We start from the raw sequence: 57,671 nt of genomic DNA on the forward strand, positions 1-57,671 counted from the left end.
AGATCCAAGGCTTGGCCCGAGATGACGGGCTCAAGAAGTTTCAGTGAGGCGTGGGTGAAGCGGGACATCGAAGAGGCGGTGGTGATCAAATAAATTTGGTCCGCCGAGGTCCAAGGTTTCACGTCATGGTGGCTGAGATAGTTGACGGAGTAGCAACTGAAGAAGGCCAACAGCTGGCGGCGCCCCGGCGTATGCGTGAGTTCGGCGGCATTTTCGGTCGTGGGGGTTAAGCTTTGTCCCAGACTGGCGTGACCACCATAAACCAGGATGTCGTCTTCGCGCATGGCGCGCGCCAAAAATTCGTAGTGACGGGCCGGGACTTGGCCTAAGGCATCCGTCGGTCCCCAGTAAATGCGCAGCTCGCGGCGGTCTTCAAATTCGAGCGTGAATTCGATCGAAGATCCCTTTTCGCGAACGGCGTAGTCGAAGTTTTCACCCGCGCGGCGACGGATGTCCGAAAGTGTTTCGAGCAGCATCAGGGAGCTGGGATCGCGTCCGGGGCCGACGCGGAAGCCGGGTCCGTCCTCACCCTTCAGAATTCGGCGCGCGGCCTCTGCGACGGCGCCCAGTTCTTTCGTGGCGTCGTATTGGGTGTCGAGCCAACCCAAGATCAAACTGGCGCGGCGTGCGCTCAGGGCGGGAGGGGCGGTGTCTTCCGTCGAGAGCGGAACCATGCGGACATCCGCGCGGGTCAACTGACGCGAGAGAAGATCTCGGCAAGTTCGATCGCTCGAGATCCGGCGGGACGGATTCCAGAAGTACCAGTAGAATTCGGGTTGCGGCAGATCGGCGAGTTCGCCTTCCGCACAGGGGTTCATCGTGCGCGTGATGGATTTGAAGCGCAGCTCTTGCCAGTCGGCGGAGGCGACGGACCAGAAGGCGGTTTCGGGATTTTGCGGCAGCGGAATTTTGAGTTCGCGGGGCTCGGTGAGTGGTGTGTCGGAGCAGATGACGGCTTCGGCTTGCGCCTGGTAACGGACTTTGCGCTGGGGCGCTCCGGCCGCCATTTCTTTTTGCGCGATCAGCTGCCGCAAGCGCGGGCTGACGGGCTCGAGCATACCGGTGTCGAAACGAAATTCGGTCTTGAGGTCGGTGAAGGTCTCTTCGCGACGGAGGACCTTGAGGGTTTTGTCCTCGGCGGTGAATGAGAAATGAGTGATTTCGGGATACGTCGCGAGGACCGAGTTGCGCAGGTAGTTGAGTTGCATCTCGATGAGTTCGCGTTCGGTGAGAACGTGGGGTAGTTGCAAGAGGTTCGCTTCGGCTTCAATCGTGATCGCCACGCGGGCGGCATGACTCAGGCACTGGGTGGACAGCAATTTCACCACGCGCGCCGGTGGCGGAGCGGGGGCGACGGCCGAAACGGGACGCCATAGATAAAGCGCGACCAGGCCGATCGCGATGAACGCGATCCCGCAGATCTTGCTGAAGAGTTCCGAATTCGGCTTGAAATTCATACGCTTTGGCTCTCCGAGTTCCATATCGGAACGCCGGGGCCGGGGCGCGACGGGCGAAAAGTCGGGGACTTACTTTTTCTCGACCTCGATGGGCAGATCCGTCAACAGCGTCGCCCCTTCCACGCGGGCGAGGTACATCGCACCGAGAGCGTCACCCACGGCATTCAGCACCGATCGGCCCATGTCGAGGATGCGATCCACACCGAGGATCAGGGCGATGCCCTCCGGCGGAATACCTACGGTCGCCATGGCGGTCATGAGTAGGGGAATCGAGCCCCCGGGAATCCCCGAGACCCCGATCGACGTCAGCAGGACGAGCAGGATCAAGGTCAGTTGGTCGGCGACGCCCAAGTGGATTCCGTAGACCTGGGCGATGAAAAGCGCCGCGACCACTTCGAAGAGCGCCGAGCCGTTCTGGTTCACGGTCGCGCCCAGCGGGATCGAGAAGCTCGTGATCTTTTCCGGCACCCCGAAGGACTTGTCCAAGGTCCGGATGATGGTCGGGATGGCGGCGTTCGACGAGCTGGTCGAGAACGCGGTCACCATGACGGGCATCATGCGCTTGATGAACTCTTTCACGGGCACGCGCAGCAGGTACTTCGAAACAAGACCGAAGGTTCCGAACAGGTGCAGGCCGTAACCCAGAATCACGACCAGCATGTAGAGCAGCACGTTCTTCATGAGGCCGATCCCGAAGAAGCTGATCGCTGCGGCGACGAGGGCCGCCACCGCGAAGGGCGCGAGCTTCATGATCCAGCCCACGACGACGATGCAGGCCTCGAAGACCGTGTCCGCCGGGCCCAGAATCAGATCGGCTTTTTCTTTCGGTAACGTCATGAGCGCGATACCCGAAAGAAGCGCGACGAAGATGATCGCCAGCATTTCGCCGCCGGCCATGGCCTCGATGATGTTTTTGGGGATGACGCTTTCCACGAGGCCGGGCCAGAGCGCCTGTTTTTGCTCTTCGCCGCTTTTCTTGAAAGCATTGATCTGGTCACCGAACTGTTCCTGCGCGGCGACGACCACGTCGCGTGGCACGCCGTCGCCCGGCCGCGCGATCATGATCACCGCTTGACCGATCAAGATCGCGACGATGGTGGTCGCGATGTAGAAGGCGACGATACGTCCGCCCAGACGCCCCAATTTTTCCGTGGAGCCCAGCTGCGCGACGCCGGTCATGAGCGAGGTGAAAACGAGCGGCACGACGATCATGAACAGTGAACGCAAAAACGCGATGCCGACGGGGTTGAGGAGGTTTTTGACGATCCAGTTGCGCGATTCGACGTCGACGGCGTTCTGCAGGATCAGTCCCAAAACGATCCCCGCGATCAACCCGATTAAAATGGGACGGCCGCTGCCATGAGAGGGTTTCAACTCTGTCGCTTCCGTATTCAGTTCGTTCGAATTGTCTTTGGACATAACGAATCGGATAACCCAAATTCCCCCGAAGTGTAAGGCCTTTTCGCAAAAGCCAAAGACATTACAGAATATCCGAAACACTCTGGTGGATTTCTATTTCGCCTCTCGAGATACTGAGAAGGAACAGAGGGGGATTCATGTCAGCCACGCGCTTCGCGACTCGGGAAAATACTTCGATTGAGATCTACGGCAAAAGCACGCTGATCCCCGCGACCCTGAAAAATCTGTCGTCGACGGGGGCTTGCCTGGAGGCGAAGGATCTGACCGCCCGCTTGCAAGAGGGCGATCTGGTCTGCGTGACCGTTTACCTGTCGCAGCTGAAGAAGAGCCATCGCATCAGTGCGGAAGTCATCTGGCACACTTCGGGACGCACGGGCGTCAATTTCCTGAACTCCGACGAGCTCGTAGAAAAATTCATGGAACGCACCAGTAAAGGCGCTTGATTCGCGTCAGCTGCCCGAGATTTGAAACGAGTGAGTTTCCGAAGCCAGTTGGCGTACGAAATTCACCGTGAGCGCGCTGGCCGCGAGGACCAGCAGCAGATTCAGCCCAAAAATCCATTGCGCGAAGCCCGGCGACGACGCGTACGGGAACGCGAGCCCACCCAAAGCGAAGAAAAGGACCGCGAACGCCGAAACGGCGCTGAAGCGGAACGAACGCTGCAGCTCACGCAGGTTTTCGGTAAACTCCAGGAGCACTTTGACGGACGTCTTGAGGGCTTGCTGATCCGAAAGCGAAAGGTGGGGTGCCAGAATCTCTTCGATTTTGCCGATATTGCTGACATCGAGTTCCTGGTGAACTTCCAGGTCGTCCGGAGCCTTCGCGGCCTTGGCGATGCGATCGAGGTTCTGAACGGCGCGTTCGATGTTGGAGCGGACGGATTCGGTTTTATAAACGTAGACGAGGCTGATCAAGCCGACGAGCGCACCGAAGATCTCGGCGCAGCTGGCGATGAAGGCGTAGTAGTGTTCGGGCGTGATCAAGTGGGTCATCGGCTGGACGGACGTAGCAGATTTCGCGTCGGCGCCCCAGCGCTTTCCGTGCCCTTGAACAAGTTTACTTACTACCGAGCGGCCTGATTCGCGGCGAAGGACAGGAAGCCCGACATCCACGCCCACAGCGTGATCATCCAGAGTCCCAACAAGAACCACGCAAGGATCATTTGCGGAAGCTTCTCGCGCCACCGGAAGTTGAGCTCGACGTGACGTTCGCGCTCTTGCTGCTCACGGAGTCGTAGGGACAAGGCGTGCGCCAGGTAAAGGCGTTGGGGGAAATCGAGTTTCAGAAATTTGATCGCGACGAGCACCGAGCCGGACCGCAGGTTTTCCATGCGTGTGACCAAGCCGTAGCAGGCCATCTCGTTCTTTTGCGGCGGCGCGAACTGGATTTTGATGACCTCGCCGACGATGGGCGCAAGATCAAGGGGCGCGGTGAACGCCAGGCCGGTCAGCGAGATATTGCGGATCTCGGTGCCCTCTTCCCAAGGCGTCTGTTGCGGGCCCGCAAGACGGATCAACGTGTTGTCATCCGGTTGTAAAATATAGCGGGGGCTTCTTGCCACATACTTCGCCAATGAGCCGACCATGCCCAATATTTCGGACTTTTAGCCTGAAAACATAACGAAAAAACAACTGCAAAAGGCTGGAGGACTGCCCTAAGATGAGCCACTTTTATGTCCGAAGAACGATCGAAAAACCGCCCCAAGACCCCGAAAAAGCCGCGGAAACGCCGGCTCGAGGTCGAACATCCTCTGTCTTCCGAATCCGAGTTCACGAACCGGGAGATCGGCTGGCTGAATTTCAATCGCCGCGTGCTTCACGAGGCGGAGGATGCGCGGACGCCGCTCTTTGAGCGTCTGCGGTTTTTGGGGATCTGCCATTCGAATCTAGATGAGTTTTTCATGAAGCGGGTCGGGCGGCTGAAGCGGCAGCTCGCGATGGGGCTGATGTCGAAATCGGCCGACGGGAAAACCCCCCTTCAGCAGATGAAAGTCATCCGCGGCCTCGCGTTACAGATGGTGGCGGATCAGGCATCGATTTACGCGAAACAGATCCTGCCCGACCTGAAGAAGGTCGGCGTGCACGTGCTGAAATGGAAGGATCTTACGACCGTCGAAAAGGAATGGCTCGCGAAATACTACGCGAAGAACGTCTTCCCGGTTTTGACGCCGCTGTCGGTGGACCCCGGGCATCCGTTCCCGTTCATTTCGAATCTGTCGACATCGCTGGGCGTGACCTTGCGCCACCCCGAACGGGACGAGCAATTTTTCGCGCGCGTGAAGATCCCGCAGGTTCTGCCGCAGTGGGTGCGTATCGATCCCGAGTTTTCGAAAGACATTCGATTCATCAGCTTGCTGGATTTGATTCGCGAAAACTTGTCGGGTCTTTTTCCCGCGATGCAGGTGACCTCGGTGATGCCGTTCCGTTTGACCCGTAACGCCGACATCTCGCGCGACGAAGAGGACGCGGAAGACTTGCTCGAGTTGATCGAAGAGGAGCTGCGTCTGCGCCGCTTTGCGGAGGTCGTGCGCATCGAACATGGGCCGAATCCGGACCCCTGGATGTTGAAATTCCTGATGGAAGAGCTCGATCTGAACGCCGACGACGTTTACGAGGCGCCGGAAGAACTCGACTTCACGGGTTTCTCGGCGCTTTTGGATCTGAACCTGTCCGAGCACAAGTTTTCCCTTTGGAATCCCTTGGTGCCGGCGGCTTTCCACGAGGAAGAGCCGAACGCGTTCTTCAAACTTTTGCGCAATGGTGATCAGCTCGTGCATCACCCTTACGAGAGCTTCGCCGCGACCGTCGAGAAATTCATCCGTATCGCCGTCGACGATCCCAAGGTGCTCGCGATCAAGATGACGCTTTACCGGACGGGCGACAACAGCCCCTTCATCAAGTCCCTGATCCGCGCGGCGGAAAGCGGCAAACAGGTCGTCTGTTTGGTCGAGTTGAAGGCCCGTTTCGATGAAGAGCGCAACATCTATTGGGCGCAAGAGCTCGAGAACGCGGGTGTGCACGTCGTCTACGGAATCGTGGGTTTGAAGACGCACGCGAAGACCGCGCTCGTCGTCCGTCAAGAGGCGGACGGTCTGAAGTGTTACGCGCATTTCGGCACGGGGAACTACAATGTGCAGACCTCGCGTTTGTACACGGACTTGGGACTGTTCACCGCCAACGACGAGTTGACCGCGGAGCTCGTCGAGTTCTTCCATTACTTGACGGGCCGTTCGTTGAAGAGCGACTACAAACATCTTTTGATCGCGCCCGTGAATATGTTCAATCGCTTCAAATTTTTGATCGAACGGGAAGCGCAAGTCGCGAAGGACGGAAAGCCCGCCCTGATCTTCGCGAAGATGAACAACATGGAAGAGATCGACATCGGCCTTTCGCTGTACAAAGCGAGCCAGGCGGGAGTCGACGTGCGGCTGGTCGTGCGCGGCTTCTGTTCGTTGCGGCCGGGGATTCCGGGCGTGAGCGACCGTATTCAAGTCATGTCGGTCATCGGCCGCTTCCTGGAGCATTCGCGCGTCTTCTACTTCCGTAATGGCGCGGCCGATCCGGTGGACGGCGAATTCTACTTAGGTTCCGCGGATTGGATGTACCGCAATCTGCACGCGCGCGTGGAGTGCGTCGTGCCGGTTTTGGATCGCTCCTTGAAAGAGCGTCTGTGGGAGCTCGTGCAGCTGCATTTGAAAGATCAGCGGCAGACCTGGGACATGGACGCCACGGGCGATTACAAGCAGCGCTCGGGCGCCGATTTGGGCCTACACCAGACCTTGATGACAATGGCCAAGCAACGTGCCACGCTGCCCGAAGAAGACGCGGGAAGCTAACGCGTTTTCGAGGGGGAAATTTGAAGTTGATCCTATTTCGTCACGGTTTGGCGATGGAGCGCGACGATTCTTTCGCGCTGAAGCTCGACGACTCCATGCGGCCCTTGGTGGAAAAAGGGAAAGACCGCACCCGTAAAATGGCGAAGGCGCTGAAGCCCATCTTGGGCGATGTTAGCGTGCTGGCGACTTCGCCCCTTCTGCGCGCGGTGCAAACCTCGGAAATTCTGACCGGCGTGATGAGATTCGAGCAGAGCTTCGAAGTCACCGAGCTCGTCCCCGAGGCGCCACCCCAAGCGTTCGCGCGTTGGTTGCAGACGTCCGTGCCGCGCGCGACCTCGGTCGTGGCGGTCGGTCACGAGCCGCAGCTCAGTGTCTTCGCGAGTTGGTGTCTGGCCGGCGCGAACGAGAGCTTCATCGATCTGAAGAAAAGTGGCGCGATCTGTTTGGAAGTGGAAAGTTTCGATTCGTTGGCGCCCGGATTGGCGGAGCTGAAGTGGGTTCTCAGTCCGAAGGTTTTCGGCTGAAATCGAATTCACGTCACCGCTCCGCGGTCGACGAATTCACGTCTTGGAGTTGGCTGCGCCGTCGACGAGGCTGAGCAGGATGCCGTCTTTGAGGCCCACGGCGGGCATCAGCAGGCGGTGGACCGAGGCTTGTCGTAGGATCGCCTGCACGACGAGCGCCGCGGGCACGATGACGTCGGCGCGGTCGGGGCGCATTTCGAGTTTCGTGATCCGTTCTTTCACGCTCATCCGGCGCAATTTCTGAATGATGTTTTCCAGTTCCAAATCGGTCATTTCGGTTTTCGAGCTGCGTCCAAGCAAAATGGGTTTCAGTTTGCCGAGGGTCTCGAGGTTGCCGCCGGTGCCGACCGCGAAGTCCAGCCGGTGAGCGGGCATATTCGCGTGCACGTATTGACTGAGCGGGCGGATGAAATCGCCGATGACCAAGTTGATCTGCGCTTCTTCGAGGTGACGACGCTTCAACATCTCGAGCGTGCGGACGGTGCCGAAGGGAAAACTTTGCGTCGCTTCGATGCGGCCTTGGTTCGAAAAGGTGACTTCCACGCTGCCGCCGCCGATGTCGATCAAAACCGCGCGGTGCTGCTCGAGCCGGACCTCTTGGCGAACGGCGCGGTGAACCCATTGGGCTTCGACTTTGCCGTCGATGAGTTCGACTTTGATCCCGCTTTTGCGCCGAACGAGTTCGACGAAGGCGGCGCCGTTTGCGGCCTCGCGTAACGCGCTCGTGCCGACCGCGCGCACGCGGGTGATGCCGAACTTTTTGGTGACCTGGCTGAATTTTTCGAAAGTTCGCGCGGACTCTTTGAGGTTCTTCGCGGAGATCTTTCCGCTTTTGAAAACATCCGCGCCCAGACGAATCGGAAACCGATACTTCTTGATCGGGGTGAACCCTCGGCTGTTCACCTCGACGATGATCATCCGAATGGCATTGCTCCCGATATCAATCGCGGCTAACCTTTGACCAGCGAGGGGCGAGAAATTCATGACGGAATTCAGCGTATGACAAAGAAGCTCGTGTTGAAACACATTTCCTTGTTGGCGCTGGGCTTTTTATTCGGTCCCGTGAGCTTCGCGGCCGCCCCGGAAACCGCGAAGGTCGAAAAGCTGGAATGGCGCGGTCAGGTCGGCGCCGAAAGCTTGTTGTATTTGAAGCCGTCCGGTCTTGCGGGCACGACCCTTTTTCAAATTCCTTTCGCGGGGCTAGAGCTGCGCGCCGACCTTTCCGGCGGATTGCGCGCCGAGTTCGAACTCAATTACCAGGCCCCGGTCGCCGCGGGGAACGAGCTGAACCCCCAGCGCGCGAATCTTTCGACGACGGTCGGTGATTTGCGTTTTCGCGCCGGTCTTTTTGAGCCCGCATGGCTGGAGGGCTACGAAGAATTTTGGCCCTACGACCGCTACTCGCGGGACCTGGGTTGGTTTTTCGAACGTTGGGGCTACCTGCGCGCCGCCGACTACGGCGTCGAGCTGTTTCACCGCACGGACGGCGGGGGCTTCGGCATCGCGCTCGTGAATGGCGAAGGCGTACGCGCGTCCGAGCAGGGGCCGCAGAAGGACTTCCACGTTTGGGGCGGACTCGATTGGCGAAATGAAGAAGGTCGCCGGACGGAACTGCTGCTGACCGCGATTCGCGGGGGTTACGAAAACGTGCCTTCCGTCGATGCGGGTAAAGAGCGCGTGATTTTGAGCGCGCGCAGCTCGGCGCCAGAGGGTTGGCGCGCGGGGCTCGAAGCGATGTTCACCCGCGATCCGGTGGACGCGATCAACGCCAAGGTCGTCGACGGCACGGATCTTTTGGATCGAGGCGGGGAGCGTATCGCGGGACGTATGGGATCGGCGACCCTCGGTTACGGGGGCGCGCGCGCCGAAGCGGGCGGTCGTCATAGTCTGGTCGCGCGTATGGACTTGATCGAACCGATCAGCGGCGAAGGTGACCGTGGGGTCACTTCGACGCAATTGTTGTATCTGTATTCCCCCACTCCGGGTGCGGAGTGGCTCGTGCAGATCTCGAATCTGGATTACGGCGATCGCCATTCGAACGCGATTCGCGACGAAAACACCTGGAGAGTTTCATATCATGTCCGCTGGGATTAAGACCTTCATGCAAAAATACGATCGCGTTTTGATGTTCGCGATCTGTCTGGTCGCGCTGCTCTTGGTTTGGCACCCGCTTTTCCAGAATGAGTTCGTGATGTGGGACGACGACTTCAATATCTACGAAAATCGTTTGATCCGCGATGGGACCTGGTTGGATTTTTGGAAGAACGCCTACATGGGATTTTACATCCCGGTGACCTACACGATCTGGGACGCGACCGCGTACCTTTTCGGGCAGGACAATCCACGCCCGTTTCAAGTTCTGAATTTGTCGTTTCACTTTCTGAACGGCGTGCTGTTGTTTTACTGGCTGCGCTGGCTGGCGCGTCGGTTTATCGGTGAGAGCACGGGATACCCGCGCTCTTGGATGCTCGCTTTGGCGGTGCTGCTTTATTTGCTGCACCCCTTGCAGGTGGGGGCCGTCGCATGGCATTCGGGCTTTCGCGATCTGCTGTCGACCTTCTTCACGTTGTCGGCGCTTTTACTGCTGTTCACGTGCCGAAGCTGGTGGACGTGGGGGCTCGCCGTGCTGGCTTTCGCGACGGGGCTTCTGTGTAAGCCGGCGTCGGTTTACCTGCCGGGCCTGACGTTGATGTTGGCCTTCGCGCTGCCGCTCGCGACTGACAGAAAGCGCATTTTTTGGTGGTCGGGTCTGAACCTCGCGCTGGCGGCGGTTTTCGTTTACGTGACCCGGACGATCCAGGGCCAATTCATGATCGGGCTGGACGCGGCCCCGTTGCTGGATCGTCCCGTCATCATTTTGGACTCTTACGGTTTCTATATTCGCCAATTCTTCTTTGGCGGTCCCCTTTCGGTCGATTACGGCCGTCAGCCCGGGCGCTTGATGGAGTGGGGTCTTTACTGGCAGACGCTGCCTTGGATCGCCGGCTTTTTGCTCGCGCTGATCGCGATTTTCTGGCGCGCGTGGCGGCCCGCATGGATTTTCATGATGCTTTGGTTGGTGCCGCTGTCGCCGACGAGCGGCCTCGTGCACTTCAATTTTCAGCGGATCTCGACCGTGACCGATCACTATTTCCAACCGGCCATGCCCGCGATGTGTTTTTTGCTTTTGTTCATTTTCTGGCGTTTGGGAACGGGAATGCAGGCGCGGCGTTTGGCCATCTCGCTGAGCGCGGTGGCGCTGATTTTCATCGGTTATCGCAGTCACGCGCGGATCGGCGTCTGGCACGACTCCGAAACTCTTTTTCATTCGATGATCGACGTGACGCCGTTCAGCCACAGCGGGAACAATTATCTGGGGTATTTTGCCTACCGCCGTCAGGATTGGCCGGCGGCCGAGAAGTACTTCCGTGACGCGCTCGCCAGCCAGCCTTGGTCGGGGATCGCCTCGGGCAATTACGCCTATTCTTTGATCAAACAGGGTCGCTATGAAGAGGCCCATCTTGTCCTGCGTGACTTCCTGAAGGATCCCGAGTTTTTCCGGCTGAACGAAGTGCACCGCCACGTGATCGCGATGAATTTTCTGGCGAACGGCCTCGCGCTCGCGAACTTGGGGCGCTATCCCGAGTCCTTTGCTTCGATCTGTCGCGTGTTCGAGTTCAAGCCGGAACAACGCGATCAGAACGACGCGACCGACACCTTAAGGAAGCTTCAAGCACAGCTGAATCCGCAGAATCCCGAGAGCGTGACCTGCCCGCAACCGGTGAATTAGAGGGGCCCCTTCTTCATGTCAGGATTTGGTTTTTTTGCTCGACTTTGATTGCGTTTGAACCGACCATCGCTCAAAAACAGGGGGGATGGCGGCCGTGGAAAGGCAATTTCAAAACCAACTTGATGAGATCAAAAGTTTGCTGCTTTCGATGGGGAACTCCGTCGAGAAAGCGCTCGAGACCGTCGTCACGGGCCTGATCCAACGCGACCTCGAAAAGCTCGAGGGCGTCTTCGCGATCGAAGAGCGGATCAATCACTACCAAGTCGAGCTCGATCAAGTCTGCACGGAGTTCCTGGCGAAACAGGGACCGGTGGCGACCGATTTGCGACTCGTCATCTCGATCATCAAAATCAATTCCGATCTCGAACGCATGGGCGATCAGTGCGTGAACATCTCGCACTCCGCGAAGGACTTCATCCAACAAAAAGGCAGCTTCTCACTGCAAGACATCCAAGTGATGGCCGCGGTGGCGCAGAAGATGGTGAAGGACGCGCTCGATTGTTTCGTCACGCGCAATGCGGAAGTCGCACAAAAAGTGCTGATGACGGACGATGAGCTCGATCAACGCAAACAACAGGTGTTTAACCAGATGGTCGCGGCCATGAAAAAAGATTCGACGGTGGTGGAGCCCGCCATGGATTTGATTCTGATCGCGCGCAATCTGGAAAGGATGGGCGACCATGCTACCAATATCGCAGAGGACGTCATTTTCGTCAGCACCGGAAAGGACATCCGGCATGGTAAGTACTCTTGACGTGACTCCCGGCCAAGTGCTCGTGGTGGAAGATGAGTCCGAGATCCGTGAACTCATCAGCCTCCTCTTGCTTCGCCAAGGCCATCGCGTACAACAGTGCGCTTCGGCTCTGGAAGGGCTGGATCAACTCCGCAAGAATACTTTCGACCTGATCGTCCTCGACTGGATGCTGCCCAACATGAGCGGCATCGAATTCCTGAAGCAGCTGGATCCGATCGCGGGCCAATCCACCAAAGTTCCCGTCCTCATGGTGACCGCGAAGACCGAACCGGGCGACATCGTCCAGGGGCTCGAGGCGGGGGCCGACGACTACATCACCAAACCTTTTGAACCCAGCGTTTTGACGGCCCGAGTTAAGGCTCTGCTGCGTCGCACGCAAACCTTGAAAGGCCCCGGAGCGCCACGCTCCCAGCTCAAAGTGGGCGAGATCGCGATGAATATGGACACCTACGAGGTCAAATTGAAGGGGGAACCCATCCATTTGACGCCGTCGGAGTTCAAAATCCTGTCGGAAATGATCCTGAATCAAGGCCGGGTGCTGACCCGGGATCAGTTGATCGAGACCGTGCAGGGGGAAGGGATCTCCGTGACCGGGCGTACGATCGATACGCACGTCTTTGGCCTCAGAAAGAAACTGGAGTCGGAAGCCGATTGGATTGAAACCATTCGGGGAGTCGGCTACAGAGTTCGAGCTGAATGAAGAGCGGATTTTTCCCCTGGCGTATATTCTGGAAGTTCTACCTGACGCTCATCGTTCTTTTGAACTTGAGCTTCGTCGCGGCTTTGTTCGCGGCGACGGTGCTTGGCGACTTCAGTTTGGCGGACCCGCGTTTGCCGGCGATCTTCGGTCTTTTTCTGATCGTGACTTTGGGGATTTCCGCGCTCGCCGCCTACCGGGTGGCCGCGCCGCTGAAGCGCGTGATCTTGAAGGCGCTCCGTCTGGCGCATAAAAAGCGCGATCTCAACATCGACGAGTCGGCGAAGGACGAAGATCTTTTCGAATACCAGCCCGGCGAATACTACGAACTCGAACAGGCGCTCGACCAGATCCGCCGCAAGATGAAGAAGCGCCGGATCCAGCTCGCGCACGAGCGCGAAGAGTCGCAGGCGCTCATGAGTTTCCTGGCCGACGCCGTCGTGAGCGTGGATTGCGACGAGCGCGTGAAGTTCTTCAACTCCAGTTTCGCGAAACACTTTCTGAGCTCTGAGCAGATCAAAACGTCGAACGAAGGCGGGCCGGGCCTGAAGCTGATCGACATTTTTCGTGACGACGAAGTCCTGTTCAAGATCCGTCAGGTGAAAAAAGACGGACTGGTGCAGACACTGCAGAAGCGCCTTTCGACCAAGATCGATCCGACGGGCCGCTATTTCTCGATCATCATTACGCCTTTACGCGAGGAAAAAACGCGCGAGATCTACGCTTCGCTCGTGTTGTTCCACGACATCACCGAATACCACCTGGCCGAGCAGATCCGCGTCGAATTCGTCGAGAACGCCTCGCACGAGCTGCGCACGCCGCTCACGAGCATCAAGGGGTTTGTGACCACCGCGCTCGACGACGCGCAGGCGGGACGTTTCGACCTGATGTCGTCGTTCCTGAAAACGATCTCGAAAAACGTCGATCGCCTGAGCGAGCTCGTGAACGATCTTTTGACGATTTCGAGTCTGGAGAGCAGTGGGGTGCTCAACCTGGAAAATATCGAACCGCAAGAGATCACCGAAGAGGTGATGGAGCGGCTTTCGCCCTTGGCCAGCAACAAAGACATCATGATGAAGGCGACGTACAATCGCGGCGCGTTTCGCGGCGATTACCGGTTACTGGATCAGGTGCTCACGAACCTCGTGGGGAACGCGATCAAGTACATTCCCACGGGCGGTCGCATCGAGATCCTGTGGTCGACGGATCCCGGGACCGACATCGTTCGCCTGACCGTGAAGGACAACGGACCGGGCATCGCCGAAGAGCATCTGCATCGTCTGTTCGAGCGATTCTACCGCGTCGATAAAGCGCGCTCACGCGATGTGGGCGGCACGGGGCTGGGCCTCGCCATCGTGAAGCACGTCGTGCAAAGTCACGGCGGGCAAATCTCGGTCCGCTCGGAACTGGGACGCGGCTCCGAGTTCATCGCGCATTTTCCGGATCGGCTTTAGGCTTAATCTTTCGCGTTTTTGACGGCGGAGCGGACGGCTTCGAAGATGCGGTCTTCGTCGCGGCCGCGATCTTCGACGTTCAGGAACCACTCATTTTGCGGGTAGATCACGCAGGCGATGCCTTCTTCGCACTTGCCCATGCAGCCCGCCGAGGACACCCGGACGCTTTTGCCGAATTCGTTTTTGCAACGGTCCTTCAGGCGTTTACGCAGCTCTTCGGCGCCCTTCGATCCGCATTTGTGGGATTTGTCGGGGGAATTTGTGCAAACGAATAGGTGGGCTTTGAAACTCAAGTTGGCACCTCGAAGGACGCAGTGTAAATCGCGGGAATCGTGAATGCAACGAAGCCTAGCCCCGAAATCAGCGCCCTTTTTCAAGAGACCTATGGGGCCTTTTGGGGCGAACGCTGGCCCGCGCTTTGGAACGCGCTGAGCGAAAAAGAGCTGCGCGTCGCCCGTATGAACCGCTTTTCCACCGGGGCTTTGCCGCTGCCGGCGTGGCGCACCGACGCGCCGGGACTCTTCACCCTGGAGCGGCCCGCCGCCGAAATCAGTGCGGCGCGGGGCCCGGAGGGGCTCCTGGCTTACTACATTATGGATCCCGCGAGCGTTTTCGCGGCGCGCGCTCTCGAAGTGGGGCCGGACGACACTGTGCTGGATCTGTGCGCGGCGCCGGGCGGGAAGTCTCTCGTTCTGATTGAGGCGTTGGCCGACGGGACGGGCGAGATTTTGCTCAACGAGCCCTCGATGCCTCGCCGTGAGCGCCTCAAAAAAGTGGTGCAGCAGTATGTCGATCGCGGCGTGCGCGACCGCGTGCGCTTGACCGGAAAAGACGGCGGTAAATTCGCGCTCACGCACAAAGAATCCTTCGAGCGCATCTTGGTGGACGCCCCCTGTTCAGGCGAGGCGCACCTTTTGGAAAACACGGAAGAGCGCGAGCGCTGGACGCCCCAGAAGTCGAAGGGGCTGGCGCAGCGCCAGTACGCGCTGCTGACCGCGGCGCTCGAGGCGCTGAAGCCGGGCGGCACGCTCGTGTATTCGACCTGCACGGTTTCCAAGTGGGAAAACGAAGGTGTGGTGGAAAGGTTTCTCGCGAAAAAAGGCGACCGTATCGAAGGGATCGGTTGCGTGGTTCCCGAAGGCGGCGAACGCGTCGAGATCGCGGGCGGTGGTGAAGGGATTTACTTTTTGCCGGATCGGGCGGGTTTCGGCCCGATCTTCATGTCACGATTTAAGAAGAAAGACTGAGCCGCCGGTGGGTGGCGCGAGTCATGAACTCCGCACGCGCGCTTTGCGGTTGCGGTAGTCTTTGGGGCTGACGGAGCCGTAGGTTTTCTTACGGTAGATCTCGATCAGCTCCTCGTTGAGGTCGCGCTCGACGACGTTCATCAAGAAGTGCGGGATGTTTCCCTGCGCCATCAACTCGGCCATGTATTCGGCGGTGACGTTCAGGATGAAGTCCGACTCGCTTTCTTCGGCGAGATCGGAACGTTCCAGACGGAGCATCATCAATTCAAATAAGCGGTCGTTTTTCATTCAATGATTCCTTCGGAGTTCAAACTCTAAAGGTTAACGGGACTCGTTGATTTTCTTGAGGGAGTCGGCGCCCGGGGGTAAAGTCGAGGCGTGAAATCGCTGAACGAAAATGAGCTGCGCGAACTGGTCCAATGGATGAAACCTTTGGTCGAAAACTCGCGCCTTCAGGACGTTGGGGTGGACGGAGACGGACTTTGGCTTGAGATCTACCGCCAAGGAGTTCGGCGAATTTATTTCGATCTCAAACCGGGCCGCGGTTTCATGGTCCTTTGGTCCGGGGACGCGAAAGCGCCGCGGAAAGGATCTTCCAAACCCCTCGCGCTTTTTTTGAATTCGCATGCGAAAAATTTAGAGCTGCGGGAGCTGCGCATGAAGGAAGGATTCGGCCGGGTCGTCGAACTTTTCTTCACCTCCCAGGACGGCGAAAAGACGACGACCTTGACCGTGGTCCTGATCCCGCAGGCGTTGAACGCGACGGCGGAATCCGGCGGCAAAAAACTGCATTGGGATAAACCGAAACCGCTCGAACCGCAAAACCAAGTCGCGGACTTTCCGGTCCGTTATGACGATTGGGATTTGTACCTGCACGAGTACATGGAGCTGCACCGCGGTCCCCGGACGGTGGATCAACCGGTGGATAAGGTTCCCGTCATCGATCCGCGCTTGAAGACCTGGAAGAAAGACCTCGATAAAAAACGTGGGGTCATCATCAAGTTGGACGAGGCGCTGGCCGCCTTGGATGGCGATGCGTGGCGGGCCTTTGGCGAAGAGCTGAAGTTCGGTCGCGACCTGCCGGAGCATCCCCTTTGGGACGCGAAGCTGAATTTGCACGACAATCGCGAACGCGCGTTCCGCAAGGCGAAAGAGTCGAAGCAGAAGGTCGAAGGCAACCGCGAGCGCCGGGAAGAGCTCTTGATCGAGATCGCGCGTTTGGAAAGTTGGCTCGAAGATCCCGCCCGCGCGCCCGCGCCGCGTGAAGTGGTGAAGGGGCGCGGCACGAAGGCGCTCGAGAAAACCGAAACGAAGGGGCGGACGCTCAATTTGCCCTCGGGGCTGCAGGCGGTTTACGGGCGTTCGGCGAAGGACAATCTGGCGATTCTGCGGCAAGCGCGGGCCTGGGATTTGTGGCTGCATCTGAAGGATGAACCCGGCGCGCACGCGATCATTTTTCGGGAAAAAAACGAAAATGTCGGAATTCACGACATCGAAGAGGTCGCGCAGTGGCTTTACAAAGAGAGTCACGGCAAAAAGACGCGAATGGTCGGTCTGCGTTTCGAGGTCATCGTCGTCGAATGCCGCTTCGTCCGTCCCATCAAGGGCGATCAGCTCGGTCGCGTAAATTATCACTCGCCGACCGTGTACAGCTTCGCATCAAAGGATTGATTTTAGAGCTTTCGTCAGTAGGATCGAGGACTTGAAAACTGAAGTCCGGGACCCAAAAATCGGAGGTCGCCCTTGATCGAAGTGCGCGCGTTGACGAAGAAGTACGGCGAAAATCTCGCCATCAACAATTTGAACTTCAATGTCAATAAAGGGGAAGTCGTCGGCTTTTTGGGGCCGAACGGGGCCGGCAAATCCACGACGATGAAAATCATCACGGGCTTCATGGCGCCGACCTCGGGGGAAGCGCGCGTCTGCGGCTTTGACGTTTTCGAAAGTCCGCTCGAAGTGAAGCGCCGGATCGGTTATTTGCCGGAAACCCCTCCCGTGTACGGCGACATGCGGGTACGCGAATACCTGGACTACGTCGCCGAGCTGAAAGGCGTACCCGCGAATCTGCGCGCGAAAGGCGTCGATGGAGCGTTGGAAAAAACGAATCTCGGCGCGGTCGAAAAACGTTTGATCCAAAACTTGTCGAAGGGCTTCCGTCAACGCGTCGGTATCGCCCAGGCGCTCGTCTCGAATCCCGAGGTGCTGATCCTGGATGAGCCGACCGTCGGTCTGGACCCCAAACAGGTCGCCGAGATTCGCGACCTGATCAAAGAGCTGCGCGGCGAACACACCGTCATCTTGTCGACGCACATCCTGCCGGAAGTGCAGGCGACGTGCGAACGGATCATCATCATCAACCGCGGCCACATCGTCGCGCAAGACTCGCTCGAGAACCTGTCCGCGCTGCAAGCTTCCGGGCGGCGGATCCATTTGAAGCTGCGTAAAGCGCAAGAAACGGCGCCGGGCTTCATCGGGGGGACGCGCGGCGTGCGCGCCGTGAAAGCGGGCGCGACGCCCGTGGAATGGGAGATCGACGCCGAAACGGACGAGCAGATCATCGAGGATCTAGCGCGCGCGGCGATGGATCAAGGTTACGGTTTGCTGGAAATCGGCTCGGTCAAGGTGGGCCTCGAGGACATCTTCATGAAATTGACTTACGGTTCGGGCGAGTCCGCACCCACGGCGGAGGTTTAAATGAGTCCGACGATCACCATCTTCAAAAAAGAGTTCCGCGGTTTTCTGTTCAGCCCCGGATTTTTGTTGGTCTGCGCGTTGGTCATGACGATCGTCTCGTGGATCTACCCCACGCAGCTGAAGGTCTTCGACATGCAGCTGAAGAACGCCATGTTTCAGCAAGGCATGCCGACGCAAGGGCTGAACATCCACTACGCGGTTTTCCTGCGTCTGCTGCAGTACGTGAATCTGATGCTGATTCTGGTCGTGCCCGCGCTGACCATGCGTCTGTTCGCCGAAGAAAAGAAAATGCGGACCTTCGATCTGCTTTTGACCTCGCCGGTCACCAGCGTGCAGATCGTGCTCGGGAAATACCTGGCGGCATTGGGGGCGATCCTCGTGGTGATGGGGTTGGCGTTTCTGTACCCGGCGACGACTTGGATTTTCGCGTCCTTCAGCTGGTTGCCTTTGATCGTGGCGTTCGCCGGCATCTTTTTGGTCGCGGCGGTGTACGCGGCGATGAATCTGTTCTGTTCGTCCCTGACGGAAAGCGCGATCGTCGCCTACGTCATGGCCGTGATCTTCAATCTGTCGATCTGGTTCGTCGGGATCGGGGCCGAGATCGCCGACGGCGCGACGATTCGGGCGGTGCTGGATCACGTCTCGTTGAATTCGCACTTGGCCAGTTTGGTCGAGGGCACGGTGCGGACCAGCAGTTTGGTGTTTTTCGGCAGCGTGATCTTTTTGTTCGGTTTCTTGAGCGAGCGGGTGGTCGAAAGCCACCGGTGGAGGTAAGTCATGAGTCAACTCGGTAAGCTGCTTCTGCTCGGCGCGCTGCTCAGCCTGATCTCGTTCATCGTGTTCTTGGCGCTCTTGCAAGCGTGGGTGCCCTTCCACTGGGTCGCGATCTTCTTCATGGTGACCTTCACCGGCGGCGCGATCTATCTGGACCGCAAGTTCTATTCGGAGTTCTTCTCGATGAAGACGACGAAACAGGGACTCAGCATGGGAACGTTGATTCTGCTCGTGGTCTGCATCCTGAGCGCGGTGAATTTCGTGGGCGCGCGTCGCTACCTGACGCTCGATCTTTCGGCGGCGAAGGTGAATTCGCTTTCCGAGCAGTCGCTGAAGATTCTGGACACCATGAAGGACGACCTGAAGGTCATCTACTTCTACAACACCGGGATGGAAGGCGTCGAAACGAACCGCAAACAGTTCGTCGATCTGATCCGCAAGTATCAAGATCATTCGCCGCGCATTCAGCTGGATTTCGTCGACGTGAACACGCGTCCCGATCTGACTGAAAAGTATCAGATCAAGCAAGGCACGCAGGCCGTGCTGATGGAATACCAGGGGCGGACCAGCTTGATCGAAAAAATCGACGAGCAGGAAATCACCGGCGGTCTGGTGAAGGTTTCGCGCGCGACCGCGAAGAAAATTTTGGTCGTCAGCGGGCACGGCGAGCTGCCGCTCGACAGCGCGCCCGGTGGCGACAGCGCGAGCTTCATGAAAAGCCTGCTCGAGGGCAATCGCTACGATGTCGGCACGTTCACGTTCGCCGAAGCCGGTCAGGTCCCGGCCGACGCCGACGTCGTGATGATCTTGGGGCCGAAACAGCAGTTTTTGGAGAGTGAAGTGCAGGCGCTCGAAGCCTATCTGGAAGGTGGCGGCGGCGTCCTCTTGGCGCTGGAGCCCCATCAAGCGACGGGCCTGGAGCCTTTGCTGAACCGCGTGGGCATCAAAACCGCGAACAATTTCGTGCGCACGACGATCAAACTGCCCATCGGCGAAACGACCGATCCGCGTTTCACGCGCGGGAGCGTCTTTTCGCCGACGAATCCCATCACGCGCCCTTTTGGACAGAACCAGTTCACGGTCTTCCGTTTTCCGCAGTCGATTGAACGTGTGGGAACGAATCCGCCCGAGGGACTGCAGATCGACGATCTGGTGCGCACCGACGCTTCGTCTTTCGCGGTGACCAATTTGCAAGCGACGCAAAAATCGGCGGACGGCCCGTTCACCGTCGCCATGGGCATCAAAGGAAAAATGCCGGGCGCCGCGGACGCGAAAGAGTTCCAGATGGTGGTCATCGGCGATCGCGAGTTCGTCAACGATCAGTCGCTTTACCAGAATTTGAACCGGGACCTGCTTTTGAACGCCGTGGCTTCACTCGCGCGGGAAGAGCACATCATCTCGATTTCGCCGAAAGAAGTGGGCCGCACGGAACTCGTCCTTCTGGACACGAGCTTCGTGCTTTATATCTTCCTGTTCGCCATTCCGTTGCCGCTGGCGCTTTACGCCGGCAGCTTCGTGATGTGGTGGCGCCGTCGGAGCGCATAGGACAGGTTCCAAGGAGTTGCGCATGAAAAAGAACAAAGCCCTCTTCATGTGGTGCGCCGTCGCCGCGGTCGCCGTCGCGGCCGCGATCTTCGACTACCAATGGGACCGGCGCCAAGAAGAACGCAAATCCCAAGCCTCGCGGCTTCTGAAGTTCGAGTCCGCGCAGATCGCGGCGTTCGAGCTGACCGGAGGATCTTATTCGATCAACCGCGAAGGCACGCCGCTGATGACGAACAAGTCGCGTTTCGAAAAGACGCCCGAAGGTTGGTGGATCAAGTCGCCCATCGACGAACGCGCGAATCAAGATGAAGTGCAGGGTTTCGTGGAGGGACTGGTGCATGAGCGCGCGCAGGAAGTGCCTCTGAATGACCCGAATGTCGACTGGTCGCAGTTCGGTCTGCAAGAGCCGGCGGGCGGCGTGCAGGTCTTCGATACGACCGGCGCGAGCGTGACGCTGACCGTGGGCACGCGCAAGAATTTCCAAGGCGATCCCTACCTTCGCCGCAGCGACGAAGCGAAAGTCTTCCTGGGCACGAACTCGTGGCTGACCCGGATCGAAAAGCAGCTGCGTGACTTCCGCGACAAGCGCATCTTGCGTGAGCCTTCGATGAAGCTCCGGAGCGCGAAGTTCACCGAAGGCGGCAAGTCACTGACCTTCGAGCTGAAGGACGCGACGTGGTTTTCGCCGGAGCATCCGGAGTGGAAACTCGATCAGGCGAAGGTGCGCGAGGTTCTCGCGAATCTGGTCGGTCCCGTGATCGCCGAGTTCAAACGCGAGAGCGAGCCCACCGAGGCCGAGCTGGCGTCGGCGGGGCTTGCGCCCGCGGCGCTGAAGATCGAGGCGCGGATCGACGGTCAAGAAGCCCCGTGGACCGCCGACATCAGCCGTCCCGTGAATCAGATTCACCAGGTTCTGATGTCGCATCCCCGGCTGTGGGTCGCGGCCAACGAAGGCGAAGTCGGCAAGTTTTTCGGTTTAGATCCCCGGCAGTACCGCGATCTGAAAAGTCCGCTCGAGTTCGATCAAGGACGGGTGGCCCGGATCGAAGTCAAACGCGGTTCGGATTTCATTCGCGCTGAAAAGAAAGCCGATGCGTGGACGATCGTCGAAAAATCGAAAGCGGACTTGGAAGTGACCTCGGAAAACGTCACCCAGCTGGTCGCGGGCTTGCGCGAGCTGCAAGCGACGGAATTCCTGGCGACCAAGACCAGCACGAGCCCCGATAGCCGCACCGAAATCAAACTTTACAACAACCAAGGCGAGACCGTTTTGGCTTTGAATCTGGGCGGGAGCACGAGGAAATTGGGCGAGCTGGCCCTCTTGACGGCGCAGTCGAACCTGTCTGCGGAAGGCTTCAGCCTCGAGCAGCAGAAAGTGCAAGAGCTCGGCATCAATCCCTTGTTGGCGCGTGAGTTGCGTCCCGCAAAAACCGAAGCCACCCCGACCCCCGCCGCGGCGACGGAAGGTACGCGATGAGCCCTAAAATCAAAATCACTTCCCCGACGCGCGTGGATCTGGCGGGCGGAACTTTGGATTTGTGGCCGCTTTACGCCTTCATCGGCGGGGCGACCACCGTCAACGTCGCGATCAGTTTGTGGACCGAGTGCGAGATGGAACCCTTCGCCGACGGTGTTTCGATTCACTCGGACGATCTTAAGAAATCATGGACCTTCCCCGGACGCGCAACGCTGGTTTCGAGCACGGATCCGGAGTTGGCGTTTTACCGCACGCTGTTTGAAGCGGTGCCGGATTTGGATCACGTCGCCGTCCGCACGCGTTCGCAGTCGCCGGTGGGCGGTGGGATTGGGGGCAGCTCCAGTCTTTTGATTTCTTGTTTGAAGGCGGCCCACGAATTCACCGGGCAAATTCTGCCGGGCACGATCGAGCTGACGATGTGGGCGCACCAGCTGGAGGCGCGGATGCTCCGCACGCCCACCGGAACGCAGGATTACGTCCCGGCGATCACGGGCGGGCTGAACCTGATTCATTTCTCGGATCGCAAAATGACGAACGAGGTTTTGCCGGTCAAGGGCACCCCGCTCGAGACGCACTTTTTGCTGGTGAACACGGGACGGTCGCATCACTCGGGGCTGAACAACTTTGACGTGCTGGCGCGCACCGTGAACCGCGACGAGGTGGTTTTCGGGGCCTTGAAGTCCTTGAAGTCCGTGGCGAACGAGCTGGTCACCGCGATCCGCGGTCGGGACTGGTCGGTGGTGCCGGATCTGTTCCGGCGCGAGCTGGACGCCCGCTTACAACTGACCCCGAAATTTTCAAGTCCCGAAATTGAAAAACTGCACGACCTCAGCCGTCAAGAAGGGGCTTCGGCCCTCAAGATCTGTGGCGCGGGCGGGGGAGGATGTGTGATGATTTGGGTGGAACCTCGGGCTCGCGAAAGGGTCGTCCACGCATGTCAAAACGCCGGCTTCCAAACGCTCAACGCCGCACCGGTGGATCCTCTGTAAAAAGGGATTCGCAGCAGCGCTTCGTGCGTTTTCTGGGGCTGTCGATCTCGGGCGGGAAGTCGGACAAAGCCTGCCTGGCGGTGGTCGACTACTACCCCGAATCGAACCGCCTTTTTCTGAACCGCATTTTCGACCGCATCAAGGCCGAGGAGTTCATCTCGGCCGATCACAAAGTCCACGAATTGATCCAGCAGTTTTCGGAAAACGCGCACTCCCTCGGCATGGATGTGCCGCTGAGCCTTCCGGTCTGCGTGCGCTGCGAACTGCCGTGCCCGGGTTATGAAACCTGCACGGTCCCGCAGATCAAATGGATGCGGGCGATCTATCAAGAGAGCGACAAACCCAAACCGAAGAAGATGTTCACGCCCTACACGCAGCGACCGCTCGATCTGTGGTTGCAAGAGAACATGGACGACGGCATCGACGTGCAGCACGCGCTCGGCGCGAACCTGGCGCCGCTCGTGGCGCGGGCGCATTTTATCCGTCGGCGTTTGGCGTTGGACGTCTTCGAGGCCCATCCGCGGATCGCCGTTTGGCGTTTGGGCCAGCAGCTGAAAGTGAACCGCAGTCAGCTGAAGGTGTACCGCAACTCCGTCGGCGGCGATGAGGCGCGGCGGATCTTTCTGCAGGCGATGAGCGATCAGCTCAAGGTTTTCTTCTATCACCACGATTTGAAGCTCATGACCGAAAACTTCCACGCGTTCGAGAGTTTTCTGTGCGCGTTCACGGGCTATCTGCGCCACGGAAACCAGACCCAAAAACGTCCGGCGAGCTTCCCGAAAAACGAAGTCTGGGTGGAACTTCCCCGCGATTCCGAAAAGTAAGCCCTTTGCCTGGACCTTCGGAGAGGCGGGGCCCGGATGGGACTCGAGGGGCGGAGGGGATCATGTCATGATGGAAGCGATGTCACGTTTCACATTCGCGATCGTTTTCCTCGCGTTGTCTTTGCTTGCGCCGCTGGCGCAGGCGCAATACCGCCACGAGCTTTTGCGGCGACTGGCGGTCTTTCCCATCGGCGGCACCCAGGCCGCGAGTTCCGAAGAGGCGTGGTGGCAGGTCCGCGAAGTGCTCACGAAAGATCAGCGCTTCCTGGTCGCGAGCCGCCGATTCATGATCAATCGCGGGGTCTTCCAGGCGCGCGAGACTTTGAAGCCCGCCGACGCGATCATCTTGGGTAAAATTTTGGATGCCCAGGCGCTCGTGACCTTATTCGTGGTCGATCGCCGCATCTTGATGAACATCTACGACGGCGAAAACGGCTATTTGCTGTGGACCGGCGAGATGGAGTTCCATCCGGCGCTCCCCATCAACGACCAGCTCGTGAAGGCCGGTCAGAAGTTGATGAACGATTTCCTGTTGGATCTTCCCTACCAGGGTTACCAGATCGTCGATTCGCTGAAAGAGAAGGCCGTTTTTGAAGAGAACGGCGAGCGTCGCGCTTGGGTGTCGGTCGGGAATACCAGCCGCGTCGAAGTGGGCGACAGCGTGCAGTGGATCGAAGTCGTCGGCGACCCCAGCCGCGTTTTCTTCAAAGACGGCAGCCAAGTGCAAATCGTCGCGGAAGGTCAGGTCGTCGAGATCAAATCCGACCGGGTCCTCGTGAAAGTCTCGCGTGTCCGGAACCTCGAGGATCTGCGCGAAAATGCGTTGGTGCGGTTACCCAAAGAGGTTCGGCTGCTCAAAGACATCTACATGAACAAGGACCGAAGCGCCGATCTGGCGCCCGAATATCTCGCCTCCGAGATGAGACCCGTCGGGGATGTGGAAAAAAGGCATTCGTCCACCACGACCTCTTTGGCGTTCATCTTCAATCTGGCGGCGATGATTCTTTTGGCTTTCTAGTTTTTAGGGAATAAGTTGGTAGGCGATGGATTGGAAGTCGCGCAGTCAGATCACCGATGACGTGGTTTATTTCCGGTACGTGCCGGAATCGTTGGAAGCCAACGTGCAGGACGTCTTCGTCTGGGATTTGGATAAGACCTACCTGGATACTTCGATCGATTCGGCCCGCGCGCTGCTCATGACCGTGATCGAACGCGCGCTCGCGAAAAAGAACGTCCCCGGGACCAACACGTTGTTGCAGGTGCTCGCGCAGACTTGGACCTCGGCGCATCAGCAAAGCCGTCTGCCGATCTATTTCATCACGGCCTCGCCGCCGCAGCTCGAAGCGCGGATTCTGGAAAAGTTCGAGATCGACGGGATTCGCCCCTTCGGCTGCTTTTACAAGGACAACTTGCGGAACCTGGCGCCCAAGCGTTGGTGGCGTTTGACGAAACAGGTCGGCTACAAGGTGCAGGCGCTGCTGCAGTTGCGCACGCGGCTGCGCGAGGACGTGCGCCAGGTCTTCTGGGGCGACGATTCCGAATCGGATGCGATCATCTACAATTTGTATTCGGATATTTGCTCGCGCCGGATGTCCGCGCAGGAGATCCGGAACGTCCTGCGCGGTTTCTTCGTCACGGGCGAGCAGGTCGATCGTATCTTGATGTTGCAGAGCTCGGTTCCCGAGAACGATCCCGTCGAGCGGATCTACATCAACCTGGCGACCGATACGGATGCCGATTGGTATCTGAAGTTCGGCCGCCGCACGCTGCCGATCGAGAATTACTTCCAGGTCGCGGTGGACTTGTTTCAGGATCAACGTCTGAGCTCGGACGCCGTCTTGAGCGTCGCGCAGGATATGATCTTCAATCACCGCTTCAGCCCGGAAGAACTCGTGCGCAGCTTCGAAGACCTCGTTCGTCGGCAGATTCTGGGGCAGCAGTGCGTGGACCGTTTGCTGCCGATCTTCATCGACAAAGGCATGATGCCGGCGGGGTACCGTCCCCGCATGCAAGTTCCGAAAGAGACGAAGGTTGAGAACGGGCGCGTGTACGAACTGGAAGGCCACTTCGAGCCTTGGGTGCAGGGCCGTATCGACTATCTACACGATTACCGCTGACGCCCTTCTGGTGTACGTAAGCGGATGACGAACTGGGTGTGCGGAGAATCCGGGTTCAAAGTCAGTTCCCCCCCGTGCTGTTGCACGATGCCCTTGGAAATACTTAGTCCCAAACCCGTGCCCTGACCGACCTGTTTCGTGGTGAAGAAGGGCTGCATGATTTTTTCGGCGTTCTTCGCCGAGATGCCGCGGCCGCTGTCGGTCACGGTGACTTCCACCCACTCGGCGTTGCACTGTTTGGCTTCGATGCGCACCCAGCGTTCGGGTAAATCCAACACGGCGTCGCGCGCGTTCGTCAGCAGGTTCAGAATCACCTGACCCAATTGGACGGGCTGGCACTCGACTTCGATTTCGGCGTCGCACTGGACTTGCAGATCGATCCCGCGGTTGCGCATGGCCTCGCTGCACAGAGAGGCCGCTTCCCACACCACCGAGCTGAGGTTTTCGCGTACGAAGGGATCCTGACTGCCGTCGCGCGAAAAGGCGCGCAAACCGCGGATGATCTTGTTGATGCGGACGCAGGTCTTTTCGATTTTGTCGAGCGTCTCGAGGATCACGAGTTTGTCGATTCTGCCGCCCTCGACCTGTTCGCGAAGCTTTTGCGTCCGCATGGAGATAATCGCGAGCGGATTGTTCACTTCATGCGCGATCCCGCCCGCCATTTCGCCGAGCGAGGACATCTTCGTCGAGTAAAGAAGCTTCTGACTTTGCTCGAGGACCAAATGCTCCAAACCTTCTTTGGAGCGTTGGAGTTCGGCCTCTTGTTCGCGCAAAGTGCCGAAGGCCACCCGCAAACGTTCGGTCATGTCGTTGAACGCCTCGGCGAGGAGTCCCATCTCGTCGTCGGTTTCGACGGGGACCTTCAAGTCGAGGTTGTGGGGACCGAGATGGCGTGTCGCCAACGTGAGTTTCAAGAGCGGACGGGTGCCGCGATCGATGATCAGGAACGCGAGTCCGGTCATGAGCAGCGCCGTGAAAACACCCGCGGCCAAGGGCCACGCCATGATTTCGGCCGCCCAGGCGTTGAGCGCGCGATGCTCGTGGACCGCGATCAGATGCCAGCGACCCGAGAGCGGCCGGTGGTAGGCCGAGTAGCTTTCTCCGTCGGCGGTGAATTCGAATTGGGTTTCGCCTTTCTGCGCGTGCTCGAGCGCGATCCGGTCCACATCGGAAAGATCGGCGGAGTGAAAGGGGAGCCCGGGGTGACTGAGGATGCGGTTCGACTCGTCCGTCACGAACAGGTAGCCCTTTCGCCCCAAGGAGACCGCGCCGATTTCATTGAGAAGGGCGTCGGTGAACCGACAGATCGCGATGACGATGCTTTCGGGCTCGACCCGTTGGGCGGTGCAAAGCGCGGGCTTTTCGTAGGCGCGGGAAAGGACCATCTCGTGGGCGATCGATCCTTTCAGGGCGTCCCGGAAGTAGGCGCGATCGGCGTACCGGAACTTCGCCGGGGGGACGAGATCGCTGCGCACGATGTTCGTGCCGTCGGCGTTGATCGCGTGCACGTTGTAAAGGGCGGGCTCGGCGGTCGACATATGGTTGACGATCCGTTGCCATTCCTTCTGGGGATGATCGCGGAGTTCGAGCGCCATGTAGCGAACGAAGGTCGCGTTCAGGCTTTTCGCGTTTTCGATCTTCTGCGCGTAGTCTTCCATTTTGTCGCGAATCTCGGTGTCGAGAAAAGTCGCGACGATGCGGCCCGCGCCCCAGAACGTGAAAACGCCCCAAACCAGAAGGGGTGGTCCACCGAGCAGAACGAGCAGAAAGAAAAGTCGGTTACGCAGTCGCCGCGGGATCTCTCGTGTGGGAGCCGGCGTCGCGGAGGTCATTCCAACGTCAACGGGAAGAAGGTCGAAATCGGAGTTCCCGGGAACGAACGGAACTGCACGCGCGCAAGCACATTGGTCACGCACTTCTTCAGCTCTTCATCCTTCAATGCCACCGAAGAGATTTCGATGAGCCCGACTTTGCCGGTGTTTTCGATGGTGAAGTTCAGGGACAGGTCACCCTTGGCGTCGGGCTGTTTCTGCAAAAGGGTGGTGTAACACTTCATGAAGTTCCCGCGTTGGGCGCGCAGGATACCGACGATTTCGTCTTCCGAAAGTCCACCTTCGGCTTCGGTCGAGTAAGGGTCGGCGCTCGCGGTGGGTTTGGCGACGGGTTCGTTCGCGAGCGCGAGTTTGTGGTAGTCGGCGCCGGGCACGCGGGTGCCGTTTTTCGAAATGAAAAGTTCGCCGGCACGGCCGGGCTCTTCGACGCGGATTTCTCCACGTTGGATGATCAGGGTGTCTTGAACGTCGTCGCTCAATTCATTGCGTTCGGCGAGGACGAGGGAATCGGGGAAAATCCGCACGGTCGCGGTATTGTCGAAAAGGATGAGCGCTTCGCCGGTGTCTTCGGTTTCGATGGACTCACCGGGCATCAGCGCGGTCACGCGATCAATTTTGCGTTTTTTCTCGAAGCCGGGGGCCAAGACCCAAACGTTGCCGGTGACGTGCTCCACTTGGGCGACCCGGAATTGGTTGACGGCTTTTTTCTGCTGGCGGTGTTGGATCCAGAAGGACAGACCGAGGCCGATCAGCCCGAACACGAGGAGCCCCGAAATCAAAAGCTTCGCTTTGGCGGCGTTTTTGCCTTTGGGAATCGGGGCGTTCATCGGAGTTTAGTTTCCGGTTCCTGCCGGCTGAGCGGCGGGCGCACCGGTCGCTTCCGTCGGCATCGTATCGCCACCGGGAGTTGTCGCGGGAACGCCGGTGGGAGCCACGGCCGCCGCGGGAGTGACGGGCATGCCATCCAAAATCGAAGAGCGCGAACGCACCGAGAAAACCGAAAGCGTGATGCAAGTGACGGCGAAGATCGCGGCAATCCAGCGGGTCATCTTCTGCGCGAGAGTCGTCGCGCCGGTCGCGCCGAGAACGGAGTTCGAACCACCGCCGCCGCCGAAGACGCCGACTGAACCGGATTTGGTGTCTTGGATCAGAACCAAAACGATCAAAATCAAAGCGACCAAAATGTGGACGATGGCGATGAAGCTTTCCATGAGACTCCTCTAGTCAATGGGATGCACTGTAGAAGAGGGACTCCGCTTCGGTCAAAACGCGGGGTGCGTCAAACCCTGGGAACCCTGAATTTTTTTGTGAATTCGGCGCGGTCCCCGCAAACTGAAACCGCCGATGAAATCGAAACTGACCCTCTCTCTTCTGCTTGTGATGACGGCATTTCAGCCTCTGCGCTCCTTTGGACAGGGTGAACCCGTGGCGCCGCCGAAGGAATCCGCCCCGAAAAAGGGCACAAAGGCGAAGGGCTCTTCAAAAAACGCCTCTAAAAAGCGCAAAACTCCCGAAGAAATTCACGACGAAAAATACGAAAAGGCCTTGGGTTGGGCTTCGAAAAAAGAAGCCGACCGGCGTCGTCGCCGAGAGGCGCTCGAGGCCGACGCGGGGCCCTCGCGTGAAGAGCTCATTTTGAAAGGCCAAGAGCTGTTTCGGTTTCGCGAGTGGGTGGGGAGCTACCAACCCAAAATGGAAATGGCGCCGCTTTTCCCCTCGGGTGGGGAGGGGGTCGCGCCGGACTACGCGGCCTTGGAGAAGGAATGGGCCGAGGCCTTTCCGCGCTTTCAAAAACTTCAGGCCCGCACGGTGGAGAACATCGGAAGTCCGCGTGGCGAGCTCGAAGATCTCGAGCTCCGCGAGAAGGTGCGTGCGCTCTACCGCGTGAGTCTTCTGCGACTGCGTTTAAGCGGTGCCGAACAAGTGGGCGCGTGGCTGCGGACCGAGGGCGAAACGTGGCTGCGTGCGTGGACCGCGGTGGCTTTCGACGAATCGACCGCCGAAGCGATTCGTTTCGTGAGTGGCGAGCGCCAGGATTTCGCGCGCGAACTGCTGGCGAAACGTCGGTCCGTGATTCAGGCCGGGGGCGCTTTTCCCGACGAAGAGGTCGCGTTCATTCTGCGTTCGATGCAAAGACCTTGGCCCATCGACCGGGTCTTCATGACCGAAGCTCGTAAAACCCTGAAACCCGGGTCGCAAATGGTGGCCAACGGGATCGCCGGGGATCTGCAGCGGCTTCCGGATCGCAGCCTGGCGCAGCTTCGTAAAATCCGCCGGGGAGGGAATCTGCCGGGGCTCGCGGAGTTGGACCGGTTCTACACCGAGGATGACGTGAAGCTGCGTCAGCGCGAAGAAGATCTTTTTCACGAGCTGATTCTGCGTTGTGAGCTGGGGCGTTACCAAAAACAGCACGGCGCGCCCGCGAAAAGCCTCGAGGACCTGGTGAAAGCCGGATTTCTGGACAAAATCCCGACAAACTCCGCGACTGGGAAGCCCTGGGCCATAACGCAGCTCCAGCAGTGACTTTTCCCGGGAAACCGAAGACAAAACCTGATGCCATTTTTGGTTTTTGAGGGCCTTGACGGCTCGGGGAAAAGTTCACTGATGTCGGCGCTCGAAGGCGAGCTGCAGTCCAAAGGACAGCGGACGCTGCGGACGCGTGAACCGGGTGGAACTCCGCTCGGTGATGAGATCCGTGAATTGATTTTGCGAACCCAGGGCGCGGCCCCGACGGCGCGGACGGAGCTCCTGCTTTATGAAGCGAGTCGCGCGCAACATTGCGATCTGGTGATTCGTCCCGCGCTCGAAAGAAATCAATGGGTCCTTTGCGACCGCTTCACGGCGAGCTCCATCGCGTTTCAGGCGGGGGGGCGCGAGATTCCGCTGACCTGGGTGGAGCGCCTGAATGAGTTCGCGACCAGTGGCCTGAAGCCCGACGTCACCGTGCTTTTGGATTTGTCCGTCGAGGAAAGCCGTCGTCGTCGCAATCATCGCAACAACGAGACCGGCTCACAGCAGGATCGCATCGAATCCGAAACCGACGTTTTTCACGAAAAGGTTCGGCACGGCTTTCTGAAGCAAGCCGAGCAAGATCCGAAATCTTGGATCGTGCTCGACGCCGCGAAGTCGCCCGCGCAACTTCTGCAAGAGCTGCTCTCGAAGCTCAAGGGCTTCAAATGGGACGCATTCTAAGTCGCGTCTCGGGACATTCCGAAATCATCCGCACGCTTTTGCAAACGCGTCTTTCGGATCGTGTGCCGTCGACGCTTTTGTTTACCGGCCCCGAAGGGGTTGGTCGGCGCATGGTCGCGCTTGGCTGGGCGCAGGCCCTTCTTTGTCCCGTGGATCCCGATGGCTGCGGCGAATGTGGCAGCTGCCTGCGGGTCGAAAAAAACGAAAGCGAAGGTCTGCGGATCGTCGAGCCGGAAAAAAATCTGATCAAGATCGAGCAGTCGCGCGAGATTTTGGGTTTCCTGAATTTGCAGGCGCTGACGCCTTATCGCGTGATCTTGATCGATGGGGCCGAATCCCTCAACCCCCAGGCGGGAAACGCCCTTTTGAAAGTGCTGGAAGAACCGCCGCCGAAAACGGTTTTCATTTTGATCGCGCCGACCCCGCGCCACGTACTGGCGACGCTGCGTTCGCGCGCGCTCAAGGTCGCGTTCCATGCGCTCAGCGATGAAGAGCTGCGCCGGGCGCAGCCGGCGCCGGACTGGGCGATCCATGCGGCCCAGGGGCGCGTGACCAAGTTAAAGAAGCTGGTGTCGAACGAAAGCCAAGAGGAGCGTTCGCTCGTTCTAGAGACGCTCAAGTGGTGGCTCGAAGACGCGCAGTCGTATTTGCGCCCGGCTTTCCGCGAGCGGGTGAAGGACAAGGACTTCGCGCTGGAACTCGCGCGTTCGTTTCAGGGGTTTTTTCGCGATCTCGAAGGCCGCCGCTGGAACTTGGGGATGCCGAGCCAGTTTCCCGAGGCCGGGGAACTTTTACGCCAATTCCCCGCGGAGGCGGCGCCGGGCCTTTTTGAGATGAGTTTGGGACTGGAAAAAGAACTCAAAGCCCATCGCGACGTCCAGCTGCTGTTCGAGGAATTTTGGATTCGCTCGCATCAGCTCGCGAAGACGGGTAGAATGAACGCATGAGCGACGCGAAGACCGGCGCGGGTGCGCCGATTGAATGGATCGATATCCATGCCCATTTCGACATGCTGGAGGATCCTCCCGAGGTCGTGATCCAGAAGGCCGAGGCCGTCGGCGTGAAACGGATGATTACCATCGGCACCGAGCCGAGCGATTTTGAATTTGTCCGCGCGACGGCGCAGAAGTTCTTCCCCGTGGTGGCGTGCACGCTGGGGGTGCATCCGCACCAAGGCGTCGTGTACAACGACGAGGTGGCGGCTTATCTTCGCGCGCATTTGGCGGAAAAAGAAGTGGTCGCCGTGGGTGAGATCGGCCTGGATTATTATTACAATCAGTCGCCCAAGGACGAGCAGCGGGCGGCTTTCCGCGCGCAGCTCGCCATCGCCGAAGAATTCAAGATGCCCGTGCAGATCCACACCCGCGACGCGGATGAGGACACGGTCGAGATCTTGCGGGAGTTCAACGGCCGCGTCCGGGGCGTGATCCACTGTTTTACGGGGACGCCGTGGCTCGCGCGGGAGTGCCTGAATCTGGGCTACAATATCTCGATGAGCGGGGTCGTGACCTTCAAAAATGCCGAAGAATTGCGCCAGACGTGCAAATTCATCCCGCTCGATCGTATTCATGTCGAAACCGACTCGCCCTTCCTGGCGCCGGTCCCGCAACGGGGGAAGAAAAACCAGCCCGCGTTCGTCGTGCATACCGCTCAGTTCGTCGCGGATCTTCACGGGATCGAGCTTGCGGAGCTCGCGCGCCGGACGAACGAAAACGCGCGTCAACTCTTCCCGAAACTGAATTGGTGATTGCCTTTTAGGAGGGGCGGCGCGATAAATCCGCCATCCATTCCGAAGGAGATCTCCATGGCGAAATTGCGTGTTGGTATCAATGGTTTTGGCCGTATCGGTCGCGTTCTTTTCCGCGCGGGCTTTGAAGAGCTCGATATCGTCGGCATCAACTCGCTCGACTCGATCGACGGCGTCGCGCACCTGCTGAAATACGACAGCGTTCACGGCACCTTCAAAGCCGACGTCAGCCATGACGAAAAGAATCTGATCGTGAACGGGAAGAAAATCCCCGTTTCGTCGACGAAAAATCCCGCCGATATTCCTTGGAAAGCTTGGGGCGTGGACGTGGTGCTCGAGTGCACCGGCGCGTTCAAGAAGAAGGAAGACTTCATGCTGCACGTGAAGGCCGGCGCGAAACGCGTTCTGGTCTCGGCGCCGGCGGAAGGCGCGGATCGCACCGTCGTTTACGGCGTGAATCATGAAACCTACAATGCGGAAACCGACTTCGTCGTTTCGAACGCGTCGTGCACCACGAACTGTTTGGCGCCGATGGCGAAAGTGCTGCACGAAACTTTCGGCGTCGTGAACGGCACGATGTTGACGGTCCACTCGTACACTTCGGATCAACGCCTGGTCGATGCGCCCCACAAGGATCTGCGTCGCTCGCGCTCGGCGGCTTTGTCGATGATTCCCACGACGACCGGTGCGGCGAAAGCCGTCGGTCAAGTCTTGCCGGCGCTCAAGGGCAAGGTCGACGGCCTGTCGATCCGCGTCCCCACGCCCAACGTGTCGCTCGTCGATTTCACGTTCAACTCGGAAAAAGACATGACGAAGGATTCGATCAACGCGGCTTTGACGGCGGCGTCGAAAGGCGCGCTGAAAGGCGTGCTCGCGGTCGAAGAGAAAGAGCTCGTCAGCTGCGATTTCAACGGCAACGCGCATAGCTCGATCGTCGATCTGTCGATCACCATGACGGCGGGACCGCGCACGGCGAAGGTCATGTCGTGGTACGACAACGAGGCGGGCTTCTCGAACCGCATGGTGGATTTCGTCAAGTACATGGCTGCGAAGGGATTGTAGCGAGGTCCTAACCCTTCACTAGTTGAAGGTTGAATCGAATGGAAAAATGTCAGATGCAAGAAGCGACGACAAACCATAGCCGGGTCTATGGTGCGGAGGAGCGACGCAGCCAGATGGCTTTTTTCCATTCGACCCGCAGGGCAGATCTAAAAATGCCTTGCTCTTCGTTACATCGAGCTCGAATTGGCAAGAGCCAGTCCTTCGCTCGATGCGCCTCGATCAAGGCATTTTTAGATCTGTTCAATCTTCAACTAGTGAAGGGTTAGGACCTACATGGCGGGCTTGAAAGGGATTCAGCTGATCAGTGATTTCGATCTTTCCGGAAAAACCGTATTCCTGCGGTTGGACCTGAACGTGCCGCTCGACAACGGCAAGATCACCGACGAGACGCGGATCACCGCGAGTCTGCCGACCATCAAGTACGCGCTGGAAAAAGGCGCGAAGCTCGTCGTGGCGTCGCACTTGGGGCGTCCCAAGTCGGCGGGCGACAAAAAGTACTCCATGGAGCCCGTGGCGGATCGTTTGGGCGAACTGCTGGGCGTGGAAGTCATCTTGATCGAAGAGCCCGGTTCGGACGCCGTGAAGCACAACCTCATGGGGCTGAAGAGCAATCAGCTGATCCTGCTTGAGAATCTGCGCTACAACGAAGGCGAAACCGAAAACTCGGAGTCCTTCGCGCAAGAGCTCGCCGCGGGAATCCAAATCTACATCAACGACGCCTTCGGGGCGAGCCACCGCGCGCACGCCTCCATCGAAGCGCTGCCGCGTTTGATCCCGAAAAAAGGGATCGGTTTTCTGATCGAGAAAGAAGTGAAGATCCTCGATAAGCTGATCGAGACGCCCGAGAAGCCTTACCTCGCGATCCTCGGCGGCTCCAAGGTCAGCGATAAAATGGGCGTCATCGAAAATCTGATCGATAAGGTCGATGCGTTCATCATCGGCGGCGCGATGGCCTACACTTTCTTGAAGGCGCAGGGGCTTCCGGTCGGAAAATCCCTCGTGGAAACCGATAAGCTCAGCTACGCGCGCGAAATGCTTGCGCGGGTCGAAGCTCGTCGCAAGACGATCCTTCTGCCCGTGGATCATGTCTGCGTTCCCAGTTTCGACTCCAATGAGTCCCTCACGACCGCGGATGTCGCGATCCCCGAGGACATGATGGCGCTCGACATCGGACCGAAGTCGATTCGCAATTTCGAAGCGGCGATCGCTTCGGCGAAGACCGTTTTCTGGAACGGTCCCATGGGCGTTTTCGAGCGTCCGGCCTTCCATCGCGGAACTTTCGCAATTGCGGAGGCTTTAGCTAAAAATTCTGGATTCCGGATCGTGGGTGGTGGGGACTCGGCGGCCGCGGCGGAAGCCTCGGGATTTGCTGATAAAATGACCCATATCTCAACGGGTGGTGGCGCGTCTTTGGAGTATCTCCAAGGGGATAAGCTGCCTGGACTCGAAGTCCTTCGTCAGAAAAAACAATCCGAGAAGGACCCGGTTCGGCTATAATCAAGTCTCGGGAAACGAGGCTTGGCGATGAGATTCGGGTTCGTTTTGGCGTTCCTTCTATTGGGCACCGGTTTCGCCTTCGCGCAGTCGGTGCAGTCACCGCAGTGTTTGCCCGCGACCGATGAGGCGAAGGGCTGGCCGATCAAAGCCATTTACATGCACGGTCTTTTTAAAGGTGAGGGCGGGCCCGATACGAATGGGTTTCGCGCGCTCGAGGCCGGCAATCGCAAAAAGCTCGACGAATATGCGCGCAAGTTGAAGATCCGGATCGCGGTGCCCGTGGCGCCGGTGAACGGTCAATTTCGCAATTGGAACTCCACGGGAATCAAACAAGTCGAAAAGCAGGCGCGCGAGGCGTGCGGGGGCGCGACGCTGGCCGAGGGTCGCGCGCTGATCGGTTTCTCCAACGGCGGTTACCGCTCGCGTAAATACGCGCACGACTGCGAAAGCACGCGGGGCTACGCCGCGATTCTTTCCATCGGGGCTCCGAATAACACGACCACCGCGGCTTGCGCGGGGACAAAACACGTGAACACCGCGCCGCACGTGATGCCGGACTTCAGCTATTTTGAAAAACATCTGGCGAATTTAGGCCGGGGCGCACCGTCCGGGAAGTCTCCCGCGCCGGGGGACTCGCGACGTTAACGGGATACGCACATTTCAACGCGCGCATCCTTGAGTTTCGTGCTCGTTCGCGGTCCATAGATTCTATGACAAAAACTCAAACTTGGATCGCCGCAAACTGGAAGCTGAACAAATCCCCGAAAGACACCCGCGCCTTCTTCGAGGAATGGCTGCGCGTGGGCGGAGAGTCCGCCTGGGACTTCGGCCCCGACGTTTCGCTGGCCTTTTTCCCGCCGGCCACAAGCCTTGAGGCGGTCGCGCAGTCGCGCAACGCCAAACCCGGCTTTGAATTTGGATCGCAGAACGCCTACTTCGAAAAATCCGGCGCCTTCACGGGGGAAGTTTCGGCCGAGGTCGTGAAGGAACTCGGAGGCCGCTTCGTGCTGATCGGTCATAGTGAACGTCGCACCCTGTTCGGCGAAACCGATGGGATCCTCGCGAAGAAGGTCGCGCTCGTGCAAAGTTTGGGGCTGACCCCGATGTTCTGCATCGGTGAGACCCTCGCGGAACGTGAAGGCGGAAAGACCGGCGAGGTCCTGAAACGCCAATTGAAAGAGGGCCTGGTCTTGGCGAAAACCGATCTGCCGCTGGTCGTGGCGTATGAACCCGTCTGGGCGATCGGGACCGGCAAGGTCGCGACCCCCGAGCAGGTCAAGGACACGCATGCGTTGGTGCGCCAAGAGCTCGAAGCTTTGGGTTTCAAAAACGTTTCTTTGCTCTACGGCGGGAGCGTGAAGGCCGACAATGCCGGCGCGCTTTCGAAAATTCCCAATGTGAACGGATTTTTGGTCGGGGGCGCGAGCTTGGAGTGCCAGAGCTTCCGCGCGATCGCGATGGCCGCGGCGGCTGGGGTCTAGATTGCGCTTTCTCGTCCCGGTTTTGCTGATCGCGATCGGTCTGACGGTTTGTGTGCCGTCGTCCGAGGCCGCTTTCGGCAACTACAACTCCATTTTGATCGGCGATATGTCGGCGGGTATGGGCGGCGCCGCCACCGCCGTCGCGGAAGATTCCGCCGGGGGGGCTTGGTACAATCCGGCGACGCTCGCGGCGATGAAGGGCGAAAGCTTTTCGGCGGCGGTGGGGATCTACAAAAAATTCGATACGACTTACGGTCAAGGCGACGACCTGATCTCGTCGGCCTTGAAGGTCAATCAGGGTTTCTTTCGCGCACTTCCCTCCTCATCGGGGTCGGTCATCCGTCCGAAGCAGGTTGAATGGCTGCGGGAGTGGACGCTGGCGCTGTCCATCCTGGTGCCGGAGTTCGATCAGTACCGCGGACAGGTTTCGAAATCCGATGTGAACAGCTCGACGCTCACCCTGACCGACGAATCCCTGTGGGCGGGCGGCTCGCTTTCGCGCCAGATTTCGAATACGGAGTATTTCGGAGTTACGATCTACTACACGGCGCGCGCGCTGACGAAGTCCGTAAACGACCGCACCTACCGGGGACCGAACGATTTCAGAATCTTCACGGAAGACCGAAACCTGACGCAGAACGGGATGGTCGTCATCGTCGGTTATTTGAAAGACGTGACCGCGCATTGGTCGTGGGGCACGTCGATCCGTTTTCCCAGCGTGCATATCATGGGGCGTGCCTCTTATCTGGCGAACACTTTTGAATCTGGACAAGCCGAGCAGCCGGTTTCTTTGACCGAGCTGGATTCAAAAACGCGCATTCCGCCGCGCCTGAACTTGGGTGTGATGTGGCGGGACAACGAGCGCTGGATCATTGCGGCGGATTTGAATCTGCACGGTTACGAACAGTACGAGGACATCCAAGTCACCCAGCCCGGCGTCGCCGAAAAGCTAGAGCATCGCGCGCTGGCGAACGTGTCGGTGGGCGCGGAATACAAATTCACGAACTGGTTCAAAATGCGGGGCGGAGTTTTCACGAACTTCTCGAGCTTCCCCAAACCTGACGCTTCCACGTCAAGGGGACAGGCGGATCAGGTGAATCAGCTGGGCTTTTCGGCGAATGCGGCTTTCCGCAGCGGTCAGATCGAGTACACCTTCGGCGGCTACTACTCGGGCGGGCGCGGGGATGGTGTGCAGCGTGTGGATCACCAGTACGTGGTGTTACCCAAGGTGCAGAACATCTACACGATGCTCGTGGGCACCAGTTACTACTTCTAGATCTTCTAGGCCTTCTCGGCGTTCTAGACGATGGCGCCTACCGCCGGGCGACGACCAGACGCTTCGACTTTTTCGCGTGCGTATTGGCTTTGCCGCTTTCGATTTTGCGGGTGACGGCTTTGATCGGCCGTGCCGGTTCTTCCACGCGCGTCGTACTCACGGTGCGCGAAGGACTTTCGAGCAGCGGCGTCGTCATCAAACCCACCAATAAGAGCGAGATCGAAGCGAGCGTTAAGCGCGCCATTTCTTGTTTTGGACTCATCACTTGTTTCATCCCCATGAACCCCAAAAGGAACGGCCGGAACTCCCGGACGCGTTCGACTTGCGCCGTACGTGAGCGAAAATCGCGCCAGTGCGGGGACCTTGCCAATTCGTGGCGGCGCCCCTGATCTTGAATTCCTTTCCCGTTCGTACCGCAGTTTGACGGCCCTTCCCCCCGCGGGCCCCCCGTGCCTTCGTCCCCGCGCGGAACGCTTCTTGTAATGAGCCCGGGCAAGTCATGCGTGCAGGGGAGACTTGGGGATGGTCATGGGGATTCAGGGTTTGATCTTGTCCGTCGTTTTGGTGGCCGTGGGTTTCCCCGCGTTCGCCAATACGTCGTCCGCGAAGAAGACCGTCTGCACCATCACCATCAATAGCAATCAAGAAAAAGAACTCTTCCGCAAAAAGCTTCCCGCCGACAAATTCCGTATCGTGGAGCTGATCCCCGAAAGCGCGCCGGGCCTCGCGTGGATCGAGGGCTGGGCGGGCGCGAACTGGTTCAAGAAAGCCTGTGAAAAACGTGTTCAGTGCGATGTCCTCGTCATCTCGGGGCACTTCGCCGGCACGTTCTTCGGGAAGTCGGGCCAGAGTTTGTCGCTCAATGAAATGGAAAAGGCGAGCTGCCAAAGCGCCTGCGACGGCATCTTCAAACGTCCGAAAGAGGTCTATCTTTTCGGTTGCAACACCTTGGCGGACAAATCGCTCGATCATCGCCGTCCCGAAGACTACGTGGAAGTGTTGCGTGCCGACGGCTTCAGCGTCGAAGAGGCGCACTCGATCGCCCTGCAACGTTATACGCCCTGGGGTTCTTCGAATATGGACCGCATGCGTTCGCTTTTCCCGAATGCGGCCGGACTTTATGGCTTTCACTCCACGAGCCCTCTCGGCAAATATATCGAAGCGCCGCTCGCGAAGTATTTAGATGGTCGCGCAGCGACCTACGCCCAAGAACTCGACACCATGAAAATGGGCGACCGGAATACCAAACTGGCCGAAGCGCTGAAGATGTTTTCGTTCCGCCAAGCCGACGCCGCGGGGGCGGCCGCGCAACCGCTCGTCTGCCGGATGAGCGTGAAAGCGGACTCGAACGGCGAGATGGCGAAGGACTTGGGCTTGATCTCGGCGACTTTACATTCGGAAGAACCTTTGCGGGATCTGCCGCAGGTTCTGGAACGTTTGCGACACTATGAAGAGCGCGGTGGCGCGCCCTTCCGCGCTTGGCGTGATTCCGAGACGGGGATCGTCGAAAAGCTTCGCTCCATGCTGGGCGCGAAAGAGCTGCAGAACCACTTCGTGGTTCGTTTGGGCCTGCTCGAGCTGCTGCAGATTCTGTCGGGCGCGCAATCCGTCGCGGTCGACTACCGTGACCTGATGGAATCGACGCTTAAATCTTTGAACGGTCACCGTGCCCAAGAGATCTGCGCGCAGCGGGGCTCGGGCCTGATCGCGTCCCAGCGTTTGCCCTCGGAGTGGGTGGAGCGTTTCGCGTCCGCCGCGAACGCGAAGTCGCGGGACACCGTCTTCGGCGCGCTTTCGTGCCTGAACTTCGCGACGGACCCGGCGTGGCTGAAGAAGGGTTATCCCGCTTCGTTTCTGCACGCCCAGAACTGGGGCGACTCGAAAGAGGCACTGACCCGTCTGTTGGTGGCGAAGCCGGGAACGCAGAACCTGGACATCCTGCTACCGCTGCTGACCGAGCAGCCCATGAGTCCCGACGTGCAATCGGCGCTCGCGGCCTACTTCAAACGTCCGGCTTCGACCATAGCGCTGTTGAAAGCCGCGCGTTCGGCGCGTCTTTTGACGGACGAAGCGAAACTCGCGATCATCGACATGACCCGCATCGGGGGCGACGACGAGCTGAAGGGCGAGTGGATCCAGTTCTGGCGCGCGCAGAAGCCCTCGTCGGAACTGGTGCAACGCGCGCTATTCGATCACGCGCGCCGCGAGGACGATCCGTCGTCTTGGCTGGCGGTTTTCGGCGGCGTCGAGTTGCACGCCTCGGTCCGCGCGCATCTGGTCTCGCTGATCGAAAAACCCGGCGAGCTCGGCCGTCGTTTCATTCTGAATCTGCTTTCGCGTCTGACGAACGAAGGTGAAGGTCTTTACGGCCTGGCTTTCGCGATGACGAAAGATGCGGACGCGGGCCTGCGCACGGAAGCGGTCGACGTTTTGTCGCGCCACTTTTTCGAGGCCATCGATCCGTCGCTGGAGCCGCGAATGCTGGAACTTTTGCGCAACGACACCGACGAAAACGTGCTCGAGCGCACCCTGCGATTCTGGGCGAAACGCGGCACCCGCGACGCCGCCGTTCTGGCCGCGATCGACAACGTGTGGGTGCGTGGCGATGAGTACGGTGACGTGCGCCGGACCGCGAGCGACGTGCTGGCGCACCTGGGGACTTTGAACGCCACCATGGACGCCGCGATGATCGACGCATGGTGGGGGCGTTTGATGAAGGCCCCGAAGGATGGCGAAGCCGAAGCCCAGCTTCTGCAGATGCTGGCCGCGGGGACTTGGAAGACCCACGCCCGTCGCGATCAACTCGTCACCCGCTTCCAGCGCGATCTGCGCTCGGAAGATTCGCGCCGTCGCGTCTTCGCCCAGAAGGCGATCTTGCGGAACGGAAATCCCGACGCCACATTCTTGGAGCGCTCGGCGCGTGAGCTCGAAACCGCGGTGCGGGACCAGAACTGGATGGGCGCGCGCGAGCTGGGCTACGAGCTCGAGAAGTTCCGCAGCCACCCGCGCGTCGCGAAGGCGCTCCGCGTGTTCGAAACTGAACTCGAGTCGAGTTTGGGCACCGAGCTTTAAGCTGCTCAACATAATCTTTGTCGGCCGCGGGTCGCCTTTGGCCCAGGACCCTCTTTGGTGGTTCGGGGTGTGAGTTTTCACCGCTAAGATCAAGGACATGAGTGAAGCCCTATGGCGCGCGCGGGGAACGAAATCCCTCGCCGAGTTGGAACGTATTTTTCGCGGTCACCCCTTCGAAGCGCGGCTCGCGATTGCGACCCTGTGGAGCGGCGGCCACCTTTTGATCGAAGGTCCGCCTGGCACCGGCAAAACGACGCTCGCGAAAACGCTCGCGCAGGTTTTCGGTTTGCCGATGAAGCGCGTGCAGATGACGTCGGACCTGCTGCCCTCGGATTTGACGGGCGGCTTCGTTTTGCGGCCGGATCGCAGCTTCGAGTTTCGTCCGGGGCCGCTGTTCACGGAAGTGCTGCTGCTGGATGAGCTGAACCGCGCGACGCCGCGAACGCAAAGCGCGTGTCTGCAGGCGATGGAAGAACGCCAGATTTCGATCGAGGGGGAAACCCGTCCGCTGCCGTTTCCTTTTTTGGTGATCGCCACGCAGAATCCGATCGACTCGAAAGGGACTTTCCCGCTGCCGGAATCGCAGCTGGATCGCTTCACCACAAGGCTCGAGATCCTGAGTCTGGAGCGAGGTGAAGAGAAAAAACTTCTGGCCCGGCGTCATGCGGAAGTGAACGCCATCGCGACCGAACTCGCGCAGGAGGATCGGCCCGCCGCTCGTGAGTTCGAATCTTTGTTCGCGTGGGTCGAGGCCACGCACGTCTCGGACGTGGTGCTGGAGGATGTGCTGAACCTCGCCGAAAAGGCGCGCACGGTCGGGACGCTGTCCACGCGGGCCGTGCAAAGCGCGTTGACCCTGGCGAAGGCCATGGCGCGCCTGGCGGATCGCGATTTCGTGACCCCCGAGGACGTCCGCACGATTTTGCCCAATACCTGGGGACACCGTTGGCAACGCCATTCTACCGAGAGGACCACCGATGCGTTGGCGAAAGTTCTGGCCGCGACGCCTTATCCGCGTGCGTGAACGGATCTACATCTTGCCGACGAAAGCGGGACTGGTCTTTCTGGGCTTTACCGTTTCGTTGCTCTTGATGGGGGCGATCTACGGCAGCCAGCTCGTGAACCTGATGGCGTTTTTGCTGCTGACGCTGTTCGCGCTGTCGATGGTGATGACCCACCAAAACCTGCAAGGGCTGAGCGAACTTCGGGTTCGGCGCCCCGAGGCCTTCGCGCAGGAAGAAGGCGCGCTCGAATTCTTTTTTCGCAACAAAGATGGTTCGGTCAAAGAAGGCTTGATGCTTGATTTGCTCGCGGAGCGCTCCGTGCGCCCGTGGGGGAAAAGCGCGCGGAACTTCGCGCTGGAGGACGCGGCGACCGAACGCCACGACGTCCACACCCTTTTGAAATTCACGCCGGAAATGCGGGGACGTTTAAAGGTCGAACGCTTGCGGTTGTCCACGCGCGCGCCGCTGGGACTTTTCTATGCTTGGCGTAGCGAGGACGTGAAGTTCGATCTGTGGGTGTATCCCGAACGACGTTCGACCGTGATCGCGCCGCAACCCGAACGCGGCGACCAGGGGGACGCTTCGCCGCGAACGGACCGCGCGGAAATCTGGGGGGACTCGCACCCCGCGGATTTCGGCGGCTCTTTGCGGCGTCTGGATTGGGCGCGTACGGCGCGGACCGATCGCGCCTGGGTTCGCCCGTGGAACGCCGAAGACGGTGCCCGCAAATACCTCGATTGGGAGAACTTCCAAGATCTGGATCTCGAGCGACGCCTTTCACTTTTCACGTTCGAAGTCGATCAAAGTCTGAATCGCGGCGACGAGCTTGAGGTGCGGGGTCCCTGGGGCGCCCGCACGGTGGATCGCGGCTCGGCGAGGGAGCTGTGGCGCCTTTTCGCAGAGTGGCCACGGTGAGTAACCAATGAAGATCGAACGTCTGATCGCCCTCTATTCCGGCGTGCATCTGTTCATGCTCTTCCCCGTCCTGCCGGACTGGGTGAAGGTGATCGCGATGGGGGGATGGGCGCTCGGCATGATCGCGATCGAGCGTAAACGCCCCTGGCCGTCGGCGTTGATGCAGGCCTTCGCCGGTATCGGTTTCGTGGCGACGTTCTTCGCGGTACGCCCCGTGTTCGGCATCGAAAATTCGGCGTGTTTGGCGGCTTGGGTGCTGGCGTTCCAAATTCATCATTTGCAAACCGCGCGCACGCGGCTGACCCAATTGATCGTTTGCGTTTTCGCGTTGGCGATTTACCTGGTGAACGACGCGAGTCTCGGGAACATGTGGCTGATGTTGTTGGACTTGGTGTTCTTCTTCGCGATGTTGCACACGTCACAAGGGGCGCGCCAAACGGCGTTTCGTTTGGCGACGCTGCGGTCCGCGTTGAAACTCATGGTGTTGAGTTTTCCCGTCTGGATTTTGATTTTCTTTTTCTTCCCGCGTTTCACGTTGCAGCTGTGGGGGAATGAGAAAGGGATCGTCGCGAAAAGCGGTTTCGCCGACGAGATCCGCCCGGGACAGATCGGTAAGGTCGTGCAACGCGACGAGGTCGCGTTTCGTTTCGCCTACCGAGAGGCGCAAGAGCAAAGATATTTCTACTTCCGCGGTGGGGTCTTGAATGAAATCAAGGGCGGACTTCACTGGACACGCGGGGAAACCCGGGCCTTCCCCCGCGACGACGGGCGCAACATCGAGTTCGGTTTCTTGCATGAGGTTTGGCTGGAGCCACGGTGGTCCCGTTACCTTTTTGCCGGAGAGTTCGCGCAAGGTGTGATCACCGGCTTCAGCGTCGGCGCCCGCGACATCGAGTCGCTGGGAGCCTCGGTCTTTCAATTTCGTTTCACGCCGCGCCGGTTGACGTATTACCAGGTCAGCTCCACGAAGGTGGACATCGCCGAGGGGATTTCGAGTGAAGAACGCGCGGCCACGCTGAAATTGCCGGACCCGGTCCGCGAGGATTTGCAGCGATTGAAAGAAGGACCGAAGCTGCAGGGTTTACCCGCCGCCCAAGCGGTCGCGGAGTTGGACGGCTGGTACCGCGCGCAGAAGTTTCGCTATAGCCAAGAGGTTCCCACGGTACCGAACGAAAGCGTCGCCGCATTTTTGAACGACGTGCGCGTCGGTTTCTGCGAACACTACGCCGCGAGCTCGGCGGTTCTTTTGCGCGCGGCGGGAATTCCGGCGCGCGTGGTGATCGGATTTTTGGGGGGGACCTACAACCCGATCGCCGAGTCTTACACAATGTTCGATCGCGATGCGCACGCCTGGACCGAGTACTACGACGAGACTCAACGTCGCTGGGTGCGCTACGATCCCACGGCTTCGATTCAGCCACTGCGGTTTTCGATCGGCAGCGAAATCTACCGGCTGTCCCCGGAAGAACTGGATCTGGCGGCCAGTGGCCGTCGTGCCACCGATTGGCTCAGTCGCTTGACGGAAAGGGCAGGCCTGGTTTGGGATGCGTGGTCGCACGAACTCGAACGTCGCATCGTTTTCTACGACGCCAGCTGGATGAGTCGTCTTTACGAAGACATGGGCATCCCGCAATGGGGGCCGTGGATCACCGGCTTCGTCGCGCTCCTCAGTGCGGCGCTGCTGCTGACGTTTTTGCGCGGACTCTTCCGTGTCCGCACGAAGCTCTCGCGCGGCGAAAAGTTGTGGCGCGAGGTGCGCGCGTATTTCCAGATTCCCGTCGACATCGCCGGCGAGGGCCGCGCTTTCGAGGTGATCGCACGCGCGGCGGGAAGCGGGGCGCCGCAGGTTCGACATTTCGCCGCCCGGTTTTTGCGTTATCGATACGCAGAACGGACGGCGGATCGCCCCCGCTGGCGTGAGCTGCGCGGCGAGTGGCAGAGTTTGAAACAGCAAGTGTCGAAGGATGGAACGCGGGAGCGCGCCGTGCGGGCCTTCGTTCCCTCCGCATCGCCTCACGTTAAGTCTTCGGAATCGGCAACCTAACGCGAATGCTGCGTCAAGTCATTAGTCAGGATTCCTCAGTCAAATCAGGGAGTTGTTTTAAAGCCACCGCTATTAGGACGAAGGTCCAGGTGCTATCTTTAAAGCATGTCCAAAACACCCACCGTCCAGTTCCGTCGTTGTCATGTTTGCGGCACCCTCAACCACCTCGATCCCGAGCGCGAAAATAGCGTCCACGCCTGTGATGGGTGCGGGAAGCATCTTGCTCCTTTCTACTTTTTTGAAGAGAGTGAGCAGTCCGGAGTTTCAGATAACGGCCTCCTTCTCAGTCTCCGCGCGGAATCCGTCGGCTACCAACCCTTGTGGGGCTTCTCGGTGCTGTGGACGCCCTCGGAGGACGATCAGGGAGTCGACGTCGTAACGGAAGCCCGGGCGGAAGGACGGCTCCGTGGAACTCGAAAAAGGCATCATGGAAGTCGCGTTGAGCGATATCCAAAAGGCCCGCGAAAAGATTAAGAACACGATCCGCCGCACGGAGGTCGTGCGGTCCTCGCTCCTGTCGGACGAATTCAAAGCCGACATCTGGCTCAAGCTCGAAAATACCCAGCACACCGGAAGCTTCAAGCTCCGGGGCGCTTTCAACAAAATCTCCACGCTGACCGAAAGTGAAAAAGCCCGCGGCGTCGTCGCGAGCTCGGCGGGCAATCACGCCCAAGGCGTCGCGTTCAGCGCGAAGCAGGCCGGCGTGAAGTGCACGATCGTGATGCCCGAAAACGCGCCCCTCATCAAAGTCGAATCGACCCGCGCGCACGGCGCCCAGGTTGTTTTGCACGGTGAAATCTACGACGAAGCCTTCGACAAAGCGAAAGAGATCGAACGTGAACAAGGTTCGATCTTCGTGCACCCTTACCAGGATCCGCTCATCATCGCGGGCCAGGGCACGATGGGGCTCGAGCTGTTCGAGGACATCCCCCAGCTCGCGACCGTCATCGTACCGATCGGCGGCGGGGGCTTGATTTCAGGAATCGCCGTCGCGTTGAAATCCCTGAATCCGAAAATCCGGATCATCGGCGTGCAAAGCGAGCAGGTCGATACGATGTACCGCATGTTCCGCGGCGAGAAAGTGCAATCCTCCACGCGGGTGCCGACCATCGCCGACGGGATCGCGGTGAAACGCGCGTCGCCGATCATGTTCGAAAGCTTCATCAAGAAATACGTCGACGAGATCGTGACCGTGAACGATGACGAAATCGCCGAGGCGATCGTCAATCTGCTGGAGCGGCAAAAGACCGTGGCCGAAGGCGCGGGGGCCGCGGCCCTGGCCGCGCTTCTGGCGCGCAAAGCGCATCCCCAAGGCCCCACCGCGATCGTGATCGGCGGCGGGAACATCGACCTCAACATCATCGAAAAGGTGATCGAGCGCGGGCTCGTGCGCAAGGGCCGTTTGGTCGAGATGTCGGTGATCGTCGACGATCTGCCCGGGAACCTCGCGAAGCTGACCCAGATTTTGGCCGCGAACCGCGCCAACATTCTGGAAGTGCACCACGACCGCGTGTCGATGGGGCTCGATCTGCGCCAGACGAAAATCGATTTCGTGCTGGAAACCACGAACCGTGAACACGTCGAGCGTATCCGCAACGCTTTCCGCCAGGCCGGCGCGCGCCTTTCAATCGTCGGCGCGGACGCATCCCATATTTAGCGAAGGAGACTCTCTCGTGAAAGTGTCACCCGAAATTCTGAATCTCGTCCCGTACAAAACCGGCAAGCCGATCAAGGAAACCCAGCGCGAGTACGGGCTGAGCGAGGTGCATAAACTCGCCTCCAACGAAAATCCCTTGGGCATTTCACCGAAGGTGAAAGCCGCTTTGGCCGGCGCGCTCGGCGAGATGCACCGCTATCCGGACCCCGCTTGCTATGAGCTTGTTTCGCTGGTGAGCGAGCTGTGGAAGGTCCCGCGCGAGAAGATCTCGGTGGGGAACGGCTCGAACGAGATCATCGATCTGCTGATCCGGATCTACTGCGCGCCGGGCGAGGCGATCCTGACCTACGATGCCGCATTCGTGGCCTACGCGGTCTGCGCGCAAGCGGCGCGCGTGAAAAACGTCGTCGTGCCCTACGAAAAAGATTTCCGCATGGATCTGGGCCGCATGGCGCAGACGCTGCGCGAGCGCAAGGCGACGGACAAAATCCGTTTGGTCTTTCTGCCGAATCCGAACAACCCGACGGGCGTTTACATCCCCGAGACCGAGGTCCACGCGTTCCTGCGCGAGTTCGGAAATGATCCGGATCTGCTCATCGTTTTCGATGAGGCCTACACCGAGTTCGTGCGCGCGAAGGACTATCGGTCCGCGCTGACCGAAATGAACGAGTTCAAAAGCGTCGTCGTGATCCGGACTTTGTCCAAAGCCTACGCATTGGCGGGTTTGCGGGTGGGTATTTTAGTGGCACCCACGGACGTCGTCGATTTGTACAACCGGGTCCGGAATCCCTTCAACGTGAACGAATTGGCGCAGGTCGCGGCTGTCGCGGCGTTGCAAGATCAGGAGTTTGTCAGAAAAACGGTGGAACTCACCTGGCAAGGTCTTGATTATTTCGCCAAGGAGCTTGAGAAACTAGGGGTTCCCGCGGTGCCGTCGCAGGCGAATTTCGTCTTGTTCGACACCCGCCGGGACGTGAAAGCTTTGAATGAGGCGCTCTTGCGAAAGGGCGTGATCCTGCGGCCCGTTTTGAACTACGGGCTCACAACGCATCTGCGGATGAGCGTCGGCACCGAGACCGAAAATCGGGCGGCCATCCGGGCCCTGGCTGAAGTGCTGCCGAGTCTTCCCGAGGTCGGCCCCGCCGGTCCTCAGGGACGGGCGAACTGAAGTCAGGTTTTTTGAGGGGACAGGTACGGTTGAAAGATGATGGACATGGGAAAAGTAGTCACAATTGATGGTCCCGCCGCGAGCGGAAAAACTTCGGTCAGCCGTGAGCTCGCAAAGCGTCTGGGCTGGAAGTGGGTGTCCACGGGCGCGTTTTATCGCGGGCTCGGTTACGCGGCCTTGAAGTTGAAACTGGATCTGAACGACGAGGACGCGCTCGCCGCGCTCGCGCAACGTTCGGACGTCTGGGCCGTCGAGATGCGTGACGAAGAAACCAAAGTTCTTTTCCAAGGTCGCGACGTCACCAATGACGTGCAGGCCGAGGACATCGGGCAGGTCGCCTCGAAGATCAGTCACTTCCCCAAAGTCCGCGCCAGCCTGCTCGCGTCCCAGCGCGACTGCCAAGCGACGACGGAGGGTTTGGTCGCCGAAGGACGCGATTGCGGAACCATCGTGTTCCCGGGTGCCGAAGCGAAAATCTATCTGACCGCGAAGCAAGAAAACCGCGCCGAGCGCCGTGCGAAAGAGCAGGGCCTCTCGACGGAAGAAACCATCGAAGCCCAAAAGCAGCGCGACCTTCAAGACTCCACCCGTAAGGCGGCACCGCTCGCGGTGGCCGAAGAGGCTTTGGTCGTCGACACGACGGACCTGAACTTCGAAGAGGTCGTCAAAGCGGTGGAAGCCTTCGCCCGTCCCCGCATCGTCGGCCACGCGTAGGTAGCCGGGGGCGGAGACGCTGACTTGTTGAAACGCGATGCGTTTCCAAGAGGGGTCATAGTCGCACTTTGAATATTTCTTTTTAAAACCCGAGAGAACCTCGGGTTTTTTTGCGTCCGCCACTTCCGAATTGGAAGTCCGAGGCGGACACTTCTTGAGTCGATTTGGCCGATCGCCGCCCCCATTTTCGGGACGGCGCATTTCAACAAGTCAGCGGCTCGGCGCCCCCGGCGACCTTCAGAGCCCCAGGGCCGCGCGAAGGTCTTGGTCCAGCTTCTTGAGGCGGTCTTTGTTGGTCGTCGCGCGAATGGATTTGAGCGTCTCGGCGATTTTTTTGGTGGTCGCTGTGAGGTCCGCGCCTTCGCTCCAGAGGACCGCGTCGGTGGTCAGCACCGTCGCCTCGAAGGCCGCGCGCATCGACTTGATGCGGTCCGTACCCGACGGAGGATTCGCCAGCTCGCGTTTCAGCATCGCCAGGAACTCCACGACGTCTGCGGAAGCCAGGCGTGTGTTCGCGGCGTTCAGCTTTTCTTCCAGCAGATCGTAAGAGTAGCCCTGAATCATCGCGACCGCTTGCAGGTTCGAGACGCTGTCGGCCTTGCGCGTGAAACGCTCTTCGAAGCCCGCGCCCAAAAGTCCGCGCGCGCCTTCGAAAGCGCCGAGCAAGGTCAAGTCGATCGCCGCCGTGGGCACGCGTCCCGCCAGGTTCATGCGGAGCAGATCGTGCGCGACCTGCTGGCAAGAGTCGAGCGGCGCGCAGCCGACCGCGATCACGGCCAGGTTGTTTGCGATCTGCGCGTTGAAGGCGTCGAACGCATCCGCGCCTTTCAATGCGAGCGTCAGGCGTTTCGCCGACAGATAGGGACGCAGCGAGGGGAGCTCCGCGTACGCAGCGACGATCTGCGCGTTCAACGCTTTCAGATCTTCCGCGCGGGTGAGCCAGAGCTTCGCGCCGGCGACACCGGGGTCACGTTCCAACCCACGGATGAAGTTCGCGCCGTTTTGAACCTCTTGCGCGGTCCACAGAATCAAGTCGGTCAAGAGCGGCAGATCGGCGGTGCCGCCGATGACGCCGTTCGCGACCGCGAACTGGGCGAACTGGTTCAGCTCCTGAAGGCCCAGGCCGGTTTTGGAGGTGAGCTCCGCGCGGCGCGAGTTCAAGTAGCGAACCACGTCCATGGCGAGCGCTTGCGAAGCCTGTTGCAGACGGCTTTCGCGGGTCGAGCTCACGTTCCATTCGCGGTGGATCTGCGACAGTTCGCGATAATTCGAAACCTGCGCAGCCGGGGCTTGCAGGATCGTCTCGACGAAGCGGAAGTCCTCGGTCGAAAGATCGCTTTCGATCAACCGGCGCCAGTCCGCGACGACTTCCGCCGCCACGGGATCCAAACGCAGATCGCCACCCGATAGCGGCTTCAGCAGCGCGATCCAGCGGTTCACGCGGTTCAGGTGCTCGGCGCGGATCTGGCTGCGCGAAGCGCGGTCCGCGAAAGTCGCGAAGCTGCGCGAAACGCCGACGTTATTGGCTTGGGTGCGCAGCTCTTGGGAAAGTCCGTTGAGCAGGGCGTCGACTTCGGCCGCGCGACGGCGGACCTGCTCGACGCGTTCGGCTTCGCGGCGCTCGGCGAGCACGCGCTGGACGACGGCTTGCGGATTGTCCATGGCGCGGATTTTCTCTTCCGCGCGCAGACCACGGACGCCATCGATGAAGGTCGCGATTTCATTTTCGCCCATGTTCGCCCACAAGCTGGGTTGATAGCGTTGCATGATGCCGTCCATCGCCAGGCCCGCTTTGCTGAGGCGGAGCGCGACGAAGATCATTTTATCCAGGGCGGTCGGTACGAAACGGCGCGCGCTGAAAACGGAGTCGTAGAGTTGGGTTTTCGTGACCAGCTCAAACGCGAAAGGCGTGAGCTCCGGCGCTTTGGCGATCTGCGCGAACAGATAGGCGTTGGCTTTCGCGGTTTCGGTGTAGCGCCAGTCCTTCTGGGCGCCCCACCACGCGGGCAGCGGTTCGAAACCGAAACGCGCCAGCGACGAACGCGTGATTTCGTTCACGAAGGTCTCGCTCACGCGGGGAGCGAAGGCCTGACGATCTTGGTAGATCGCGAACATCTGGCCGATGAAGTCGGGACTGAAGACGGCAAGGCCCGTGTCGATTTCGCTCGACTGGCAGGCCGCGAAAAGCTGCGCGCTTTGCAGCTCGCTGCCCGCGTCGAAGGGGCGCGTGCGCAGGACTTCGTTCAGACACTGAGTCTGGCGGGCGGGCGTCAGACCTTCCAGACGTCCACCGGCGCTGGTCAGCGCGCCGCTGATGCGGGTGCCGGTGCGGTCGGTGATCGTGAAGTCGAAGGTGTAGGCGACGAGCACGCGACGACCCGAGTTCACGTAGAAGAGGTAGTCAAAGGCCGGACCACGGAATTGATAGGCGAAGCGGAGCACGTTCGCGCGGAAGGGATCCGCCGACACCGGCAGGATCATGCGCATGCCGTCGGCCACGACGGGGCTTTGCAGCTCACCGCCCTCGAGCCACAGGCCCGCGCCGGTCAACGCCGGATCTTGGAACTTCACGGTCGAACTTGCGACGGGCAGGTTTTCGTAGGCTTGCGGGTGGAAGAAGTTCAGGAACTGGCGCAGATTTTCGTTCGAGGGCATGCGGCGGGGCGAGTATTCGCCACGGAAGAACGCGAGCGGGACGCGGGTATCGACCTTCATGCCGAGACCTTCACGGAACGGGAAGAGGTCACGCTCCATCGACAGGGAAACGCGGTGGGGGACGATGCCGTCCTCGAGCTTCGTGCCGACCTTCGATTGGATGACGGGGTTCAGGTTCGAATGCAGCGACACCGGCAGGTCTTTGAAGAGCGCGGTTTGGTAAGCGACCTTGCCGTCGACCACCAAAAAGCAGTTCTGCGCGGCTTGGCGCAGTTCGATGCGCGAGCGTCCACCGCGCAGGTTGGTCTCGTTGAACTCGGCGATCAGGCTGGAGTCTTCCAAACGTTTGTTCTCGATGACGCCGTTCTTTTGCAGATCGACCAGGAAGTAGAAGTCCGCCGTGTTCACCACCATCGTGCCGTTCGTGCGATCGAACAGCGCGCGGGCATCCCACTGATACGTCACGGCCGAATCGAAGCTGCGACGGCTGAGCGGATCGTCTCCGCCGAAAGAAACGGCGCTACAGTTTTTGAGCGGCATCGCTTTCCAGTTGCGGACACGCTGGGCGAAGTCGAGCGTGAGCGGCGCGAGCGCGGCTTCTTCCAGCGCGCGGCCTTGATCCATCATTTTCTGTTGTTCTTCGAAGCCGGGCCCCGGATTCGGGACGGGCGTGGACTCGACCGCCGGAGCGCAAGCGACCAGAAGACCAGCGCAAGCGACCAGAAGACCAGCGCAGGCGTTCAATACCATTGCCGCAGCCGCGACCTTCAGGACGTTCCAGAAACGGATCATGAGCTCCTCCATTTGGGCGACAATCTTCAATGAACGCGCACGGGGTTCAACTCGGAAACACGGTATTGAAGCGGCGGGCCAAGTCCCGGATCGGCACGACTTTGTGAAAGCCCCGTGAATCGATTTGGAGCGGGCGGGGCCCTTAGATTTCGTGAAGGGGGGAGGCTTCGCATAGACTGGAACGACGGGAGAAACCAGATGTTCCATCATGTGTTGAATTTCAGCAGCCGTTTCTTCGTCCTCCTGCTCGCGGCCTCGCCCCTGTTCTTCTTTCAAAACTGCGCGCAGAACTTCGATCTCGCGTCGGTCGGCGACGTGAACTCGCTGGGCGATCAGTTCATGCAGCCGTCGTCGTTCGTGCTCGATCGCGGCACCGGGTATTCATCGCGTTTGCTGCTGCCGGTGCACCTGACCTCGCCCGACGCGCGCGAAGTCTTGATCACGCAGAGTCGGGATTGTCAGCCCGCCGCCGGGGAAGGCTGGCAGCCGATGGCGGCGACTCAAGTGTATCCGCTTCCGCAGCGTGACCGGGCGTACCGTCTGTACGTGAAATTCCGCACGCTGCCGCTCGATCTGGGAAAAGCCGTTTCGCTCGAAACGAGCTGCGTAGGTGCGGACATCGTCCATGATGGAAAGCCGCCGGTGGTGAGTGTCTTGAGTCCCCAACCGGCGGCGACCGCGGGGACCGCCGTTCCGGTCGACATCGACGCGCGCGACAACCACGAGCTTGAGCGTTTGCAGTGCACGCTCTTCAACGCCGGGCTGCTCGCGGGCAAAGTGATCGACTGCGCGGCGAAGTTCACGCTCGCGTCGCTGGCTCTCGGCGAGAATCGACTGGAAGTTTTGGCCATCGACCGCGCGGGCAACGAAAGCACGGTCGAGACCTACAAGGTCTTCGTCGATCAGGTGAAACCGACCGTGGCGATACTGACTCCGGCGAGCGGCGCCTCGCTCGCCACGCCGAGCGTGAATTTCACCTTCACGGTCGACGATAACTATCTGCCGGGGTCGGCGCAGCGCGAGTGCCGGGTGGATTCGGGCGCGAGCGTCGTGCAGAACTGGGTCCGCTGTTCGAGCGCGGGCCAGCACACTTCGCCCGCCCTGACGAACGGCAACTATCGTTTCAGCGTGCGCGCGATCGACACGGTCGGCAACGTGTCCGAAACCGCTTATCGCGACTTCACGGTGAACGCGGTCGCCGGCGCCTTCGTCGTCGCGGGTCTAAAAGATAAGGGCGGCGGGGATACGACCGTCGATGAGTGGCTCGCGGGCGACCGCAAGCCGCAGGTCGTTTGGGGCGCTTCCGCCGGCGCCGTTCGTTATGAGGTTTCGATTCACGACGCCGGGGGCGGAACGGTCTGCGCGGTTCAGAACGTGAGCTCGCCCGCGCTCAATTTCGCTTTCGATTGCGAGCTGACGGATGGGAACGTCTACGGCGCGAAGGTCGTCGCGTACTCGGCGACGGGGCAGCCCACGCCGGCGCCGCTTTTCACGTTCACGGTCGACGTGACGGGGACGCCCGCTTCGCTCGCGAGCTTCAGTCTGTCGCACGCGAAGGTCGAGCTGCGCGCGCAGGCGGATGGACCGGTGACCGAGTTCCAATGTCTTCATCGCTTCACCCCCGAGAACGGCGCGCCTTACAATCTGGGCACGACGGACTGTCGCGGGACGGTCCTGTTCCAGGGCGGGGATCACCGCGCCGGTCGCCACGAGATTCGGGTCGTGACGAAGGATCCGGCGGGGAACTCGCGCACGACGCTCGTGAAGTCCTATACGGTTCACGCCACGGACTGCGCCAAGATTCCGGGCGCGCTCACGTCTTGCCCGCTCGTGCACGACCGCTTCAACCGTGAGTTCACCGGGCCCGAGTTGACCGGAACGCACGATCTGGTGCCGTGGCTGAAACATCTGGATACCGCACTCGGCTCGAGCGTCGATTACGGCGGTATCTTCCGCGCCGCTCAGTTCGGTGCGTGGCCCGCGGCGAGCTCCGCCGAGGGCTTGATCCTGGCGGGCGTCGCCGGGAAAGACATCCTGCTGATCACGAAGCCTTACGATCTGTCGGGTTATGCGCGTCGGGTTGTGAAGTTCGATTACGCGACCTTGAGTTTAGGCGCGGGTGAAGACGTGCGCGTGGAGTACTGCGCGGGCACGGCGCAGGAGTGCGGCGTCTACGGCGCGGGCGATGGCGCCGCGCTCACGGACGGCGCGCGCTGGAAAAATCTCGCGACGCTCGCGAAAAGCGCGGATCCGAATCTCACCGGCGTCGGGGTAGGGGCGGAACAATGGCTGGTGGCCGAGCACGAACTCCCCGCGGTCGGTGGCGAAACCTACGTGCGTTTGCGCTACCAGTTTTCCGAGGGCTTCGCGGCGAATCGCCAAACGCTGCTCGACGGCGTGATGATCGACAATTTCAAAATTCTCGTCGACCGGTGATCCCGGCGACGAGTTTCTTCGAGCGGCGCAAACTTTCCGGCGTGAGCTCGGCCAGATAACAAACCACCGGGACCAGGAAAAGACCCGCGATCACGTCGGCGGCATAGTGCTGCTTGATGAAGACGGTCGCGAGCGCCACGCCCACGGCCATCAGGTAGAACGCGACGCCGAAGGCGCGGTAGCGCGGGATCCGGTGGTAGGACGCCGCGATCAGAAAGCTGTGCAGAACATGCAGACTGGGAAAGCAGTTCGCGGGCGGATCGATTTTGTAGATCATCGCGATGATCCAAGGGGCGAGACCCGGAAGCTCTTCCACGTTCGCGAGACGTAACGGATGGGTCGGGAACGCGATGAAGACGAGCGCCGAAATCGCCGAGGCCCAGGCGACGCGTTTCCACAAAACGCGCAGCTCGTCGGCTCGGGGGACCAGGACAAGCGGAACGCCGAGGAGCACGTAGTAGAAAAGGTAGGGCCACGCGAAGGCGGCTTGAAAGGGGATCAGCGCATCGATCCACGTCTGCACGTCGACGTAACGTTCTTCCGGAGTGAGCAGGAAGTTGCCGAAGCCCACGGCGCCGTAAAGCACCGAGATCCCGGCGACCACGCTGATGTGTTGTAAGCGCATCCGAAGATTTTAACTAATCGGCCTCGAGGTACGCAAGCAGCAAGCGTTTGACCTCGGTCTTCACTTTGTCCTTGGAGACGCGCGGTTGCGTGGCGCCCGGAGCCGCGAGCCCCAGAAAAGTTCCGCGCAGGGCCTGGACCATGACGAAGATCGCGGCATCGAGATCACGTTTCACGAGGTTCGGTTTTTTCAGCAGGAGGAGCGCCTTCACGAACGGCGCGAGTGTGGATTCGAAACTTTCGAATTTCCGCATGGCGTTTTCCTCATCGTTGGAACGGAAAAGCAGCGGCAGCAAAAAAATCTCGAGGGGCGCGTCGCGGGGATCGGGCGCATCGAAGACGGCATCCACCACGTCGTGCACGATGCGTTCGATGGGTTGAACGACGACGCCCAGATCCAGAACCGCGCGCACGCGACCGCGCCGCGCTTCGACCAGATCGTTCAGCAGTTCGGCGAAGATCTCTTCTTTGTGTTCGTAGTACTGGTAGAGCGTTCCGATGCTGATTCCCGCTTTTTCGGCGATGCGGTTCGTGGTCGCGCGGTCGATGCCTTCCTCGAGGAGGACCTGAGCCGTCGCCTGCTTGATGAGCGCGAGGGTCTCTTTCCCTTTGGTGGTGGAAGCTTGTCGTTTCAAGCACTTACCTGCTTTCCGCGGGCCCGGTGGGCACCGCATCCAGGACCTGAGCCCCGCACGAGTCGGAGATCTGAGGAAAAGCTCATATCATGAGTCCATGGAACTTCTCTACTCGATTCTGTTCTTCACTTTCGCTCTCGGTCTTTTCCATGTCGTTCGTTACCTGGTGCTGGCGGGGGGTGCGTACCGGCTGTTCTGGATTCGTCTGCGGCCGTGGACTGAGCGGCGACGTCTGCAGCCGGGGAAGGGCGAGGCGGCGTTCCCGCGCGCGCAGCTTTGGCGTGAGTTCCGAAATTCGGTGGGGACGTCAATCCTGTTCGGCATCATCTTCGCGCCCATGCTTTCGCCCGCGACGCGCGACTTCACCCGCGTTTATACGGACGTGGGGGACTACGGCGTGCCCTACTTGATTTTCAGTTTCGTATTCCTGGTCCTCGTCAACGACACCTACTTTTACTGGATGCACCGGCTGATCCATCACCCGAAGCTTTTTCGCCGCATCCACGCGGTTCATCACGAGTCGCGCTCACCGAATCCGATGACCGCTTACAGCTTCAGTTTGGCCGAGGGCGTGCTCGAGTTCATTTGGGTGTGGCCGATCGTTCTGCTGATGCCCGTTCACGAGCTGACGCTCGCGGCGTTCGGGGTTTTCGCGCTGATTTTGAATATCGTGGGTCATTTGGGATTTGAGATCTATCCGGAGTGGACGAAGGACCACGCGGTTTTGAAATGGCTGAATCGTCCGACCTATCACGATGAACACCATCGACTGTCGCGCGGGAACTACGGTCTGTACTTCACGTTCTGGGATCGTTGGATGGGGACGTTGAGGGAGAGGGTGCGGCCGACTGTGGGTGAGCCGGCCGTCGGTTGAAGACCTAGTACTTCGACAGATCCGTGCAGTTGAGCGCGTAGCCGCGTTCGCTGTCGGCGAGGTGGAAGAACTTGTCAGCTTTGCCGATGGCATATGCGCCGGTGGGTTTTTCGCCCATTTCGGTGATCGACAAAACCATATAGCCCTCGGGCACATCGACGCCGCCGATGCTGAAGATCTTCGCGCTTTTCAAAAAACGCTGCACTTGTTTGGGGTTCGCCAAACGCTGCGCTTCCGCCACCATCTCGTCTTGCGTGAGGGCGCGTCCATCGGCCAAGACGTAGATGTTCACTTGCGAGCCTTTGACCGGGTTCACGGGCGCGGTCCAAAGGGTTTGATCGAAGGCGCCTTGGACTTGCGGATTCTCTTTCTGGATGTGGCAGCGGAGTTCGGCTTGAGCTTGGAGTCCGAGAAGCGCGGTCAGGGCCAGAGTCAGGATTTGTGCTTTCATCTTCAGTTCCTTTCGTGGGCGTTTCGGCCCGGTTGTTTTGATGAATGTAATTTGCGCGATGCGTCGCAAATCCGATAGATCAGGTTTGCAAAAAGTAACTCAAATAAATAACCAAAAAGTAAACATACACAAATATTGGAATTAACGTAGATTTTCGGCATGAAGAGAATTCCGGAAGGCCGAAATCACCTTGAGGAACGCAGACTTCCTTTCTATTCCGGCCCTTCTAATAAGGAGAAGCCATGAACTTCAAAACCCTGATCCCGAGCCTTTTCATCAGTCTTTTCATCGCGGGACCCGCGTGGGCCTTCGAACCCCAAGACGTCTGTTCGGCGGTGGGCTGCACTCCCGAAATGAAGGCGATCGCCGACAGCTTCGTTTCCACGCAGCCGGTGCAAATCACCGAAGGTCGCGTTTACAGCGGTGTTTGTTATTACATCTCGGGTTCGACCAAACCTGAATATGCGCATGCGGGCCTCGCGGTCTTCACCCCGAACGCCGAGCAGACCGAATATCGCGGCCTGTTCTCGTTCTACGGAAAGCCCAGCGACTACGCCGCGCTCGATTACGAGGCGGCTCTGAAGCGCGTCTCCAGCACGAGCGGCAACGTGAATGTGCTTCAAAATCTGCCGAAGTATTCGGGCTACCAGCGCGTGAACGGCTCGGCGAATCTGAACTACTGGTTCGGCATGAACGCGGATCAAAGCCGCATGTCGTTGCTTTCGGTTTGGATCTTCGATGGTGGCTTGGGCCAAGTCGCTTTCTGTGATATGCAAAAGCACTAATGCGGAAGAAGAAAAAACCGTCCCCGCGCGTGCCCCGTCAGGAGCGCGCGCAAACGACCTATACCAGCATCCTCGAGGCCACCGAACGTATTCTGCGTACGGAGGGGCTGGGGAAACTCAGCACGAACCGCATCGCCAAGATCGCGGGCGTGAGCATCGGTTCGGTTTACCAGTATTTCCCG

At 59.6% G+C, this 57,671-nt stretch carries 53 protein-coding genes (2 of these 53 only partly in view); 38 read left to right on the top strand and 15 right to left on the bottom strand.

What is annotated here, in order from left to right:
• Both KF767_13855 and KF767_13860 read right to left on the bottom strand, forming a co-directional pair.
• Positions 1–1,457: the 5' portion of a hypothetical protein gene (locus KF767_13855; GenBank protein MBX3018966.1), read on the bottom strand. The gene continues 106 nt to the left of window position 1, outside the view; the window shows 1,457 of its 1,563 coding nt (coding positions 1–1,457); its start codon is at positions 1,455–1,457; the stop codon falls past the left edge of the window.
• Between the two features lie 69 nt (positions 1,458–1,526).
• Positions 1,527–2,876, bottom strand: coding sequence for a dicarboxylate/amino acid:cation symporter (locus KF767_13860; GenBank protein ID MBX3018967.1), 1,350 nt, complete (start codon positions 2,874–2,876; stop codon positions 1,527–1,529).
• Positions 2,877–3,013: 137 nt separating this feature from the next.
• On the opposite strand from KF767_13860, the gene KF767_13865 reads away from it, so the two are divergent.
• Positions 3,014–3,319, top strand: coding sequence for a PilZ domain-containing protein (locus KF767_13865; GenBank protein MBX3018968.1), 306 nt, complete (start codon positions 3,014–3,016; stop codon positions 3,317–3,319).
• 6 nt (positions 3,320–3,325) lie between these two features.
• Here the strand turns inward: KF767_13865 and KF767_13870 are convergent, their stop codons facing one another.
• A complete protein-coding gene (locus KF767_13870) occupies positions 3,326–3,868 on the bottom strand; it encodes a hypothetical protein (protein ID MBX3018969.1) in 543 nt (180 codons plus the stop codon).
• A 71-nt stretch (positions 3,869–3,939) separates the two neighbouring features.
• Positions 3,940–4,461, bottom strand: a complete 522-nt coding sequence (locus KF767_13875; protein MBX3018970.1) for a PilZ domain-containing protein — start codon at positions 4,459–4,461, stop codon at positions 3,940–3,942.
• An 87-nt stretch (positions 4,462–4,548) separates the two neighbouring features.
• Between KF767_13875 and ppk1 the strand changes: the two genes are divergently transcribed.
• Both ppk1 and KF767_13885 read left to right on the top strand, forming a co-directional pair.
• Positions 4,549–6,711: a polyphosphate kinase 1 gene (gene ppk1, locus KF767_13880; protein ID MBX3018971.1), complete on the top strand. Its 2,163-nt coding sequence runs from the start codon at positions 4,549–4,551 to the stop codon at positions 6,709–6,711.
• A 20-nt stretch (positions 6,712–6,731) separates the two neighbouring features.
• Positions 6,732–7,235: a histidine phosphatase family protein gene (locus tag KF767_13885; protein MBX3018972.1), complete on the top strand. Its 504-nt coding sequence runs from the start codon at positions 6,732–6,734 to the stop codon at positions 7,233–7,235.
• Positions 7,236–7,271: 36 nt separating this feature from the next.
• Here the strand turns inward: KF767_13885 and KF767_13890 are convergent, their stop codons facing one another.
• On the bottom strand, positions 7,272–8,219 hold the full coding sequence (locus KF767_13890; protein ID MBX3018973.1) for a hypothetical protein: 948 nt from the start codon (positions 8,217–8,219) through the stop codon (positions 7,272–7,274).
• A gap of 15 nt (positions 8,220–8,234) precedes the next feature.
• Between KF767_13890 and KF767_13895 the strand changes: the two genes are divergently transcribed.
• From KF767_13895 to KF767_13915, 5 genes are all read left to right on the top strand, one after another.
• Positions 8,235–9,329 (top strand): hypothetical protein, encoded by a 1,095-nt coding sequence (locus tag KF767_13895; GenBank protein MBX3018974.1) that lies wholly within the window; start codon positions 8,235–8,237, stop codon positions 9,327–9,329.
• Positions 9,313–11,004: a hypothetical protein gene (locus KF767_13900; GenBank protein MBX3018975.1), complete on the top strand. Its 1,692-nt coding sequence runs from the start codon at positions 9,313–9,315 to the stop codon at positions 11,002–11,004. Before KF767_13895 ends, KF767_13900 begins: the two co-directional genes overlap by 17 nt.
• Positions 11,005–11,089: 85 nt before the next feature.
• Positions 11,090–11,758 (top strand): phosphate signaling complex protein PhoU, encoded by a 669-nt coding sequence (gene phoU, locus KF767_13905; protein ID MBX3018976.1) that lies wholly within the window; start codon positions 11,090–11,092, stop codon positions 11,756–11,758.
• 22 nt (positions 11,759–11,780) lie between these two features.
• A complete protein-coding gene (locus tag KF767_13910; GenBank protein ID MBX3018977.1) occupies positions 11,781–12,458 on the top strand; it encodes a response regulator transcription factor in 678 nt (225 codons plus the stop codon).
• Positions 12,455–13,909: a PAS domain-containing sensor histidine kinase gene (locus tag KF767_13915; GenBank protein MBX3018978.1), complete on the top strand. Its 1,455-nt coding sequence runs from the start codon at positions 12,455–12,457 to the stop codon at positions 13,907–13,909. The genes KF767_13910 and KF767_13915 overlap by 4 nt, the downstream gene beginning before the upstream one ends.
• 2 nt (positions 13,910–13,911) lie before the next feature.
• Here the strand turns inward: KF767_13915 and KF767_13920 are convergent, their stop codons facing one another.
• Positions 13,912–14,202 (bottom strand): (2Fe-2S) ferredoxin domain-containing protein, encoded by a 291-nt coding sequence (locus tag KF767_13920; GenBank protein ID MBX3018979.1) that lies wholly within the window; start codon positions 14,200–14,202, stop codon positions 13,912–13,914.
• A gap of 39 nt (positions 14,203–14,241) precedes the next feature.
• Here KF767_13920 and KF767_13925 point away from each other — a divergent pair, with 39 nt between their 5' ends.
• A complete protein-coding gene (locus tag KF767_13925) occupies positions 14,242–15,156 on the top strand; it encodes an RsmB/NOP family class I SAM-dependent RNA methyltransferase (protein MBX3018980.1) in 915 nt (304 codons plus the stop codon).
• A 21-nt stretch (positions 15,157–15,177) separates the two neighbouring features.
• On the opposite strand, the gene KF767_13930 is transcribed toward KF767_13925, so the two are convergent.
• Complete coding sequence (locus KF767_13930; GenBank protein MBX3018981.1) at positions 15,178–15,444, bottom strand: hypothetical protein; 267 nt, start codon at positions 15,442–15,444, stop codon at positions 15,178–15,180.
• Positions 15,445–15,534: 90 nt separating this feature from the next.
• Here KF767_13930 and KF767_13935 point away from each other — a divergent pair, with 90 nt between their 5' ends.
• From KF767_13935 to KF767_13975, 9 genes are all read left to right on the top strand, one after another.
• On the top strand, positions 15,535–16,827 hold the full coding sequence (locus KF767_13935) for a hypothetical protein (GenBank protein MBX3018982.1): 1,293 nt from the start codon (positions 15,535–15,537) through the stop codon (positions 16,825–16,827).
• A gap of 72 nt (positions 16,828–16,899) precedes the next feature.
• The gene (locus KF767_13940; GenBank protein MBX3018983.1) at positions 16,900–17,850 is read left to right on the top strand and encodes an ABC transporter ATP-binding protein; all 951 of its coding nucleotides are present in this window, start codon (positions 16,900–16,902) and stop codon (positions 17,848–17,850) included.
• Positions 17,851–18,624: an ABC transporter permease subunit gene (locus tag KF767_13945; protein ID MBX3018984.1), complete on the top strand. Its 774-nt coding sequence runs from the start codon at positions 17,851–17,853 to the stop codon at positions 18,622–18,624.
• Positions 18,625–18,627: 3 nt separating this feature from the next.
• The gene (locus KF767_13950; protein MBX3018985.1) at positions 18,628–20,169 is read left to right on the top strand and encodes a GldG family protein; all 1,542 of its coding nucleotides are present in this window, start codon (positions 18,628–18,630) and stop codon (positions 20,167–20,169) included.
• A gap of 22 nt (positions 20,170–20,191) precedes the next feature.
• Positions 20,192–21,646 (top strand): DUF4340 domain-containing protein, encoded by a 1,455-nt coding sequence (locus KF767_13955; protein ID MBX3018986.1) that lies wholly within the window; start codon positions 20,192–20,194, stop codon positions 21,644–21,646.
• Positions 21,643–22,635 carry a galactokinase gene (locus tag KF767_13960; GenBank protein ID MBX3018987.1) on the top strand — a complete coding sequence of 331 codons (993 nt, stop codon included), beginning with the start codon at positions 21,643–21,645 and terminating at the stop codon, positions 22,633–22,635. The genes KF767_13955 and KF767_13960 overlap by 4 nt, the downstream gene beginning before the upstream one ends.
• 23 nt (positions 22,636–22,658) lie before the next feature.
• The gene (locus tag KF767_13965) at positions 22,659–23,459 is read left to right on the top strand and encodes a DUF429 domain-containing protein (protein MBX3018988.1); all 801 of its coding nucleotides are present in this window, start codon (positions 22,659–22,661) and stop codon (positions 23,457–23,459) included.
• Between the two features lie 79 nt (positions 23,460–23,538).
• Positions 23,539–24,477 carry a hypothetical protein gene (locus tag KF767_13970; GenBank protein MBX3018989.1) on the top strand — a complete coding sequence of 313 codons (939 nt, stop codon included), beginning with the start codon at positions 23,539–23,541 and terminating at the stop codon, positions 24,475–24,477.
• 25 nt (positions 24,478–24,502) lie between these two features.
• Positions 24,503–25,576: a hypothetical protein gene (locus KF767_13975; GenBank protein ID MBX3018990.1), complete on the top strand. Its 1,074-nt coding sequence runs from the start codon at positions 24,503–24,505 to the stop codon at positions 25,574–25,576.
• Here KF767_13975 and KF767_13980 read toward each other — a convergent pair.
• The 3 genes from KF767_13980 to secG are packed head-to-tail and all read right to left on the bottom strand — an operon-like array spanning position 25,567 to position 28,619.
• Positions 25,567–27,408, bottom strand: coding sequence for a sensor histidine kinase (locus KF767_13980; protein MBX3018991.1), 1,842 nt, complete (start codon positions 27,406–27,408; stop codon positions 25,567–25,569). The two genes, KF767_13975 and KF767_13980, sit on opposite strands and share 10 nt — an antisense overlap.
• The gene (locus KF767_13985; protein ID MBX3018992.1) at positions 27,405–28,235 is read right to left on the bottom strand and encodes an AgmX/PglI C-terminal domain-containing protein; all 831 of its coding nucleotides are present in this window, start codon (positions 28,233–28,235) and stop codon (positions 27,405–27,407) included. The genes KF767_13980 and KF767_13985 overlap by 4 nt, the downstream gene beginning before the upstream one ends.
• A gap of 6 nt (positions 28,236–28,241) precedes the next feature.
• Entirely contained in the window at positions 28,242–28,619 is a 378-nt protein-coding gene (secG, locus tag KF767_13990; GenBank protein ID MBX3018993.1) for a preprotein translocase subunit SecG, read from the bottom strand.
• 133 nt (positions 28,620–28,752) lie between these two features.
• On the opposite strand from secG, the gene KF767_13995 reads away from it, so the two are divergent.
• The 9 genes from KF767_13995 (at position 28,753) to KF767_14035 (ending at position 37,663) form a co-directional block, all read left to right on the top strand.
• Positions 28,753–29,931, top strand: coding sequence for a hypothetical protein (locus KF767_13995; protein MBX3018994.1), 1,179 nt, complete (start codon positions 28,753–28,755; stop codon positions 29,929–29,931).
• A gap of 30 nt (positions 29,932–29,961) precedes the next feature.
• A complete protein-coding gene (tmk, locus tag KF767_14000) occupies positions 29,962–30,600 on the top strand; it encodes a dTMP kinase (GenBank protein MBX3018995.1) in 639 nt (212 codons plus the stop codon).
• The gene (locus KF767_14005) at positions 30,585–31,547 is read left to right on the top strand and encodes a DNA polymerase III subunit delta' (GenBank protein MBX3018996.1); all 963 of its coding nucleotides are present in this window, start codon (positions 30,585–30,587) and stop codon (positions 31,545–31,547) included. The genes tmk and KF767_14005 overlap by 16 nt, the downstream gene beginning before the upstream one ends.
• Positions 31,548–31,576: 29 nt before the next feature.
• On the top strand, positions 31,577–32,347 hold the full coding sequence (locus tag KF767_14010) for a TatD family hydrolase (protein ID MBX3018997.1): 771 nt from the start codon (positions 31,577–31,579) through the stop codon (positions 32,345–32,347).
• 57 nt (positions 32,348–32,404) lie between these two features.
• Positions 32,405–33,409 carry a type I glyceraldehyde-3-phosphate dehydrogenase gene (gene gap, locus KF767_14015; GenBank protein ID MBX3018998.1) on the top strand — a complete coding sequence of 335 codons (1,005 nt, stop codon included), beginning with the start codon at positions 32,405–32,407 and terminating at the stop codon, positions 33,407–33,409.
• A gap of 273 nt (positions 33,410–33,682) precedes the next feature.
• Positions 33,683–34,906, top strand: coding sequence for a phosphoglycerate kinase (locus tag KF767_14020; GenBank protein MBX3018999.1), 1,224 nt, complete (start codon positions 33,683–33,685; stop codon positions 34,904–34,906).
• A 27-nt stretch (positions 34,907–34,933) separates the two neighbouring features.
• A complete protein-coding gene (locus KF767_14025; GenBank protein MBX3019000.1) occupies positions 34,934–35,551 on the top strand; it encodes a hypothetical protein in 618 nt (205 codons plus the stop codon).
• Between the two features lie 65 nt (positions 35,552–35,616).
• On the top strand, positions 35,617–36,387 hold the full coding sequence (gene tpiA / locus KF767_14030; protein MBX3019001.1) for a triose-phosphate isomerase: 771 nt from the start codon (positions 35,617–35,619) through the stop codon (positions 36,385–36,387).
• Between the two features lies 1 nt (position 36,388).
• Positions 36,389–37,663, top strand: a complete 1,275-nt coding sequence (locus KF767_14035; GenBank protein MBX3019002.1) for a hypothetical protein — start codon at positions 36,389–36,391, stop codon at positions 37,661–37,663.
• Positions 37,664–37,700: 37 nt separating this feature from the next.
• Here KF767_14035 and KF767_14040 read toward each other — a convergent pair whose 3' ends face one another.
• Positions 37,701–37,907, bottom strand: a complete 207-nt coding sequence (locus KF767_14040; GenBank protein MBX3019003.1) for a hypothetical protein — start codon at positions 37,905–37,907, stop codon at positions 37,701–37,703.
• A 284-nt stretch (positions 37,908–38,191) separates the two neighbouring features.
• Here KF767_14040 and KF767_14045 point away from each other — a divergent pair, with 284 nt between their 5' ends.
• The 7 genes from KF767_14045 (at position 38,192) to cmk (ending at position 48,237) form a co-directional block, all read left to right on the top strand.
• Entirely contained in the window at positions 38,192–40,735 is a 2,544-nt protein-coding gene (locus KF767_14045) for a hypothetical protein (GenBank protein MBX3019004.1), read from the top strand.
• A gap of 97 nt (positions 40,736–40,832) precedes the next feature.
• Positions 40,833–41,759 carry an AAA family ATPase gene (locus KF767_14050; GenBank protein MBX3019005.1) on the top strand — a complete coding sequence of 309 codons (927 nt, stop codon included), beginning with the start codon at positions 40,833–40,835 and terminating at the stop codon, positions 41,757–41,759.
• Positions 41,713–42,654, top strand: coding sequence for a hypothetical protein (locus tag KF767_14055; protein ID MBX3019006.1), 942 nt, complete (start codon positions 41,713–41,715; stop codon positions 42,652–42,654). Before KF767_14050 ends, KF767_14055 begins: the two co-directional genes overlap by 47 nt.
• A 7-nt stretch (positions 42,655–42,661) precedes the next feature.
• The gene (locus KF767_14060; protein ID MBX3019007.1) at positions 42,662–44,698 is read left to right on the top strand and encodes a DUF3488 domain-containing protein; all 2,037 of its coding nucleotides are present in this window, start codon (positions 42,662–42,664) and stop codon (positions 44,696–44,698) included.
• Between the two features lie 427 nt (positions 44,699–45,125).
• Positions 45,126–46,355, top strand: a complete 1,230-nt coding sequence (locus tag KF767_14065; protein ID MBX3019008.1) for a threonine ammonia-lyase — start codon at positions 45,126–45,128, stop codon at positions 46,353–46,355.
• A 16-nt stretch (positions 46,356–46,371) separates the two neighbouring features.
• Positions 46,372–47,523 carry a histidinol-phosphate transaminase gene (locus KF767_14070; protein ID MBX3019009.1) on the top strand — a complete coding sequence of 384 codons (1,152 nt, stop codon included), beginning with the start codon at positions 46,372–46,374 and terminating at the stop codon, positions 47,521–47,523.
• A gap of 45 nt (positions 47,524–47,568) precedes the next feature.
• On the top strand, positions 47,569–48,237 hold the full coding sequence (gene cmk, locus KF767_14075; protein ID MBX3019010.1) for a (d)CMP kinase: 669 nt from the start codon (positions 47,569–47,571) through the stop codon (positions 48,235–48,237).
• A 237-nt stretch (positions 48,238–48,474) separates the two neighbouring features.
• Here cmk and KF767_14080 read toward each other — a convergent pair whose 3' ends face one another.
• The gene (locus KF767_14080; protein ID MBX3019011.1) at positions 48,475–51,684 is read right to left on the bottom strand and encodes a hypothetical protein; all 3,210 of its coding nucleotides are present in this window, start codon (positions 51,682–51,684) and stop codon (positions 48,475–48,477) included.
• A gap of 198 nt (positions 51,685–51,882) precedes the next feature.
• Here KF767_14080 and KF767_14085 point away from each other — a divergent pair, with 198 nt between their 5' ends.
• Positions 51,883–54,120 (top strand): hypothetical protein, encoded by a 2,238-nt coding sequence (locus tag KF767_14085; protein ID MBX3019012.1) that lies wholly within the window; start codon positions 51,883–51,885, stop codon positions 54,118–54,120.
• Here KF767_14085 and KF767_14090 read toward each other — a convergent pair.
• Together KF767_14090 and KF767_14095 are read right to left on the bottom strand one after the other, a co-directional pair.
• On the bottom strand, positions 54,098–54,745 hold the full coding sequence (locus tag KF767_14090) for a phosphatase PAP2 family protein (protein ID MBX3019013.1): 648 nt from the start codon (positions 54,743–54,745) through the stop codon (positions 54,098–54,100). The genes KF767_14085 and KF767_14090 overlap by 23 nt on opposite strands.
• Positions 54,746–54,758: 13 nt before the next feature.
• The gene (locus tag KF767_14095; protein MBX3019014.1) at positions 54,759–55,379 is read right to left on the bottom strand and encodes a TetR/AcrR family transcriptional regulator; all 621 of its coding nucleotides are present in this window, start codon (positions 55,377–55,379) and stop codon (positions 54,759–54,761) included.
• A gap of 97 nt (positions 55,380–55,476) precedes the next feature.
• On the opposite strand from KF767_14095, the gene KF767_14100 reads away from it, so the two are divergent.
• Positions 55,477–56,253, top strand: a complete 777-nt coding sequence (locus tag KF767_14100) for a sterol desaturase family protein (protein MBX3019015.1) — start codon at positions 55,477–55,479, stop codon at positions 56,251–56,253.
• Between the two features lie 4 nt (positions 56,254–56,257).
• On the opposite strand, the gene KF767_14105 is transcribed toward KF767_14100, so the two are convergent.
• The gene (locus KF767_14105; protein ID MBX3019016.1) at positions 56,258–56,704 is read right to left on the bottom strand and encodes a hypothetical protein; all 447 of its coding nucleotides are present in this window, start codon (positions 56,702–56,704) and stop codon (positions 56,258–56,260) included.
• Between the two features lie 242 nt (positions 56,705–56,946).
• Between KF767_14105 and KF767_14110 the strand changes: the two genes are divergently transcribed.
• The gene (locus tag KF767_14110; GenBank protein ID MBX3019017.1) at positions 56,947–57,489 is read left to right on the top strand and encodes a hypothetical protein; all 543 of its coding nucleotides are present in this window, start codon (positions 56,947–56,949) and stop codon (positions 57,487–57,489) included.
• Positions 57,489–57,671: the 5' end (the start) of a TetR/AcrR family transcriptional regulator gene (locus tag KF767_14115; GenBank protein ID MBX3019018.1), read on the top strand. The gene runs 426 nt beyond the window's last position; the window shows 183 of its 609 coding nt (coding positions 1–183); it begins with the start codon at positions 57,489–57,491; its stop codon lies off the right edge, out of view. Before KF767_14110 ends, KF767_14115 begins: the two co-directional genes overlap by 1 nt.

The sequence above is a fragment of the Pseudobdellovibrionaceae bacterium genome, assembly GCA_019637875.1.
Classification (GTDB): Bacteria; Bdellovibrionota; Bdellovibrionia; order Bdellovibrionales; family Bdellovibrionaceae; genus JAHBUW01.

What these genes read in the sequence shown, in the direction of transcription:
- KF767_13930 (MBX3018981.1), bottom strand. Translation starts at nt 15,444, where the DNA reads ATGAAAAACGACCGCTTATTTGAATTGATGATGCTCCGTCTGGAACGT.
- KF767_13915 (MBX3018978.1), top strand. Translation starts at nt 12,455, where the DNA reads ATGAAGAGCGGATTTTTCCCCTGGCGTATATTCTGGAAGTTCTACCTG.
- KF767_14055 (MBX3019006.1), top strand. Translation starts at nt 41,713, where the DNA reads ATGCGTTGGCGAAAGTTCTGGCCGCGACGCCTTATCCGCGTGCGTGAA.
- KF767_14065 (MBX3019008.1), top strand. Translation starts at nt 45,126, where the DNA reads ATGGAAGTCGCGTTGAGCGATATCCAAAAGGCCCGCGAAAAGATTAAG.
- KF767_14090 (MBX3019013.1), bottom strand. Translation starts at nt 54,745, where the DNA reads ATGCGCTTACAACACATCAGCGTGGTCGCCGGGATCTCGGTGCTTTAC.
- KF767_13860 (MBX3018967.1), bottom strand. Translation starts at nt 2,876, where the DNA reads ATGTCCAAAGACAATTCGAACGAACTGAATACGGAAGCGACAGAGTTG.
- tmk (MBX3018995.1), top strand. Translation starts at nt 29,962, where the DNA reads ATGCCATTTTTGGTTTTTGAGGGCCTTGACGGCTCGGGGAAAAGTTCA.
- tpiA (MBX3019001.1), top strand. Translation starts at nt 35,617, where the DNA reads ATGACAAAAACTCAAACTTGGATCGCCGCAAACTGGAAGCTGAACAAA.
- KF767_14100 (MBX3019015.1), top strand. Translation starts at nt 55,477, where the DNA reads ATGGAACTTCTCTACTCGATTCTGTTCTTCACTTTCGCTCTCGGTCTT.
- KF767_14060 (MBX3019007.1), top strand. Translation starts at nt 42,662, where the DNA reads ATGAAGATCGAACGTCTGATCGCCCTCTATTCCGGCGTGCATCTGTTC.
- KF767_13950 (MBX3018985.1), top strand. Translation starts at nt 18,628, where the DNA reads ATGAGTCAACTCGGTAAGCTGCTTCTGCTCGGCGCGCTGCTCAGCCTG.
- KF767_13895 (MBX3018974.1), top strand. Translation starts at nt 8,235, where the DNA reads ATGACAAAGAAGCTCGTGTTGAAACACATTTCCTTGTTGGCGCTGGGC.
- KF767_14005 (MBX3018996.1), top strand. Translation starts at nt 30,585, where the DNA reads ATGGGACGCATTCTAAGTCGCGTCTCGGGACATTCCGAAATCATCCGC.
- KF767_13870 (MBX3018969.1), bottom strand. Translation starts at nt 3,868, where the DNA reads ATGACCCACTTGATCACGCCCGAACACTACTACGCCTTCATCGCCAGC.
- KF767_14020 (MBX3018999.1), top strand. Translation starts at nt 33,683, where the DNA reads ATGGCGGGCTTGAAAGGGATTCAGCTGATCAGTGATTTCGATCTTTCC.
- KF767_14045 (MBX3019004.1), top strand. Translation starts at nt 38,192, where the DNA reads ATGGGGATTCAGGGTTTGATCTTGTCCGTCGTTTTGGTGGCCGTGGGT.
- KF767_14025 (MBX3019000.1), top strand. Translation starts at nt 34,934, where the DNA reads ATGAGATTCGGGTTCGTTTTGGCGTTCCTTCTATTGGGCACCGGTTTC.
- cmk (MBX3019010.1), top strand. Translation starts at nt 47,569, where the DNA reads ATGGGAAAAGTAGTCACAATTGATGGTCCCGCCGCGAGCGGAAAAACT.
- KF767_14085 (MBX3019012.1), top strand. Translation starts at nt 51,883, where the DNA reads ATGTTCCATCATGTGTTGAATTTCAGCAGCCGTTTCTTCGTCCTCCTG.
- KF767_13995 (MBX3018994.1), top strand. Translation starts at nt 28,753, where the DNA reads ATGAAATCGAAACTGACCCTCTCTCTTCTGCTTGTGATGACGGCATTT.
- KF767_14040 (MBX3019003.1), bottom strand. Translation starts at nt 37,907, where the DNA reads ATGGCGCGCTTAACGCTCGCTTCGATCTCGCTCTTATTGGTGGGTTTG.
- KF767_13985 (MBX3018992.1), bottom strand. Translation starts at nt 28,235, where the DNA reads ATGAACGCCCCGATTCCCAAAGGCAAAAACGCCGCCAAAGCGAAGCTT.
- secG (MBX3018993.1), bottom strand. Translation starts at nt 28,619, where the DNA reads ATGGAAAGCTTCATCGCCATCGTCCACATTTTGGTCGCTTTGATTTTG.
- gap (MBX3018998.1), top strand. Translation starts at nt 32,405, where the DNA reads ATGGCGAAATTGCGTGTTGGTATCAATGGTTTTGGCCGTATCGGTCGC.
- KF767_13945 (MBX3018984.1), top strand. Translation starts at nt 17,851, where the DNA reads ATGAGTCCGACGATCACCATCTTCAAAAAAGAGTTCCGCGGTTTTCTG.
- KF767_13970 (MBX3018989.1), top strand. Translation starts at nt 23,539, where the DNA reads ATGTCACGTTTCACATTCGCGATCGTTTTCCTCGCGTTGTCTTTGCTT.
- KF767_14080 (MBX3019011.1), bottom strand. Translation starts at nt 51,684, where the DNA reads ATGATCCGTTTCTGGAACGTCCTGAAGGTCGCGGCTGCGGCAATGGTA.
- ppk1 (MBX3018971.1), top strand. Translation starts at nt 4,549, where the DNA reads ATGTCCGAAGAACGATCGAAAAACCGCCCCAAGACCCCGAAAAAGCCG.
- KF767_14050 (MBX3019005.1), top strand. Translation starts at nt 40,833, where the DNA reads ATGAGTGAAGCCCTATGGCGCGCGCGGGGAACGAAATCCCTCGCCGAG.
- KF767_13955 (MBX3018986.1), top strand. Translation starts at nt 20,192, where the DNA reads ATGAAAAAGAACAAAGCCCTCTTCATGTGGTGCGCCGTCGCCGCGGTC.
- KF767_13975 (MBX3018990.1), top strand. Translation starts at nt 24,503, where the DNA reads ATGGATTGGAAGTCGCGCAGTCAGATCACCGATGACGTGGTTTATTTC.
- KF767_13980 (MBX3018991.1), bottom strand. Translation starts at nt 27,408, where the DNA reads ATGACCTCCGCGACGCCGGCTCCCACACGAGAGATCCCGCGGCGACTG.
- KF767_13890 (MBX3018973.1), bottom strand. Translation starts at nt 8,219, where the DNA reads ATGAATTTCTCGCCCCTCGCTGGTCAAAGGTTAGCCGCGATTGATATC.
- KF767_13865 (MBX3018968.1), top strand. Translation starts at nt 3,014, where the DNA reads ATGTCAGCCACGCGCTTCGCGACTCGGGAAAATACTTCGATTGAGATC.
- phoU (MBX3018976.1), top strand. Translation starts at nt 11,090, where the DNA reads ATGGCGGCCGTGGAAAGGCAATTTCAAAACCAACTTGATGAGATCAAA.
- KF767_13960 (MBX3018987.1), top strand. Translation starts at nt 21,643, where the DNA reads ATGAGCCCTAAAATCAAAATCACTTCCCCGACGCGCGTGGATCTGGCG.
- KF767_13900 (MBX3018975.1), top strand. Translation starts at nt 9,313, where the DNA reads ATGTCCGCTGGGATTAAGACCTTCATGCAAAAATACGATCGCGTTTTG.
- KF767_13875 (MBX3018970.1), bottom strand. Translation starts at nt 4,461, where the DNA reads ATGGTCGGCTCATTGGCGAAGTATGTGGCAAGAAGCCCCCGCTATATT.
- KF767_14105 (MBX3019016.1), bottom strand. Translation starts at nt 56,704, where the DNA reads ATGAAAGCACAAATCCTGACTCTGGCCCTGACCGCGCTTCTCGGACTC.
- KF767_14110 (MBX3019017.1), top strand. Translation starts at nt 56,947, where the DNA reads ATGAACTTCAAAACCCTGATCCCGAGCCTTTTCATCAGTCTTTTCATC.